This window comes from Dyadobacter sp. SRI_021 (assembly GCF_057586235.1).
The window spans coordinates 1-44,141 of record NZ_JBYCZM010000020.1 but is presented as its reverse complement, the minus strand read 5'-3'; the positions used below and the strand labels follow the sequence as shown (position 1 = coordinate 44,141).

The following is a 44,141-nucleotide window of genomic DNA, read 5'->3' as shown; positions in this document are numbered from 1 at the left end:
CAATTGCAGTGCTACGAAATGTCGTTTCAGCGGCTTGTTGCAGCATAAACATCGATAGAGCCAGCTCATTTACTTGTTGGTAATACTGTGCTCCGTCAAAAAACTTTCTAGCTTTGCTCATTCCGGCTTCAAACGCGTATCTTGATTTCTCGATCAATTGACTAAGTGTTTCGGGGAGCATTTTTGGTAGTGGTGTAACACTCCTTTGGTATACCAGATTTTCGCTGGTACAGGCCAAAGAGAAATATACTTGCCCGCTGGTAAGCGCCTGATGAATATCCGACAATTTGTGAACCGAGCAGCAGAGCTTTTCATCACCGGCACTAAACAACTCAACGATGGGCTGATGCTTCTTGGATGTCTTTTGATTATCATCGGCAAACACAATTAGCAGATCCCTGTATGGCTTCTGCTCCGTTGATTGTGGCGCAGGATGCTTGACCTCAAATATGAGTAGCGGGTCGAGTGCTGCAATTAGTAATTCTATAATGGCTTTGCTCCCCGCCAGCTTCCCAAGCCGACGTTTCTGAAATGGAATCCCTTGATCGCTTCTTGAAATGAGGTAAACGGCTTCGAGAAGTGATTCCAACAGTTCGTACTGAATGATTTCAACGCATTCGCCGGTAGCTTCACAGATACTCACCTTGCTCAGTCCATACTCTACCCAGTCTTCCAGAATCCCTTGCCACTGCTCATAACTATAAGTATCAAACACGCGCTTGATCGCTAGAAGAGGCTGCTCGGTTTCGGCGAGCGACAACCTACGGATCATTCCACCATGCCGGTCGTTGAGCTCCCGGACATCCCGCATATACTGCCTATCTGCTTCAATTTGCGCATGACTGAAAGGCTGAAAATCACTGGTATTCAAGCCGATTCCATCTTCTTCAGCAACGTCTAACAGCAACCGACAAGCCTTGATGATCTTTTGTAAATGTCTTTCTAGACAAAGAACAGTCGACGGATCTCCTAGAAATGAAAAGGGTTTCTCTGTAGTTACCGCTTTCAGGAATTGCCACAGTTCGACACGTACGAATTCAAGATCAGTCGCGTGAAAGAATTCAGCGACCAGATCGCGGGCATTGGCAAGCTTCTGTTCCCTCGAACCCCGATTTTCGCTTGTTGCTAAATTTACAGTCTCCATAGGCTTCTCTTTTTTTGACAAAAAAGAAGCTGCGACTTCGCGTACCGAACCACAACAAGTTGTATGCTACCAGACACCATTGGTAAAACACTTCGTGCTATCAGTTGACCTTAGCGCAGATATTTCCTTTATTTGTAACCATGAGCACAGCAACAAAACCCAATCATATTGGTCACAAGATCGGTCGCATTCGTGAACTGCGCGGCCTTAAGCAGGAAGGCCTTGCCTACGAGCTGAAGGTCAGCCAGCAAACGGTATCAAAAATCGAGCAAAGCGAGACGGTCGATGAGGAGCTGCTAGATCAGATCGCCAAAATTCTTGGAGTTACACCGGAAGGAATAAAAAATTTTAGTGAAGACGCTGTGTTTAATTACTTCAATAATTTTAACGACAATAGTGTCAATCACGGGCCTTTCAATAATAACCAGTGCACTTTCAATCCGCTCGACAAACTTGTAGAGCTTTTCGAAGAGCACAAAAAGTTATACGAGCGTCTATTACAAAGCGAACGCGAAAAGGTTGAATTGCTAAAAGGAAAACAAGATCGGCCGTAAGACATTCTGAATTGCTTTTGGATAAGCTCACAACCTTGGCCGCTTTCCCCGTTTCAGCGATTGTTGCGGCTGCTCACCCTCAAATGTAAGCCACTGATTGTGCACAGCCTGACTTAGGCGCATACCTGTCTTCTGCCAATCAAATTCTGTATCAAGTAATCTGATCGGTACGGAAAAATCGATGTCCTGATGATACAGCAGGCTTGTTTTGGCAATCTGTGAAGAGGCCTGAGGATATTTATCAGTATAAGCCTTTACGAGCAGCCCCAGTGGTAACTTTTCCAAAAGAGAATAGACATCGATAAAATCTTTGACTCGGCTTCCGTTTTCCACGATTGCCGAAAGCTTCATCGCACCGATATCTTCTAGGGAAAGCATTCTGATCCCACTTGTTAGCTCTACAGGTTTGATAAGCGGGTACTGATGACTGATGAAGTCTACCTTGACATCATCAATAAATCCGAAAACGCCATTCTCGACCGTTTTTTCGTCAGTCAATCTATACATGGCTTTAAGGTGTTCACATACGGCAGCGGAGTCAAAATCTTTGCCGGTGAAAAGATCGCCGTCGATGGAAATCCTGTGACCTAACTTTAAGGAAAGTGCCGTTCCACCAACAAGGTAAAACTCCGCAAGACTTTCATCGGCTATTAACCGGCGGATCAAAGCCAGTGTGCTGGCCTCGACTGTTTCTTCGTGTAGCATAGCATTTCCTCTTTTTTCATCGGAAAGTATGTGCAGGCTTCTTCAATCGCATAATCCGGCAAAAAGACAATTTCGTTTTTAAGGGTGTCAAGCACTTTTTGAAGCCCGTAGAAGCGGACCAATTCTTGCCACTGCTCTTCTTTACCCCGCTCGACGATCCGGGCAATAACGGTTCTGTAAGAGGCGTGCCAGTCTATCTTTTCATAGTCCAAATCCCAAAACCATTTGGGGCCAAAATCAGGTTTTTCAAGTGTTGTTGGCTGTTGCATGAGCGTCAAGGTAAGAGATGCCGAAGGCTTTTAGGCTCAAAAGTTAACGAATCTATCGTGAAATCAGCCGCCTGTAAGCAAATAGCTGCTCACAGGCAACTGCATTTATTTCGAGTCAGTCACAGTTTTGGCTTTTCTGCCACGAGGCCTACCCGTGTATTCCGGCTTTGGTTCTTCTGTCTCAATGGCTAGCTCATATCCTTTGATAGCCTGATCGAAATCAAAAGTCGAAATTTTGAAAATCAGCTTTTGACTTTTAAAATCAACTCCGCCTTTTTTCAATATAACAGCCATCGGAATTACGTGTCCCCTGCCGCTTTTTTCGAAGGAAAAAGTCTGATCCGAAATGGCCGCCGGAACAAGGTATACGGATTTGATTTTACGCTTTCCTTCCTGTGTACCGATTTTAAAATTGGCCGACTCCGGATCGATTCCTAAGTCGCGAAGCGCTGTGGCCGGGAAAACAAGCTTACCTGAATTAGAAATGTAGCCCGCCGGGAGCGATGCTGATTTTGCGGCGGCCTTGACCTCGGGTACGTTTTCCTCTGGGGAAAAGAATTTGATAGCTTTCAGTTTCACGGTGTTATGGGTTATTTTGGGCTGAAATAAGTCATTCTCCTTAGAAACTGGCATTTAAATACCCAAGCCCTGCTTCTTCTGCCTTTTTTGCACCTGCTTTGGCTGCTCTTTAACCTCGATTCCGATATTTTGAGCCAGCCGCTTTTCAATAGAGGCTAGCGAATAGCTCCGTCCTAAGTCAGAGCCCTTAATCTTAATATTTTTCCGCATATGATAGAATGCGATCCCTCTTCCGACATAAGTCTTGTACCCTTGGGTCAACAATTTCGCTTTGATCTCGTCGATCGATGCCGACGTATTTAAAAGCTGATCGACGGATGATTTGAGCTTTAGATGCTGGTTATCGGACAGGATATTTTCAAGCCCCTGCCGCTTATTGATTCTCATTTCCGGTGCCTGAATTAATTCAAGGCGTTGTTCCATTCTGCGGCAGAATTCGCCCGTTCTTGCGTAGTTATGAAAATGCTTTGAGGTGTTTTTGCCATTGTAATTAATGCGGTTGGCCACGATATGAAAGTGAGAATTGGCGCTGTCCTCATGTTTAAAAACCAGCATCTGGTTCTGTTCAAACCCAAACTCCTTTGCAAATTCCGTGGAGATCTCGGCGATCGTTTCGTTGCCGGGCCTCTCGCCCGGCGCGAAGCTAAATGACTGGTGCCATATGAATTTTTTAAGGTTCGTATTTTGCATGTGATTACAATTAAACTGGTTGATCAAATAATTTAGGTCCAATTTTCCGTCTGCATGCATTTTTATACCTAGGTTTTGGATGTACACCAATTCCCCTCGGACATCTTGTTCGTCCAGCCTTTGCCGCATCTTTGCGGAGACATGCTTATCGTAATAGCAGTATTCAATTAGCCCTTAGGCAAAGCTGCCAAGGCTTGCCTTTCCAATCATAACCTCATCTTTTTCAGAGTTGCATTTACAGCTTTTTCAATCTCAGCGTGAACAGAGGCTGCATCGGTTTGGCTCCATATCCAGAAAGGTGTTAGTTCTGCAAGAGTCTGTGAATAGTAGGCCTCATATTTTTGCTGCAAATCACCGATCAGTCGACTGGTCGCACTGCATCTTAGCAGTAGCTGATGTTTGCCTTCGGTTTCAGGTAGCATTTGAGAAAGATAAGAGCTGAGCTCATTTGACCAATTAAGCAGTTCTTCGAATGCTTTCTTCATGCTACGGATCTCAAAGCTTTCAAACACCCAAAGCGTGATAAGATCGGCGAGCAGCCTAACGCGCTGGCTACTGCGCTGCCACTGGTCTGAAAGCATCTGGTGGCCCTTGGTCTTTAGAGCCGCAAGTGACAACACGCCCGAAAGTTGTTGGAGCATCCTGACCATCTCGGCAGTTGCCTTGGGCAGCGCCCTTTTTTGTGGTCTCTTAAAAGGCACATCAAGGGCCAATGTCAAAAAGAACTGACTGGCTGAAAGCCCGCTTTTCTCTATGAGCTCGTTAATCTGTCTTTTCTGATCAGCGCTCACCCAGACCGAGAAGTGTTCCCTTTTGGCAGTACCTTTTTCCTTAGGTGGTCTGCCTTTTTGTTTCTGATTTTCCATTTGTCTTTTTGATTAGCTATGAGCCGGAAGGCGAATAGCAGGGGTCCAGGGGTTTTCCCATGGCCAGCTCCCGCCGGGGAGTCGCATTTCGCGACGTACCGGCGATAGCTGGCTAGGAAGGAAAACCACCGCAATGCATACGAAAGTTTACAAATGGCTGCGTTTGGCAACAAAAGTTCATAAAAGTCCACTTGGCCGTTTTTGGCCTTATTTTCGGCCTAAAGGCACAAGCACGCGTTTATTTTTGTGGTCATAGATATAGTTCTCTCCAACCATCATATTTCCTTTGGAGGGGGCAGGACGGAGCACCAAATAGTTAACTCCGCCCCTTTCAATAACCTGACCACCCTGCATGAGTAGCACATAGTCCGAAACATTTTCATAGGTATCGATAATGCTTCTTAGCTTCTGAAAACGCTCTTCTGTATACGCATACCAAAAAATCAATATTGAGATTATGGTTGCGGCTATGGCTACCGGGGCTGTGATCCCCAGAGCATAAAACAAAGCTTCACGGGTCGAACCAAAGTTAACCGCTCTTTGACTTGTTTTAATCTTGGTCTGCGCTTGGCCGATGGCTTGCGTACAGATTTTAATCTCGGCAGCGAGCCCGGCAAAATTTTCATGGATTTCTTCCAGCAGCATCGAAGTCCAGTCGTCCATCAGGTGCCCATACTTTTGTCCGTACTTCCCATTTAGCCGGTTGAGAAGCGCCCTTAGCTGGTCATTCATATCCGAAATGGTCTCTAAGTTCCTTTGTCAAACGTATCCTTGCTCCTGGCCGGTACTGGTCTAGGCTATACCCGTTTCTGATGCCATCCAATATCTGAATACCCAAAAGGCTGTTGGCGTCGAAATCTCCAAACTGCCGGTGCTTGATGCCGGTTACCAAGCACTTTTCTGCGAGCTCATCAGACAAGGTTGGATATTGTTTGAAAGTGTAGATGTTTTCCCAGGCAATAATTTTAAATTGCCCATCCAGAACTTCGAACATCTTCCGAAGGTATTCCGCACAGGCAAGATATGCCCCGCCCGCTGCCATGACGACGTGGAAAGTGACTTCAAAGCCCAGCTCATCACACCAGGCCTTAAAGTCTAAATCGCGAGATATTAGTGCGGGAAACTGCTCGCTTTCCGGCGCGCCAAAGTCCATGTAGATGTGCTCAAAGGGACAATCTATCAGACTTTCCAGGTATCCCACAAATAGGTCTCTGACCAGCACATCCCTCTTGTCAATCAGCGAGACGCTTTCGAGCCTGTCCTGTCCCAAAAACAACAATTGTCTGCTCGATGTTTTGGTGGAGCTGTCGACATCGACAAATAAGGAAGAGTTGCCCGTCTCAGAGACCGCCCTCAGGTAAGTGTACAGACTTTTGCCCACGCCACCTTTGGCTTGGAGTATAAAATGAAATTTACGTTTCATGGTTTTTCTTTTTAGCGAATTTGGACTCAACTATTAGATTGTCTATTAAGCTGATTTTTTCTGGATCGGTCCAAGTCCCATCCAGCCCCGTTGCCGAAGCAGTTTCAGGTTTCTGATCCTTTGTCCGGATGGCCGGCGTGGAAACAGGAGAATGCGAAAGTTTTTTGAGCGGCCTTTTTTTGAAGTGGTAGCGGCAGAACTTAATGTCTGTGCTTTTTATCAGTCCTTCGCGCTTTAATTCCCAACTGATCTTATCCGCGATATAGGCAGCCGTCAGATCCGAATGGATCAACTCCTGGTAAAGCCGGTAAAGCAAGCGTCTTCTTTTTTTGTCCCGCCTCTCAAATAAATCGACCAATGTGTCTTTATCCATGAGATTACCTTGTCTGAGCCGTCGTCAAATTCGGATCACCACCCGTATCTGTTTGAATCTGGCGTTCACTGCCCACATTCTTTACATACTCGGGTATCAGCTCGGATTTCCATCTATGCGCATTAGCCCTGATGTACTTGATATCGCCGGTTGAGACCACTGCTTTGCCCAGATCTTGATTGATCAAGTCAACCAGAAAGCCCGTTGAATAGTACTGCGCGAAAAGCCGCCGATAATGCATGTAAAGAAACTTTTTTCTCTTGACGTCCTTCCGCTCATAGAGCATCAGAATCAGCTCTGTTGTTAGTGATACAGGCCCCATCGCTATGCGCTTTTGGTTATCATTAAGCAGTGATTTTCCCGTATTCGATGGCAGATATAAAGCCTACCGGTTTGAGCGCATCTGTTACATGGCGGGGTCAGACCAAGTTTGACCGAAGCATGCTTTGGGCAGAAAATCCAGTTTACGAACCTTTGGTTAGGATTTCCTTTGGTCAATTGTGGGTGAATTGTTTTCAGGCCCGAGAGTATCAGACCCGAAAAGGGGGATTGCAGATTCTTCATTTGCGAACTGTTTTGATTGAACATATCGCAAATCTCACCGCAGATTTTGACAATAACGTTCCTGCAATTCCTGCAGGAATAAAAAGAATTTTTACGGAAATTTTAGAGACGATCCGGCTTCAAAGGTCTCGCAATAAGAGCCGGCATTCAGTCACATATTTGTGGCGGGGCCGGTTGGATGAGCAGTTGAATGTGTCGAGTTGTTCGGTTTGAAAGGCCTTAATAAAGGATTTTTGTGAGATGTCATGTGAGAGCCAGCTATTAAACAGGCCTGCCACCTGTGGAGCAGGCAGTTGCCTGTCAATGTGCCCCTGCTTGCCAAGGGTATAATAGATCGCAGCTAGTTGAAGCCGGCCGCCTGTGCTGCTATTGCGGAATTGATAGAATCCTGGTTTCTCTGAGCTTGTAATCCATTGCTCCCTGAGAAGAATATCAACGAGCCTCCGGAATTTGTCCTGTTTCTCAGCTTTATCTTTCCCCTTCAATATCTGATAAAAGTGTTCAAAAGCAGGCTTTTGGGGTGCCATCTTTTCTTTGACCTGCTTTGTTTCCTGAAAAAACTGGTCGAATTCGGCTTGCAAATCGTTCTTCCAATCAATAACGTCAATTGCTGAACCTGCTTCACCGCTGAAAGTAACTAGCCACTGGTATATGTCTTTGATCGTTTGGCGTTTGGCTTCAAAGGAACTGTAATCTGGTCTGGACAGAAGGTTTCGAAATATTTGAGGGTTGTTTTTCAGCACAAACCTGATCCTGGTCCGAAGCACATTGATGTGCTGGCGCTTATAGGCCGGAATCCACCAGTAGGCGATAGGCTTTTCCAAATGCTGAGCGAACTCTTCTAGAAAGCTTGATGAATCGTCGTCTATCGAAAATGACAGCCGGTTATGATACAGGATCAGCATCCTGTTCAGACATGTTAATTCGCTCTGATAGAAGCTTCCATTGAATTCTTCTGATAGATATTTGAATAATGGATATTGTAGATTGGAATGCAGGTTCATCTCTATCTCTCCGTTTTCGTTACACATTTTACCTACTAAACGTAAGATAACAAAGTGCAATGAAATTAGGGACAAACTCTGCGACAATTCGGAATAAATCTACTCCGGAGACTTAGTTGAGTATGATTAGTTACGACTTTTACGAAGATAAAAATGGGAAAATCAATATACTTAATATGGGGCAGTTGCTCTGGATTAGGCAATAACATCAAACATTTTGTATGCAGTTGCTCTTAACATGGCAGCAGAGTCAATGTCGGGAAGCCCATCAATCTACCATGCCTAATTGAAACGTTTCTCTTCCTACCTATCTCTCGATGGAATGTTTGATTCATTATAGATGGACTGGTACACTTTGATGCGTACTTGCACACCGATTCAAGCGTCCACATATAAATGTATGTATGTTCTAGAACAAACTACGGTGAAGGATCTTTGTCGCAGATTAAGTGCGTTTTATGAGAACAGATGACATATTAACCTACTATGTATTTAGTTATACAAAACTGTCTTAAATCATTATCTCAAATTTCTATGTCTTATTTTTTATCTTTGGTTGAATAAGTGAGACAACTGATATGATTTTTGGATATGCCCGGGTTTCGACTCAAGACCAGAACCTGAACCTGCAAATTGACGACTTGAAAAAGTCAGGGTGTGAACGCATCTTTCGTGAGAAGGTCTCTTCGGTCAAAGAGCGCCCAGAGCTTAACAAGCTGCTCGACTCTGCAAGGGAAGGGGACACGATCATCGTTTGGAAGCTGGACCGCCTGGGCCGGTCACTGAAAGACCTGATCCATCTGATCAATGAATTTCAAGAGCGGCAGATCGGATTCAGGAGCCTGAACGATGCGATCGATACGACGACTGAGCAAGGCCGGTTGATCTTTAACATATTCGCCTCGCTTGCCGAATTCGAGCGTGACCTTATCCGGGAGCGGACCAAGGCCGGGCTCTCGGCCGCGCGCGCCAGGGGTAGGATGGGAGGGAAGCCCAAAGGGCTAAGCAAGGCGGCCATGTCAAAGGCACATGCAGCGAAGGCACTTTACGACAAGAAAGACAAGACCGGCGAAGAAATTGGTAAAGTCTTAGGCATTAGCAGGGCCACCATCTACCGGTACATCAAAGAGATCGAGCAGCAGCACCGCTCAGAAAATGAAAAACAATCATCAACGCAAAACTAAGAACGATGCAGCAGACTGTTGCCTTAAGCAACCAGATTTAATAAAAAACATCGTCTTAGATATCTCTCCCTCCCGCAAAAGCACGGTTCTAGCAGCTACCTCTCTCAATACAAAAGAAGAGCTAAGTGCCTCCCATTCCTTTGATTCGTCGATCGTCTGCTTATTCACTCCAATATATTTTCAGAAATTATTTTGTCTTTAACCTCCGATTGGCCCGGGATCTGTTATGAAATGAAACGAGGCAGCAGTATCATTCAATGGGGACCGTTAATATTTTTTCCCAAAATAGTAAGAAGCTGTTAAAAGATCTTAACCGCAATGCCCACATGAAGCGGCGACAGGAATAATTTATGATATTCATCAAAATTAGGTTCCTATGTTGTGTTAAACTTCTATCTGTTGATGCAGCTTAAACCATTTGCCAGAACGCATTTTCACTTTTCGTTAACTATTGCACCCATCAGCGTCGAGTCACCAAGTGAGCACCGGGTCTAGTGCTCTTCAAGCGTATTCAAAATAAGCATTTGCATGGTAGACCGAACTATGTGGTATTTGACTGACACTGCCAGGTTAAAAGCAATCATCTGGCCGCGGGCCTCTCAATCCAGTAAATGCCCGACGGAGACCAGCCATCTTTAACGGTAGGAGAGAATACTGAGTGAAAAAATGATGCTACATGGCTTGGCTCGGCAAAGACTCGTCATCCACAAAAATCGTTGTATAATTAATGAATTAAATTAGAAAACCAATTGCTTTACACCTACAATGGTTAAACAGGCCACTTTTAGAACGTCTGCTGCAACATAACAAATATGGTGATACGAGCAATGAACAACCCTATGTTGTATAATTTGTTCTGCCCGCGTATCAAGCTCCGGCAGTAGCCACACGGTCTGTACGGTCAGGATCAAAAGCACACCCAAAAACACCAATTGATCCGTGGATACCTGTCTTACCTGCCGAAACAAAAAAGGAGATAGGATAGCAAGAGCAAAGATCCATTCGATACTGTTTAGTGCTGCAAACACGATGTGACCGATACCCAGCCCTAATGCAAGTGTAATGCCAGGCGCTCTGAACTTTAAAGGAGCCTCCATGAAACTGATCGCCAAAACGAAGCCGATCCATAGAAATACGCTGGCCGCTACTAGGGGGTACTTTTGTTGTGATTTCATCGGACTCTCAGGGTTAATGCCAACTGCCTGAAATGGAAATATTCATTTGCTCACTCTCTATTTCCATATCGATGGGGAAAATAATTTTGTATTTACCCATATCCACTGTGCAGGCGCCAACAATCGCCCCGGAATCTGCCAAGAGCTCGATAACGTAGGATTGTTTGTAGAGCTTCGAGCGGACCTCTGGTGATACTCCTAGTGTAATAGGCAAAGCTGATTCCGTGGTAAATTTATCGGTAACACCTAAAATTGAATTGTTGTCAATACCATCGACAATTCGAAACGATAACTTACGAATCGGCTCCCTAGGGATATGATAGGAGGTCAATTTAATAGCTTTCAGTTCAAAATATTTATTTTCTTTATCACAGCTGATGAATAACAAAACAGTTGTAAACAGCAGTATTCTTTTGAGCTTTTTCATAGAATAAAAGTAAGTATCAAGTCATATTTGGTCCTAAACTCCAGGTGATTCTGGTTCCCTGTTCTTCAATTGCAGCTTGTAGCAAAGCTTGGCCAACGCCCAGCATGCAATAGCGGAGAAAACGTGCGTCAACATGAATTAATTTATTTTTACAAACTTGTTCCGATATTGTGTCCGATATTCTAATCAGGCAGGTGAAAGCCTTCTGGATTTCAGATAAACTACTGTTCTGTTCAGGTAAGGAAACAGGGCGACCAAAATAATAACTCCGGTGAGCAACCAGGCCATCATTTCATAATAATCCATGGCAAACCGTATCTGGCTTTGCTCATTGACTGCATTGACGAGCAGTTTTTGCGAGGCCTTTAAAGTACGGGTATGCAACATTCCCTTCACGAGAAGCTTTTCGGCGTTTCTATGAATGGTATTGAGAACGACAGGACTTGCTTTGGTCAAATGATCCTGAAAAGCATTGTAATGCCTGCTTTTCTGGTATAGTTCAAAATAATTGATAATAGCAATGCTGACGCAAAAACCCAAAAACCGGACCGCCAGGCAGATAGCCGATGCAGAGATGCCAACCGAGCCTGGCACCGAGGAAATTGTAAAAACAATCGTCGGCACCATTACCATCCCTACTCCCAGCCCCTGTACAAAAAGTGGCAAATAGAATTGATCTTCATTCGCTTGCGTATTCAGAAGAAAGAACATTACGACGTGAAATGCGAAAAGCATGCAAAATCCGGGAAGCCACATGTAGCGAATATTCTTTTTCTGCAACACCATGCAGCAGGCCACGACAACGCCCGTGATCATTCCCGCCAGATTGAATACGTTGATGTAGGAGATGTGCATCGGGTCGAATTTCAGCACGACCCCGAAAAATGTGTTGGTGATTCCTGCGGCGAACCTACACAGGTACAGTACGAATAAGAGGAAAAGCCCGATCAAGAAGTTGCGGTTGTGGAAAACGGAGAGGTTGGTGTACGGTCGTCTTGCATGCCGTTGCCTGATTACGAATAAGGCAATAAGTGCAATAATGCCCACAACGCTATACCTTATGCGCAGATCCTCAATCCAGTAATACTGCTGACCGAAAACCGTAATATAGGCAATCAATACTAAGATGGCACTGTAAATAAAGAAGCTCTCCCAGTCAAGCTGATACAAGTGAAAGCGTACGTTCAGGCGCACATTGTTCATGGAAATCATCAGCATGAATAGCCCCGGCAGGTACGAAAATACAGCACATTTGTAAACGGTATTGAAATTGAACGAATCGATAATATCGGCCGTGACAAGATTATTGAAAGGAATTGCACAGATAAGCATTCCAAAGAATACTGAAAAACCTATCTCCCGCGCACGTTCGCTGTGAAGGCGGGAAAAAATCATCGCCAACGACAAGTTTACAGTACTAGCAAAAAACATTCCCTGGATAAAGCGTACGGGAAAAAGCACGTACAATGCCTGGGTGTGATAGCATACCAGGGCAAGTACGAGCTCGACGAATGTAAAGATGATAAAATACTCCTTGGTGGCCAGATAGTTGAAGAATCGAACTTCGAGCGCATAGAAACCCGCGTAGCCCGCGTAAAAGAGCGCCACGGCAAATTGCATGTCTGCGGGCTCGCTTCCATAATATCCGGCTGCGGCATTAAGATTCGTCAACGGCAAGAAAAACAGGACCATACTGGGGAGCAGCAGGATGAATAAAATGATCTTCACCAGCCACTCCGGTACCCAGGGTCTGAACAGTGGAAAAACAACCTTATCCATGGTGTTGCTTCTTAGGAAACGAGACATTTACATTCATACCGACCTTCAACCTGTCGATCTCTTTCCTGTCGCCGTCCACCCTTATACGTACAGGAATACGCTGGACAATTTTAACATAATTCCCTGTCGAGTTGTCCGGGGGCAGCAGGGAGAAGCTCGACCCTGTTGCCGGTGAAAGTGAAATAATGGTACCCTTGAATTCCTTTTCGGGAAAAGCGTCGGCAGTAAAGACAACCGAATCGCCCAGGCTCATATTAGCAATCTGCGTCTCCTTATAGTTGGCGACAACCCATTTGTCTGTTTCATTGTTGACTATATAGGCAAGCACTTCCCCTGCATCGATCATCTGACCAGCTTCGACGGTCCTGCGGCCCATTCGTCCATCATAAGCGGCTGTAATAACCGTATAACTGACGTCCAGTTTATGCCGGTCCAACAGCGCTTTGAGGCGCTCGATCTCTGCCTTCACCACTATTTTTTCCGTTTGGATGTCCTCAATTCTGGAAATAGCGGCATCGTAGCTGTCCAGCGCCGATTGATATTCGCTCTTGTTAACATCCAGCGTTGCCTGAATATCCTCCAACTGCTGTTTAGTCGCCGATTCGGCTTCATACAACTTTTTGTAGCGATCGAAGTCCAGCTGCTGCTTCCAGACCTTTGCATTGCTGGCGTCAATTTGCGATTTAGCAGATGCTGCTGTTTTACCCAAGGTATTGCTATTGCTTTCCAATACCAGCAACTGGGCATTTGCTTTCCGGATCAACGCTTCCGTCTGCGCCTGCTGAATGGTATACTCTCTGTTGTCGATCAGTAAAAGCGTATCTCCCTTTTTTACCGGCTGGTTTTCCTCGAACTTGACGGCTACAATAAACCCGCCTGCTCGCGAGATAACAGGGTTTACATATTCCTGGACCTGCGCGTCGTTGGTTTTTTCAAAAGTGTAGAAATCCCACAGTGTCTGGACTCCCCAAACTCCAAGCACAACAAGCGTTATACCGGCAATCCATCCGGTTATCTTTGTTATGATTCTGTCGGTAACAGTGTATTTCTTTTTCATCGTTATAGCACGCCGGTAACGTTTTGTAGTAAATAGTATTTATTTTGAGCCATGATCATCGCGGCCGCCAGATCGAACCTGGAACGCAATTGCTGTACGTTTGCATCGAGCAAGTCGGTAATTAGTGATGCCTGGTTGAAATAGGAATTTTTGATAATTCGCTCGTTTTCCAGGGCATGATCCAGATTAATGCGGGCTACCTTGATTTGCTCGATTGCTTCGCGGTATTTAAGAAAGGCTTCCCAGACCTGTTGCCGCACTTTGTCTTCGGTATCCTTGTGGATCTCCTCTTCTTTTTCGAGCTCGAGTTTTGCAGCTTTTAGTTTATGTATGTTGTGGTAAATAGAGGAGAGCGGAAAAGAAGCTTTTATCCCGGCTATGCCCAACGAGTACCAATAGGGATTGTAAGGAAACAGGAATATCTGTGGATTGGCATAATAAAACTCCGCATACATTCCCACTTTGGGGCGGGTGTTAGCACGTATTTGCTTGACATTCAATATGCTCAGCTCGGTATTCTTCTCCGAAATATGATACAAAAATGAATGTTCGAGCGCTTCATGAAGAAAGTCTTCGTAGTCCTGCTGGCTGGCATTCCGCAAAATTTCAAAATTTTCATCAGGCCGCACTATGCGATGATCAGGTTCGCCAATGAGAATGTTCAGCTTTTGATTGGTAATCAGGATATCGTTCTGGATTTCTATAAGGGTCATCCTCCGCTTTGAAAGCTCCATTTCTACCCTTAATACATCGCTTTTTAAAACGACGCCGTTTTTATGAAAGGCCTTTACTTCTGCGAGCTGCTTTTCCTGATCGGCAATATCCTCGGTAATCAGGTTTTTGAAAATGTGAGACCGTTGAAGTTCCAGATACAGGCTTGCAGCTTTGTAGCGGATGTCAGAGGTTGCCTGCTCGCGCCTTATCGCCGCGATATTGCGCAGTATCTTGTCTTCCCTGATTTTGAGATTGAGTTTATTTCCATTATAAATATTCAAATAAAAATCAGATTTGACCTTGTAAAGCGTGTGGATCACCTCATGCTGCGAAGGACGATTAAAAAGTCCGTTGTCGTAGATCGGAATATTCGTTGCTTTTTCAGCGGTTCCCATTAATCCCAGCTCAGGAAAGCGCTCCATTTGCGCGTCTTTTATTTCTTCCTGACTAATGCCGACGTCGAGTTCTTTGATCTTTACCAGTCTACTGAAAGCATCTGATCTTTCCCAAGTATCTGTTAGCGAGAGTTTTAGTGTGTCTCCTGCTGCTTGTCCCCATACTGTCGTGATGTTAGCTGTCAAAATACTAGCCAGCAATGCCTCTTTTACGAAATTCATTTTGAGTGATACTATTTGCACGCAAAAATATTACCATAAAAAGCTAGTTCATTTCTAATAACAGTCAATATTTTACTAATTCCGGCCAAATCTTTAAATTTGAATCAATTGTACTTTACTTAGTTTTGTTATACTATCCAAAATGCCGTGGGCCTGATTGCATCGCTACCTGAAATTGACACTCAACCGGATTCTGTGTTTGTTATGCATGAGAAATCAGAGAAGCTTATTCCGTTGCACGCCCATTCCAAGGGCCAGTTAAGTTATGTGGAGGGCGGCATCGCTTATGTGACCATCGACAACAAAACATATGTTATCCCAGCCCGGCATTATTTCTGGATACCGAAAGGCGTGTGGCATGTCGTGAAAGTCGGGCAGTTCGCAACGGTATTCCGGTCACTTTACTTTTACGGAGAAGACGATTCGAAAAATGATTTTTATGGAAAACTGGGAATATACCCTGCGAGTGAACTCCTTATCCAGATGATTAACTACACCGAACGATGGGATGGAGGGCACGTTGACAAGGCGAGTGAAAATTTTGAATTCCTGGTGGCCCTCAAAAACCTCCTTCCAACAATGAGCACCCATTCGTTACCAATTGTCCTACCGGTCACCGATGAACCCAGGGTACTGAAAATCATTAATTATATCGAAGAGAATTTGGGGGAGCCGCTAAGATTGAAAATTGTGAGCAGTCAGTTCAACATGAGTGAAAGATCTTTTACCCGTTTGTTTCAGTCTGCCCTAAAAATGTCGTTTCTACAATACCTTAAAACATTGCGGATGATCAAGGCCATCGAAATGATCCTGAAAACTAATATGAGCGTCAGCGAAATTGGCGAACGCGTAGGCTACCACAATATCGGATCATTTAGCAATGCATTTTTTGAATATACGAAATCCAGACCGTCCGATTTCAAAAGAGGGATGTAACTGACATGTTCCTTATGCATTGCATGTTTACCACCCTACATTTATACTGATAGTCAATACTAACATGCCACATCCTTCTTATTGGCGTCCTCCTTATTCAAATTCGCTTGCTTTCGAACTTACCGGGATCGCTATGGAAATCCTGCACTAGTATATTCAATGTGTGACAAGGAGCTCGAATCAGTACGCAATCCAAGAAAGCTATTTTAAGATCTTTCGTTTCTAAGACTGGCCATATTTTTAACTATTTCAGCCAATATTACAATTATGTAAACGGACAAAGTATGTGTTGACTATATTGGATTTAAATCGATCAAATAATTTGATTAATACGATTGATTAATTCAATGATAAATCCTGTTATCACACATTTTCGGGTTGTTAATTTGGCTTTCTCAAAATAAAGCGGATCGGTCAGAAGATTGGATATGATGAAAGAGCAAACAAGGTTAATTCGTAGTCAGGCTGCAAAATCAGCATATAGGGAGCACTCGGTGCCGCTTTATCTTACCTCTAGTTTCACGTTTGAAGATGCCCAACAGGGGGCTGCCATATTCACAGGCGAATTAGAAGCGAATGTCTATTCCCGGTTTTCAAATCCAAACACATCAGAGTTTGTCCGTAAGGTTTGTGAACTGGAAGGTGCGGACGAGGGGGTGGCTTTTGCTTCGGGGATGGCCGCAGTGTATGCATCTTTTGCTTCTTTTCTCCGGGCGGGAGACCACGTGATCGCGTGTCGTTCCGTTTTTGGATCGAGTATTCAATTGTTAGCTCGGTTTCTTCCCCGTTGGAGTGTTAATACGACCTTTGTAGATGCACTTGATCCCGGAGGTTGGGAAACAGAAATCCGGCCGCAAACGAAAATGATATTTCTGGAAACGCCCTCGAACCCGGGGCTTGAGCTGGTTGACCTTGACTGGTTGGGACGCCTTAAAGACAGATATCCCCATATCATTCTTAACGTAGACAATTGTTTTGCAACGCCATATCTGCAAAAGCCGCTTGATTACGGAATTGACATTGTAAGCCATTCTGCTACAAAGTATATGGATGGGCAGGGGCGTGTGTTAGGCGGAGTAGTGGTAGGAAAAAGGGAACTGATCAGCGAAGTGAAATTTTTTGCGCGGCATACGGGCGGCGCCATGTCACCATTTAATGCATGGATTTTATCTAAAAGCCTCGAAACGCTGCCTATTCGAATGGACAGGCATTGTAGCAACGCACACGCGGTGGCAACAATGATAGAAAATCACCGTGGTGTAGAATCGGTCCGATATCCGTTTTTGGCTTCACATCCGCAGCATGAGCTCGCAAAGAGACAAATGAGACTTGGTGGGGGTGTAGTCACCTTTGTTGTCAAAGGTGGACTTGCCGGCGCCCAGCGCTTCCTTAATTCTCTTAAAATGATTTCGCTGACTGCAAATTTGGGGGACTCACGTAGTATTGCTACACATCCGGCTTCAACAACCCACTGCCGCTTGTCGGCTGAAGAGCAACAAAAAATTGGAATAAACTCGGGGTCGATAAGGATATCGGTGGGACTTGAGGATATATATGATATCATCAACGATATAAGTCTGGCGCTCGATAATGTGTTAAATTATGATGGAGACAAATCTGCGCATAACATTAACGATTGAAAATGACGGCAACATGCTTTGGGGATCGGTTTGGATTGGACAGAAATTGATTGTTGAAACCGCCACCTCGAAGGCCGGGCTTGAACTATCGATACTTAAGATTCTGTACGATTTTCATGGAATCGAACCTGATGAAGTAGAGATTGATATGCTTTTTATCGGTCAGTAACTGCCTAAACTTTGTCGGATTAGTTTCAAAAATCATAACTGTCATGGAAATCAGGCACCTTAGATTAATTAAGGCGATCGTCGAGGAAGGCAGCTTAACCAGGGCCATGGACTCGCTTCATCTGACACAAAGTGCGCTAAGTTATCAATTGAAGGAAGCAGAGCTACAGCTGGGAACGTTAGTATTTTACCGCCGAAACAAAAAGCTTATCCTGACACCAGTTGGAAAAAAGCTTTATGCAGTTGCAAACCGGATCCTGAAGGAGCTGGACGTTACCGAAACTGAAATAAAAAAAATGATCAATGGCGATAGCGGATCGATCCGTATCAGCACAGAATGCTATACAACCTACCATTGGCTTCCGGCAGTATTGAAGAAGTTTAAATGCGCATTTCCAAACGTTGAAGTAGAGATCATTTTTGAAGCTACACACCGTCCGCTGGAAAAGCTTCTGGAAGGTGGACTTGACCTTGCAATCACTTCAAGCCAGGAGTATACCGACCAGATTGAATTTGTAAAACTTTTTACAGACGAAATGCTGGCAGTTGTATCAAAAGAACACCCATGGAGCAGCAGGGAATATGTAGAGGCGACTGATTTTCAAGATGTGACATTGATCATCCATTCATTGCCCCTTGAAACAGTTTCTATTTTTCGGAGTGAGCTGACCCCAAAAGGGATCAGTCCGAAAAAACTGATCATCCTCCCGCTTACCGAGGCATCTATAGAACTCGCGAAGGCAAATATGGGCGTGATCGTACTGGCAAACTGGGCATTGCGCCCTCATCTCGGCACTGGAATTAAAACGGTGAGAATTAATAAAGAAGGGTTTTTCCGGCAGCAGTTCATAGCTAGAATGCAGGACCGAGAATACCCCGTTTTCTTTGACTATTTTATCAAATTTCTCAGGGAGGAGATCAACCTGGGAGCGGACCAAAGTTAATCAGACGACGCAAGAACAAGCAATTTTACAGATGTTCAACTTAATTTTTTAGAGACATGAGCTTGAGAATTGGTGACACAGCCCCGGATTTTACCGCGGAAACAACAAAAGGGAAAATTAACTTCTATCAGTGGCTCGATGGAAGCTGGGGGATACTTTATTCCCATCCATCCGATTTTACACCGGTATGTACGACTGAACTTGGACGGACAGCGCACCTGGAAAAAGAGTTCGAAAAAAGGAATACAAAAATCCTTGCAGTAAGCGTAGATGATCTTGCATCCCATAATGAATGGATAAAAGACATCAATGAAACCCAACAATGTACGGTTGGTTTTCCGGTTATTGCAGACTCCGACCGGAATGTAGCCACGCTCTACGGAATGATCCATGAAAATGCATCAACATCGGTGACTGTAAGATCTGTCTATTTTATTGGCACAGACAAAAAGGTCAAAGCTGTTATTACCTATCCGGCTTCAACGGGACGGAATTTCGACGAAATCGTGCGCGTCCTAGATTCACTGCAGCTTACGGCGAAATATAGCGTAGCGACACCGGCCGACTGGAAGAACGGGGAGGATGTAATTATTTCAAATTCAATTGTCGATCAAGAAATTGAAAGCCGGTTTCCAAAGGGACACCAGATTATCAAGCCGTATTTCCGGACAACCCCACAACCCGACATCGCTTAGCATTGAATACGTGGGTACTAAAGAAAATTGTAGGCCCCCAAACGCAGTAAACATATGAAACAAATAAAAGAGTAAAAACTCTTTTATTTGAAGACCATTGAAGATACATTTGTAAATAAACCTAGGGCAAATGTTTTTTTCGAGGACCTGTGAATATGCGATTCGGGCAGTGATCTTTGTCGCTCAGAAGTCGGACGGAGGCAAGAAGGTGGCAATTAAAGAAATTGCTACCGGCATAGACGCCCCTGAACACTTCATTGCTAAAATTCTACAGGACTTGGGAAGGCGGGAGTTAATCCAGTCAAGCAAAGGCCCTAACGGCGGTTTTTATATCGATGGCGCCTCGCGCAGAAACACATTGGCGGACATCGTTAGTGCGGTAGACGGCGATAAAGTATTTAAAGGTTGTGGGTTAGGACTCAAAATCTGCTCGGAAATAAAACCTTGCCCACTGCATAACCAGTTCAAAGAGATCAGAAACAAGATGCATGTCACCCTGCAGTCAGCGACGATTGCCGAATTCAATGAAAGTCTTAATCTAGGATTGAGCTACATCAAAGAAAGGTAAATTTTGAACAATTAAAGATATTAAGGTCTTAATATATTCTAATATGTATTCTCCCAGTAAGTGTCTGATATCTAGCTCTGTGTTTTTGTGTCCATTGATGGCAACCCCGGTATATGCAGCGAATACGGAAGCTTTGCAGGCGGTAATGCTGATTTTGGCATTAACCGCCCTGATCATGGGGCTGGGAGTTCTGATCGTTGCAGTCTTGACCAGGGATGTGATCGCGAATTACCTGAGGAGCAAGACAGCGGATAGTTCGCGGGCTTATGGCCGATATCTGGAAAATCTTAGCAGCAGTCAAATAGAAATCTTTCTTAAAAGTAAAAAGATAACTGGCAGATGCTATATGATCATCGTTGTTTTGACCGCGCTCAACTTTGTTCCTATCCGCGTTTTTGGACAAACGAAATCTCCTACTTCCGGCGCCCTGTTAAGCGAGTATGGTATTCTGATCACCGTAGTGCTCGTATTAATCCCTATTCTGGCGGGTTTTATTTTTCTGATCATTAAAATAACCAGGAGCCTGAAAAAATACCGGAATGAGCAGAATTTGGCGGAAGCCGAACGTGTGGCCGGCTATTTGGGGAATTATGGGGGTGACGATGTTGCGGCTGTTCTGGAAAAACGAAAAAACGCGCTGGATTACACATTGACTCACAACGAACTTGCCGGTTCACTGGCGGCAGACGATCGTAAGGGATTGATCAATCACGTGGATCATCTGGCGTCGTTGCCTTTTGTTGCGCGCAAAAGAAAAGCACACGTACGGCCGAAGGTAGACCCTGGGCTTTCTCGGCTGGTTATCTGGTTTATTGGAAGCGCTGCATTCTGGCTTTTGTTTGGAACAACGGTAGGGGAGTATGTAGGGATAAAATTTGTAGCACCGGATGTTGACCAGGTCAGCTGGCTAAGTTTCGGCCGGCTGAGACCTGTCCATACTAATGCTGTTTTCTGGGGATGGGCATCGCTGGCCATGCTAGGGCTGGGTTACTATGTCGTGCCCAGGGTAAGCAACACTACGCTCTTCAGTTTTAAAATGGGCTGGTATACATTGATACTGATCAATGCAGCGGTTTTTGCCGGAACGATCTGCCTGATGGCCGGAATTAACAATGGTGGCGGGGAATACCGCGAATACATCTGGCCTGTGATGCTTCTTTTTGGTATCGGACTGGTGCTGACGCTCATTAATTTTTTTAAAACAATCGGCCGCCGGTCCACAAAGGAGATTTACATCTCGAATTGGTATATCGTTTCATCTATCATTTTTGGTATTGTTATTTCGCTTGTAGCCTATATACCGCTTTGGCAAAATGGCTTAGGGGAAACCATTGTGCAAGGCTATTACATGCATCAGGGCGTGGGTATGTGGTTTATGCTTTTTACGCTGGGGATCGTTTATTATTTTTTACCACAGCAGCTCAACAAGCCTATTTACTCTTATAGCTTGGGAATATTGGCATTCTGGACCCAGATCCTTTTTTACACGCTGATCGGTACACACCACTTTGTTTTCAGTTCCATTCCTTGGTGGTTGCAGACCATCGCCATCGTCGGCAGCGTAGGGATGGTCATTCCCGTAGTAGCTGGAACCACGAATTTTCTTTTGACCTTCAATGGCGCCTGGTACAAGATAAACGATAGCTACACGCTGCCATTTTTCCTGACCGGCATCCTTTTTTACTTTACCGGTTCCATGCAGGGGACTGCCGAAGCTTTCCGCTCAACCAATTTGCTCTGGCATTTTACAGACTTCACCGTTGCCCATTCACATTTAACTATGTACGGCATCATCTGCTTTTTCCTTTGGGCAGCTATTTACGCAGTGATGCCACGGATCACTGGCCAGGAGCCCCCCCAAGTAACAGTCGGCGCACATTTTTGGTTTGCGTTGATCGGGCTGCTATTTTATACCGTTCCACTGATGTATGGAAGTACCCTTCGCGGCCTGATGTGGATCGAAGGTAAGCCATTCATTGACAGCGTTGTTTTTATGGGACCATTCTGGTTATGGAGAGCAATCGGCGGGAGCCTGATGTGGCTGTCACACCTGTTTTTCGCTTATAATCTGTACAAAATGTTGATCCACAGTGATACTGTTGATATAAAGGAAGCGGCATTTGAAAAGCTCAAAAGAATGAATGAGCTTCCATCGGCAGCACACAACTAATCATCCAGAATTTACGAACATGGATTTTTTTGATAATCATAATAAACTATTCGGTGCTGCTTTGTTGCTTTTCCTGACCCTGACTGCATTTGTAGCGGTGATCCCGGCAATAAACAATGAGCGGAACAATGCACCTTTACCAACGGCTGAAGAGCTTAGTCCAGAAGGCGTCAAAGGCAAGGCATTATTTGTCGCCAACGGCTGTGTTGCCTGCCACACGCAGCAAGTCCGCAATATTGATATGGATAAAATATGGGGAGAACGGCCGGGAATAGCAGCGGATTATGCATCCAACACCCGAACTGATTTCTGGCGCAACACGGCTACATTAATGGGAACCGAACGCACCGGGCCGGACTTAACCTCGATCGGCAGCAGGCAGCCAAGTAAGGAGTGGAACCTTGTTCATTTATACAATCCTCGCATTGTAGTCAAAGAATCGATCATGCCGGCCTATCCCTGGCTGTTTGAAAACAAAGCCGAGCCGGACAAAGAAGATGTTGTTGTCAATATCCCCGACGCCTTCCGGAAGGCACAAGGGACACTGGTTGCCAAGCCCGAGGCTTTACAGCTGGTTGCCTATTTGCAGTCCCTGAAACAGGCCCAATTACCAGACGGCACCCCATCCTCAGCGTTTTTATATTCAAAACAGCAGGAAATTGCCGGGCCAGGGAATGGGGCACCTACCTCGGATCAAGGCGGTCCCGACGGAAAACTGCTCTATTCCACACATTGCCAGGCCTGCCATCAGACCAATGGAGAGGGACTGAAAGGCGCATTCCCCCCTTTAAAAGGCAGCCCGGTTGTGCTGGATACAGATGCCAGTTTGATGGTCAGTATCATCATGAAAGGATATGATGCGCGAGAAGAATACGGAGCCATGCCGGCAGTAGGTACCAACAGTAATTTAAAACCCGAGGAGGTGGCAGCCATCATGAACCATGAACGTAGCAGCTGGGGGAATAAGGCGCGGAAAGTTTCGGCGGAAGAAATAGAAAAGCTGATGAAAACGTTGGGACAGTCCAATAATCAGTAAAGATTTGGATACATGAAAAAGGGTTATGAGACTTTCAGCGAGGCAATCAACGACCTGTCTTTTAGACCGTGGTTATTCGACTAATTTCAGTTTGCATGATTCCCAAGTAGGCATGAGCGTCACAAACACTCGGTTAGACTACCACCCCACGGGTTGATTGTTGATGGAGTTCATCATTTTTGAAGGAAACCAGTCGGGAGATGAAGTAATTGTATTTGCTATTTCTTCACGCAAGTATGGCGTAAAGGGGATCGTGTATAACGCCTTCGCCAACTACAACGAGCGGGAACACTCACTTGACTTAATGCTAAGGCTCCAGAACATCTTAAAATTCATTTTGAGGCTTAAATAAGAAAGATAATGAAAAAGTATTGGTTGTGTCTCGTACTGTTTTTGTTCATGTTCACTACGAAAGCCTGCCCGGTCTGCGAGGCAAATCAACCGGCTGCGCTGCGAGGGATCACACACGGTCAAGGGCCGCAAAGCAACTGGGACTTTGTGATTATTTCGGTCGTCGCTGCCATTGTTGTAGTTACATTATTCTACTCCTTAAAGTGGTTGATCCGGCCCGGAGAAAAATCGGAGAAGCATATTAAAAGGGCTATCATAAACTTGCAGTAAAATGGAAGATAAAAGTACTGTTGTTATTTTTCTTGATGAGGATCAAGCACCTATAGCCGAATTCATCTCGCCTGTCAACTTTGAACTTGACACTCGTAAGATGGTCGACGGTAAACATACCCTCAAAATTATCAGTAAAGATCCGAGTGGAAAGGAGGGGCTCCGCATAATCCCTTTCGAAGTGAAAAACGGGCCTGCGATCGCAATAGAGGGAATGACTGAGAATTCGGTTGTTGATGGAGTTGTTCCATTGATGATCAATGCGTATGGTAAAGGTGATCAAAAAAGATTTTTGATCACAGGAAGTGAAACGCCCCAGAGTGTCCCGGCCTGGATATGGATATTGCTTATCGGCTTTTCGGGATGGGCAACATATTACCTAATCAGATACTTCGGATCAGGGCATGCGTGAGACAGTAAATACTGTTATTCAAATGAAAAAGCAAATTCTCTGCCTTGACGATGTCAAGCTTCTAGTGAATACTTTTTACGAAAGCGTGCGTGCAGACCCCGTGCTATCGCCGATTTTCGATGAGCGACTTGGTGACCGTTGGCCGCAACATATGGAGAAAATGTATAAGTTCTGGCAGACGGTCCTTCTGAATGAACATACCTATTATGGAAGTCCTTTTATCCCACATGCATTATTGGAAGTTGACCACTCGCATTTTCAGAAGTGGATTGCATTGTTTAGACAAACGGTAGACACGCTTTTCCATGGTGAGAGGGCCGAAGAAGCAAAATGGAGAGCCGAAAAGATGGCGGGAATGTTCGAACACAAAAATGCCTATTACCGCAAGAATCTTTCAAAAAGCTTGTCATGAAGTCCATTACCCAGTCACCCCTTGTAATCGCTTGCACGTTTCTTTGGATTGGATTTATATCAGCGATCAGTTTTATGGAAGCTCCACTGAAATTTCAAGCACCTGGTATCACCCTTCCATTGGGCCTCGGGATTGGCCGGCTAATTTTTGCTTCACTCAATAAAGTGGAGTGGGTCTTGGCCACCGGTATCGTCTCAGGATTTCTGCTCACAGGTGCTCGGAGACTACAACCGGGCCAGTTTGTATTTATAGTCCCGCTTCTGATTTTAATTGTGCAGACAGTATGGCTGCTGCCGAAGCTGGACGCACAAGCCGCATTATATATACGAGGTGAGCACCCGGCGACCTCTGATTTGCACATCTACTACCTGATTTGTGAAGTGGCAAAGGCGACGTCATTGACCATAGGGGGAGTAAAACAATTTTCTGTTTCATTAAAATAAAGCGAACCAATCAACATTTAAAACTACCATTATGACCAATATAGATGATCTGACAGTAGGTTCAATAGTTGCTCAGGACTGGAATGCAGCGGCGGTCTTCGAAAAATATAATATTGACTTTTGCTGTAATGGAGGCACGAAACTCTCACAAGCTTGTGCTGCTGCAAACATCGACCAATTTCTCATTTTGGATGAAATCGCTGCACTGCCTAAGCAAACAGACGACTCGGAACCGGAATACAACTTATGGGACTTGGATCGACTAGCTGAATACATTGAAAACAAGCATCATAGATACGCGACCAATGTTATGCCTCTCCTACTGGCATATCTAAATAAGATCTGCTTAATACATGGCCAGAGACACCCTGAACTATTGAAAATTCGGGACCTATTCAGAGAGATGGCTCACGAACTGGTAGTCCATATGAAAAAGGAGGAGTTCATGATCTTCCCTTTTATCAAAAAGATGACCGAGTCGCATCGGCAAAAGATAAATATTCCCCTGCCCACCTATGGTTCGGTCAAAAACCCAATCTCGATCATGATGAATGATCATGAAGCAGAAGGTGCCAAACTGCGAGAGATCGTATCTCTTAGCAACAATTATACGCCGCCGCAAGATGCATGCAACACGTACAGATTGTCATATTCGATGTTGCAAAAATTCGAACAAGACCTTCATAAACATATACATCTGGAAAATAATATTCTTTTTCCCAAAGCCCTGGAATTAGAAAAGAAGCTCGTTGATCTGATGAACAGGGGCTAACCCAGCTGAACTCGACAAAATGCCAGAAATTGAAATAAGACTAAAACGGATATATGAACCGGAAGGGAAAGATGATGGGTTCAGAATTCTTGTTGATCGTTTATGGCCTCGGGGTTTAAAACGCCGTGAAGCTGCAGTGGATCTCTGGTTAAAGGAGATCGCTCCTACAACCGAATTGCGAAAGTGGTTTAACCATGATCCGCATAAGTGGGACGAATTTCTAGAAGATTACAATTTTCAGTTGAATAGGAACGAGAAAGTGGCCTCCGAACTTATAGATTTGATAAAAATTCATAAGAAGGTTTCGCTTTTGTACGCAGCCAAGGATGAAAAGTTTAATCATGCAGTCGCATTGAAGTGCTATTTGGATAGATATTTGTAATATCAAATTCTAGATGTTATTGTAAATTCTAGAAAGTAAACCCTTGTCTTGTTTCGACTTGCGGTCGCTAAGTTGTCAAGGCTTTCCATGGCAATGATTAGATCCTTACGGATTTGAATTGTGTTGCCAGAATAATCAGATGTCAAGTCTAAAGTACCCATAGCTCCTTTTTGAAAATGGTTTCAACGAAATTAAATGGCGATTTTCAAAAAGTCAATGTGGAAAATTGTTTCATATAGATGCATTTCCGGGACCTATGGCGCAGTGCGAGCTTCCATTGTTTATGAGCATCGTATGCAAATGATAAGGTTCCTAGTGGATGTATTCGTGGGAAACGTATCGCACTGGCTATCCTAATATTGCCCCACACCTATACGACGGATACAAAAAAACAGCAGGGAAGCCCCGCTGCTTTGTGTAATACATCCTCTTTCAGTGAAAACACTGATTGTTACTTAAAGTTAGTAAAAACTATCGCTCAATCACATTCACCAAAATTTATTGGGTAGTAGGTGAAGACGTTGGTATAAAGTCTACAAAAGGTTGGCCTATCTGTTCAAATTTTCTTTTCACCCAAGGTGACACTTTCCTCACTTCGATACTTCAGCCTTCGCCTTGCCCACTTCCAGGTAAGCACCAGACCAGTGCAACTCACGCTCATTCCTCCGATCATCAACATCCCGACGAGTATATCCCACAGTGGGCGCTTGTAAAAAAGCCATTTGAAATCAAAACTATGCAGACCATGGTAAAGCCATCTTTCAAGTCGACTCAGTTTCTCATGTTTTAGCGCCACCTGCCCTGTTTTTAAATCGACATAATACCAGGTCTGCTGCGGCGTCTGCATTTTCACCCTTAGAACCGGCAGGTGCTTTTCATCGTGGCGAGAATAGTAGTAGTTGTCATACTCGTTCAACAAAGTGCTTTCTAACACAACTATACCCGGATTAAGCCGCTGCACCATCGATAGGAATGGTTGATAATTAAATTTTTCAAATGGCTTTGCGGGATCCCCGTTAGCGGACATCATGCGCGTATGATTGTCATCCTGATAAGCCAGATAGTATGGTTTTCCGTCTACTTGCGTAAAGTGAATTTCTTTAACTGAAATGTCCCGGTTCAGCAGCGTAACCGCCTGCGGTGGTGACAACTTGAACAGCTCTGGCTTCATCACGCCACCCGCCCATTGCGCAGTTTCCTCTATGCTGAGCCTGGTAAATGGGGCCTAGTCCCAGGGCGTCATCGAGAGCAGGCCACTGAAAACCCAGGTGAAGGCGAAAATTCCAAAAACGAAGCCGGTATAATGGTGCCAGCGAAACCAGCGCTTTTTGTACGGACTGAATGAGAGCGAAGACTTATCCCTGCGCCTGTACCGTACAAATCCCATGACAATACCGGCTATGCACATGATCGTGCCTAACGAAGAAGTCCAAATAATGATATCGTTCCACAGTGGACGGTTGCGCAACAGTACGGTGGGATAAATCCAATGTGGGATTGGGCCAAACCAGGCAAGGAAACGCTGTAGGGCATTGACCCGCTGTACGACCTCGCCCGTGTGCGTAGAAACGTACATATATGTGCCTGCGTCGCCCGTCATCTGAATGCGATATACTGGCGTCGTATATCCCTGCGACCTGGCGGCGGCCATCCATTGGTCAATCTCGGTGAGTACCTGGACTTCGCTTACATTTCCTGGTTTCCCAAAACTACTCGCGAGCCTGACTGCCAGCACTGAATCCGTACCGGCAAAAAGCTCGCCGTTGTCGGCAAATACGGCTTTGTATTCACCCCTGGTTGTCGTCAGGCGGTAAACCGGCCGGTTGAGCATCATACCCAACCGGACCGACCGCATCGTGTCGCCGACACCAGCCACTGTTAAAGCTTCATTTAAATTCAACTTGCAGGTTCGCAAATCCAACGGCGGCAGATTCTGCAATTTTTCGTGCTGACGCATCGTCGGGTAGCGGACATACATCATCGCAAAGCCGGACAGGAACCACATCACAAAAAGTAGGCTAAGCGCAAAACCAAGGTAACGATGGACCAGCAGAAACAGTTTAACAGTCAGTTTCATGGTTTAAAGGCTGTACCGTACCGTAACAAGGAAGTTTCTGGTCGCTCCCGGCGAAAACTGGTTCGCAAAAATCGCGTTGGCGAAGTACTTCTGGCTCAAAAGGTTATTCACGTTCAGCCGCACTCCGACACGCCCTACCCGGTAACCCAATGCCGCATCAAAAACGGTGTAAGCTGGCAGCACATAACTGTTGGAGCTGTTCGTAAAGGTTTCGTCCATATAATTAGTGCCAGCGCTAAGGCTAAGACCTTTCGCGGCACCATTTTGTACTTCGTAATTAATCCACGCATTCACCAAATTCTTCGGCGCAAATGCAACGGTTTTACCCGCTACTGCATTAGTTTCACCGGATGGAAAAGGAAGGATTTTTGCGTTGGAGAAAGTGTAGCCAGCCGTCACGTCCAGTCCTGGCAGCAGGTTGCCATTTACTTCCAGTTCGAAACCCTTGGACTCAGCTGAGCCAATGCGTTTGTAAATACCTCCGGGAAGAGCTTCGAGCTGGTTGTTTTTCCGCATGTAGTAGAATGATAGGTTCGTAGCCCATTTACCAGAGAGCTCAAACCTGCTGCCGACCTCACCCTGGAATCCGGTTTCCGGGTTGAAGGTTTCGCCGTTCGGAGCTACCCTGCGCGAAGGTTTGAAATACGTTGAATAAGAACCATATACCGATAACGGCTCAATGGGCTGGTAAACCAGACCCAGGCGGTAAGTCAATGCCGACTTGGATATCGTAGATTCAGTGCCGTGCTCAGTCACGTTGCGATTATCGTCCACCTTATCGGTATAATAGGTGCCGTTGAAAATATCGTAACGCAGTCCCGCAAGTCCTTTCAATTTATCAGAGAACCGGATAAAGTCCTGTATATAAATACCATGCACGTTCTCCATCGTTGCCCGGTAATTCAAATCGTTATGCGTCAGGTATCCCTGATTCAGGACCGGATTCTTGATGGCAATAGTCGCGTTAAGCGCCGGGCCGAATACGTCTCCATTGTACGTCTTGCGATCCAGAATGCTTACCGAATAACCTGCCAGCAACTTATGCTCAATGGAAGCGGTATTAAAATCCCAGATCAGTTCCAACTGGTTTTGCCAGGGCTTGGTGAGGTGGTTGAAATAGAAAGGAAACGACCGCTGCAACGAATCCATGCCTGGGTTGAAGCTGAGCTCTTCCGTTGAGAAATAATTGATATTATCGTCATAGTACGAAAGCTGGTTCGAAAGTTTGAGGTTACTCGCCAACTGCCGCGTGTATTTCAGCTGAAAATCATAGCGGGTATGTTTGAGAAAATCCTGTGGATCATTGTAGCGGGTATTTACATCCATCCCCGGGGCTACTTTGCTTCCTTCCAGCATCGGAATGCCCGCGTCGGTGTCGTAAATGTCTTTGTTCGCGCCGATGGTCAGATACAACTGATCTCTATCAGTTGGTGTGTATTCCAAGGCAAGGTATCCATTGTTAGTATTAGAGCCTGAATGACGGTATCCGTCGGTGTCTGACATCCCGAAATCTACACGATATCGCAGCTTATCAGTGATCGCACCGCCTGCGCCTGCGCGGATGCGCCGTGTGTTAAATGTGCCATAGCTGGCCGAAAAGTCTGCCTTAAAGCCCGCAGTCGGTCTTTTTCTCACAATATTGATGATCCCGCCTAACGCCGAATGGCCAAACAGCACCGAGGCTGGCCCCTTCAACACTTCAATCGATTCGACATTGGCAAGATTGGTGTTCGGCGCGCTGGTCGAGATGTTGTGGCGCTCGTCACGGACACCGTCCACGAGCAGGACGAAGTTGGAAAAACCGCGGATCGTAAAGTGCTGAAAACCGCCATAAGTGTTGTTGGCCCGCACGCCGGTCGTATTTTTCATGGCCTCGCCCAAATCGTCGATACCGCGCTGCTCGATCGTTTTGACCGATACCGTGGAAGTGGTGATGGGCATATCCCGGAGTGGAACATCGATTTTGTTGATGGCTGAATAGGCCTGCCGACGGACAGTACTGATCACGACTTCGGATAGCTCGTTGGTGGCGGTGTTAATTTTGTAATTCAATTCCAGCGCCTGACCATCTTTGAGAACGATATTGTCCTTTTTTGCGTCATGGCCCACGCCGGTGGCAACGAGCGTGTAGCTTCCTGCCTGGACGTTTTTAATGTCAAACCGGCCGTCCGCGTCGGTTACGGCCGCATAGCTGGTTCCTTCCAACCGCACGCTGATCCCGGCAATGGCATCGCCCTTTTCACTTTGGATCGAGCCTGTAACCCTGCCTGGCCCGGCACCCAGACTGGCAATTGAGCTAAGTAATAGCGCGAATGACAGCAATAAGGTAAATGTTTTTTTCGCCTCCCTGCTGTTGGTTCGCGAGCAGCAGAATGTAGTTGTTTGCATACTTTTAACTATGGTTAGATGAGTTAAAAGCTCTTTGCAATATTTCAAGAAGCTTTTTTTGGAACAAAGGGGAACGATCACGCAGGGGCGCATTGGTTTGTGATACCAAAACCATCAGACATAACAGATCCAGACCGACATGCTCTATTCCGCGAAAGCGTCGTCAACGTGAAAGGCAGGTCTCCTGACTTGTAACATTTATACCATCCTTCCCATCCGAATTGAACAGTGGATATACACCGATATAAACTTTAAGTGTTACTAACAGTTGCGCGACAGTTCGTGATTCACACACGATTCCCTATTAATCTGCTGATAAGCAAAACCTTTCCCGATGGAAAATGAAAGTAAAGAACTTTTTGAGGCCACAAAGATATAGGAAGATAGGAAGAACTCGCTAAAAAAGAGTCTGGTATGCCATGATTAGGGGAGTTTCGCTTTAGTTTCAGAGCTATCCCAAAGGTTAATGTTGAAAATACCCTGCAATTTTCGTCAAAAAAGCATGAAGGCAACCACCTCCATGCTTTATGTATTTTACTGTCTTCTTTACTTTGCCCTTTTCAACCGTGCTTCTTGGCGATGGAATTGATCCAAGCGGCGATTTTGAGCGCATCTTCCCTAGGAACCTGTTTCATCGGGGCCATAGGCGGATATCCCGGCCAGTTTGCAGGTTTGGGATTGTAGATCAGCTCGACAACCTGCGCGTTGGTATACTTCTTCTTTGAGACATCTAAGTAAGCGGGGCCAACAAGCCGCTGACCCGCTTTGTGGCAAGCCAGGCAAGTGTATTTGCTAAGCAGCTTTTCTACGTCTGCCGGGATTTTTATCTCGTGCTTTTGCTGTGCTTGAACTGATGATACTGCCATCAACAATACAAATGCTAAAAATACTTTACGCATATTCTTTGTGAGTTTGAGCCTCGTCCACAGCAGCAGCCATCACATTGATTTACGTTCTGCCAGATACGCTTCCGCGCTGGAGATACTCTTTTTAAGCTTCCGCTGAACGACCAAAATTCGGGTTGTCTGATCATCCACATATTCCTTGGCAGCATTGTCTTCTAGTTTCGCCAATGTATCCGCTTTGTAATGGTGCATCCAGTCCATCATAGCGTGGTCGGCACTATCCAACGCTGCGGCTAGCCCGGTCACTTTATTTTTTAAAGCCGAATTGCTGTCAAGTTTGGCGGCATCCGATTTCAGCCTCATTTGCAGCTCCATTACTTTTGGCATCAATGCCATCAAACTATCATGGGTCTCCATTAGCTCGTGTGAGAGCGTATCTTCCCGGCTGAGCCCGTGTGTCTGGTGAGAGGCATGCTCATCTTCTTTGGGCTTTTGCTGACAGCTACATGTCACAAATAGGGCGGCTGCAAGCGCTAGAACGTATTTCATAAATGTTGATTGCTACTGTCCTTCAAAGGCAGTGGTTGAATAATTTATTAAGGTTTCTGGTGATCTGGCGCGGTCGTAAAGCGGTAGTCCGTCAGTGTTTTCAGGAAAGCGATGATCTGCTGTTTTTGCAAAGTACTGAACTGAAAGCCATCCGCCGGGATCTGCTCCCCCAGTGTTGCGGAATGCGGGATACCACCAGAATAATGGTCGACTACATTTTCGAGCGTTGCGAGCCTGCCGTCATGCATGTAAGGCGCGGTCAGCTCTACGTTCCGGAGCGAGGGCGTTTTGAATTTGCCCAAGTCGCGCTCATCGTAGGTGATGCGGTACCGGCCCAAATAAATGCCCTCGTGACCCTGGTTCTCAAAGCCGCTGTCCAGACCATTGTTGTGAAAGCCCTGATCGGTAAACAGTTCCCCCGCGTGGCAACCCCGACAGTGCTGCTTGACCAGTTCAAGCCCGGCCAGTTCCTCCGCGGAAAGCTCAGCGCCGGTGCGATTGAGCCGGTAATCGTCATACCGCGAGGTAGCCGACACCAGTGACCGCTGAAACTGCGCCAGGGCTTTGGCCACATTTTGGGAGGTTATTCCGGACTGGAAAGCTTCCTGAAAACCTTTGGCATACGAAGCGTCGGCACTCAACTCATCTACCAGCTCATACAGGTCCTGGGCCATCTCGTCGTGCGCCGTAAGTGGACCAAAAGCCTGTGATTCCAGGTTCGTCGATCCTCCATCCCAGAAAAGACCATTGTTAGCCCAGGCCATGTTGAACAATGCGGGCGCATGCCGGAGCAGCTGCGTGCCGGCGACACCGGCAGAGCTCAGGGTTTTTCCATCGCTAAAAGCTTTGGCCGGGTCATGGCAGGTTGCACACGCGACCTTGTTGTTGGCCGACAGCCGGACATCATAGAATAGCTGTCTACCGAGCCGGATGCCATCAGCGGTCATGGGGCTATTTTCATCCAGCGCTGGCACAGGAAAATGGGACGGCACTTCAAACGAATAGGGTTCGTCCTCAGGTGCCACTACCTGCCTGTCACAACCTGACAAGATCATCACAACACTAAACCAGGCAACCTTCAACAACCGCATTGCCAGCTTTATTTATTTTCCTTCCCGAATGCGATCGCTTTTGTCGCGTAGTTGGTTGCCACTGTGGACATCAGGGCCGCGGTCATCGCGTTGATCTTCGGATTTTGCACCACGTCAATCCCATCGAAAATCTTGGTCACGTCCAGGTTTAATGTAACACCTTTGGTAGAAGCAGAGTTAATGGCAACCGGCAGGTCTATGCTGAGCGTTTTATAATTGGCATTTAACCCTGTTTCCGCTAAAAACTCCTTGCTGGTAGAACCTTGCTTTAAGGTGCCGCCCACCGAAGAAAAGATATAGCTCGAATGCCACATCCAGGCAATATTGCTCATGCCATTGGCAATGCTTAATTCCCCGCCAGTCAAGCTGAGATTGTCATTGTGCTGGGCATCGACGCCAATGGAAAATTTGATCGTCTTGTACTCCGCCGCTGGAATGTCACGAAATTTGATGGTTTCACGTTTCTTGGCAGGATACAGCGCGCTGTCATTGATCGTTCCGGACAGATTCAAGTCAGTGACCTCCTCCATCAAATAGTAAGAGTCGGGCACTTTGTATTCGCCACCTTTTGAATCGACCAGGATCACATTGCTGACCCAGTACCGCAGTTTTTTGAAGTTAAGCGTCTGTCCGCCAATCGAGAAATCCTTATTCACAGCGAAGTCCTCTGACCCCACGCGCGTATCAAGCGTAAGTTCAAATTCGCCAGCAGCAACAGGGGTGATCACTTCATTGGAATCATCGTCCGAGCATGATGCGAACAGAAAGGAAAGTAAAGCGATTGAAAGAATACGTTTCATTTTGATAATGTTTTTGGGTGAAATAAGTACAATGGTATGGCTGCCGGAACAAAGTGTACCGGAGCGGTTTCTATGAAATAAGATGGAAGGCATACGCCTTCAAAAAATTTGGATTATTGCCTGGGCGGCTGGTATAGGGCCGGAAGGGCAGCAGTATAATGCGCGAGCCGGTAAAAAAAGCGCGTCTCTGCCGGGAGTTCAAACACGGATGCTTCAAAGCTAAACACAGGTGCTTTGAAAATATAGAGCTGGACAACCGGCATGTTTTCGACCCTGTCGGAAGTTTCTTTGTCTTGCTTCTGCTGCTGTTGTTTTAGTTTCTTAGCCAGGTAGCATTTACCATTGCATTTGAGTTGTGGCCTGGCGCGGTTCTCGCAAAGCACCTTGGCGATATATTCCCTGTTCAGTTGAAAATAAGCAATCGTTCCCCACGGACTGAGCGTGGGAAGGATAATAGCGAACAGTAAAATATATGCGATTATGGCGCGCATGCTGAGCGTCTAAGAATTTTGTTTTCAGAATAAAAACCCGAGCTGGACTAGTACGCGTTCTTTCGCAATCACGTGCCCCGAGGCACTCTTTTGGGCCACAGGTTTCTGTCCGGTGATCCCCAGCGTCCATTTGTTGGTAAAAAAGGTAACCCCGGCCGTCGCATTCAAGAGCTTGCCTCCGGTGATATCCAGCACTTCGCCTTTCTGAACGCCATGAGCGGCATGTTCGCCGTAAACGCCGACGCTAGGCGTTATGGAGAGCTTACCGACCTCAAACGAACGGTACAAATCGACGGTGCCATACAGCTGGTTACCGAACCGGTAATCCTGCGAGTTTTTCGTGTTGAACTTGCGCGAAATATTGGTGGAAAGGCCCCATTGATCCTTGTTGATCGTATAAAAGGCGCTCAGAATAAAATCGGTGCTTCCGGTGCCGAGTTGAAAATTGGCATTGGCTACTTCAAGCGTGTTATTTTCGTCGAATTTGAAATCGCCTGTGGGAAGTTTCACGCCACCACCGACCAACAACGTGTGGTTGAAAGTCCGGGCATTTTCACCATCCATGAATGTGTTGAACAGGTTGTAATTGGCCAGTACCGTTATGTCACCCAGCCCATTCTGTTTTTTCACATCCGCCGAAGTGACCTGCTTATCGATCCGGTAAGGCACAAACGCCATCATCTGCACCCGTTTGATGGGAAAGAAGCGCGCATAAACCTCACCTACATTGAAGTGCTCCTCCGTGCGAAGTACCTTGCTTTCCCCATGTGTTACAAAGTGCAGCCGCTGATACCTGAGCCCGATCACTGATTTGTGCGATTGAGGTAAAAGTCCGAAGTAAGCACCGCTGTTCGCGCAGCCGCATATATCACACGCCTGTGATGGGCCTGTCGTCAGAAGGAAGAAGAAAAGTGATGCAATGTATCTGATTTTCATAATGAAGACTTGAATGCTTTAAAAGTTGGTTCCTACGCCTGGATCGGAAAATTTGGCGTTCCTGATAAACTGCTCATCGCTTAGCGTCCGTAAAAAGGCAATGATGGATGTCTTCTCCGCATCGGTGATGTCAATGCCCGGTTTCTGTCCATTTCGCTTAAATGCCGGGTCAAGTGTGGCAGACTCCTGCACAGCGGAAGTGTAATGATCCAGCACTTCTTCCAGCGTATGGTACCGGCCATCGTGCATGTAGGGAGCAGTAATCGCTACATTCCGCAGGCTGGGTACTTTGAATTTGTATTTGTCTGCGGCATTCCCCGAAGTTTCCGAGCGGCCTTTGTCATCCAGCCGCAATGGCACCAGGCCATTGTTACGGAAGCTAAAATCCGTGAACAGCTCTCCGGCGTGGCAGCTGCTACATTTTGACTTAAATACACTAAGTCCCTGCTGCTCCTCGACCGTGAGCGCCGAAGCATCACCCTGTTTGAAAAAGTCATAACGTGATTCGGCTGAAACCATCGTGAGCATAAATTGGGACAATGCCTTCATCATCCGCTCTGTCGTAATCTGGTTATCGCCAAAAGCTTTGCGGAACATTTCCGGATAGTCGACCGGCTTTTTGGCTGTGGCCAGCGGCGTCGCCTGCAACTTGCTGATCACGTTTTTGACGGTTTCATCCATTTCCACATGGTTTTGGATCGGATTAAAAGGCACCTTGTCCAGGTCATGAACGCCTCCATCCCAGAAGAATACCGGGTTCCAGGCCAGGTTTTGGATCGATGGCGAATTACGTGTTCCGAGCAGGTCGTCCACGCCGTGGCTCAACTCGTGACCGTGGTGCGTGAACGCAGCTTCCTGCTGGTGGCAGGTGCCGCATCCGATCTGGGTGGTACGCGATAAAATGCCGTCGTAGAACAGGAATTTACCCAGCTCGATGCCTTCCTTGGTCAAGGGGTTTTTGCTCATATCATAGACCGGATCAGGAAAATGCGCAGGCTTTTTCCAGCTGACCGCAGTTGGTCCGGTCCAAACCGGCTCCACATCCTGGCCGCTTTTCTTACACGCCGCCGATGTAAGCGTCACAACCGCCACGATGAAAAGCCCGACTCTTCCGCGCCGTTTGAATACATTCAACATAACGCTTAATGGATATGGTCAACCGAAAACATCCTGGCGTAATTGTTAGCGATCTGGCTGGATTTTTCCTGCTGCTGGGTCATCACGCTACTGAAACCGGCGATGGAGAGATTCGTGCCCGGCCCGTTGAATACCTTCTGAACATCTGCGAAAAGATGCACCTCCGGCGTCTGTGAAGTGGATACCTCTGCTTTAAGATCACCGAAAGACAGTTTGACGGTACGCGTGTTATTGACCGTGCGAAGCGTCATGCCGCCATATAGTCCGATATGGTAATAAAATTTACCATTGGCCGTGGATGCCTTTGAAGAAGTCCCTTCCATTTTCAGGAAAATAAAGCCCGATTCCCAGGCCCAGTACATACCGTCCTCCATCATCGAGCCGCCGGGATCAAGTACACCCGTCCATTTATCAAGCGACATCGTATTACGCAGGCTATCCACGCCAAGCATGAATTCCAGGCCTGTGTAAGTGCCAGGCGGCACATTTTTCAAGCGAACAAACTGGGATTCCTTTTTATCCTCCATGATCAAAAAGTAGCTCGAATCCTGCGGCACGGTGTAAGAAGTACCGTCCTGGCGGAGCAACTTGATATTGGAGACGTAGTAATTAAACTTGGTGAGCACAAAGTCCTCGCCGGCCGCATTGGTATTAGCGGCGCCGTTGAGTACCAAATTTTTATCACCAACGATATTGTCGAATTCAATGGTGAGCGCACCATTGTTGCCGGTGGCAGGCGCCGGATCATTCTCATTATCCGAGCAGGAAATGAGCATGACCACTCCCACCACGGCTACCAGCATGGCTGGTAAAACCTTGGGAAATTTCATCAGATAGGAAGTTGTAGGGAACAGCATGGCCTTCCCTGGGTTCTGTTAAAACAATGCAACCGAAAGCATTGTCAGCAGAGCGGCGGATGGAAGATATCCAGGACGAGACTGCGTCCGTTGAAGGGATTGGAAAAGTTGAAGGTCACGGCAGGCAAAAGCTCGACTGTGCGGGGTGTTGCGATGAAGCGCGTGAGATAATCGTTGGAAACCGGGGCCTGCGCCGAGAGCAATTTGCCCAGAAAATCGCTTTCTGCCTGTTTTTGTTCCTGTTTGGCTGCCTCGGCAATGCGTTTGGCCAGATAACACTTTCCGTTACAGTTCAGCTTCGGGCGGTTACGGTTTTCGCAAAGCGTGGAAATGATGTAGTCTTTGCGGAGCTGGTAATCTAGGTAGATCACAGGCACAACCATCGTCTTTACCAGCATCAGTGCCAGCAGCAGAAAGACCATGATTTGATTTGCCCAACCTTTCACTTGTTCCTTGTTTGTAAATGCAGCGTGATGCTGACTTCGGCAAAGATAGTAATGAAATCAACCCGGAAATTGATTTCCTACACTTTAATAGGCATTGAGCCCTTTGGTTTCAATTTTTTTCGTGGCTTTCTGGCTCCTCTCCACCAAAGCAAAAAGCCGGTAACAGATAGCAAGCCGGGTGTGAGGCCGATCAACACATACAGAACCTTGATGGGAATGCCGCCAAAGTTGCCGACATGTAGCGGGAAGAAAGTTGCTTCAATGCGTTCTCCCATTGGCTTGTCCGAAAATCTGCTGATCGATACCAATTTACCGGTCTGCTGATCGATTTTCACCGAGTTGGAGCTTCCCCAGATTTTTGATTGGCCGGCCGCGTACCCGCGCACTTCGAACTTGCGGGCCGGCTGCGTGGGCAGGTACACGTAGGTCGGCCGCAAATCCGGCATCTTTGAAAGCGCTTGCTTCAACATCCGGTTCGGTGAAGCGGCCATTAGCGTATTAGGCCGGGCGGCCACCTGCTCGGTCTCCCACGCTTTGGCTTTGAAGGCAAACAGGTTCATCCAGAAGCCGGTGAAGAAAATCACGGCATTCAAAAGCAGCGACCAAACGCCCACAATGCGGTGCAAATCAGAGCTGATCGTCCGCCAGTTTTTTCTGTTGATTTTTACTTTAAAACAAATCACTTTCCACAGCATCTTACGATATGCCACTGCACCGGTGATCAGGGAAAAGAGCATGGTAATGCCAAAAACGGCCGTCAGCGCAGCACCTGGAATGCCGAGTTGGAAACTGAAATGGAACTGGAAAAGCCATTCGATGAAGCTCGGCGTAAACTGGCTCGATGGCCCCTCCCGCAAAACGGCTCCCGAATGCGGGTCGAAGGAGATCAATGCGAGATCGTAGGTAAACAGGCGCGCGTCGTTGAAGTAAATCCTGAAATTATACGCCTCTCCCGGCCCAGCGTCGGGGTTGACCCACGCGATACCATCCAGGTTTGGATACTTTGCGGTAATGTGGTCGTAACATCGCTGCAAGACGCGTTCCGGCACGGGAGTTGCCGCATTTCCGACGTGAAGCAAATCCCTGTTAAAAAGCTGGTCGAGCTCCGTTCTGAAAACCAAAACGGAGCCGCTTAACCCAAGTAAGATCAAAAACACGCCCGTCAAAAGCCCCAGCCAGCTATGCAGCTTGAACAAGGGTCGGGTGAAAGTCGCTTTCTTCATATGTTACACTGATAAGTAACAATTACCAGAGCTGATAGCTCACCCCTACCCGCACATTGAACGGATCGCCCAGCCCCGCGAGCGTCACACCCGAACGGCTGCCGGTAAAGTAGTGCTTGTTAGCCAGGTTGTAGGCATTCAGCTGCACCTGAAAGCGGTTGCGTTGGTAGGATAGCGCGGCATCCAGGACCGTGTAGGAAGGAAATACAAAGTTCTGATTGCTCAATAACCCTACCTGGTCACTCACGTAGCGAACGCCCGCTGCCACACTGAGCCCTTTGAAGACATTGGCAGGGAGCGCGTACTTGCCCCAGAAATTGATCTGATGTTTCGGCGCATTGGCAAACCGGTCGCCTTTTTTACCATAGGTGGTGGTGCTTACCAGCTCGTGCTCGTTGAATGCATAACCCGCAACCAGGCTCAGCGCATTCAGGTTTCCTGTTAGGGAAAACTCACCGCCGCGGCTGCGCGTCCCGTCGATCGCGGCCTGCCGGTGCGAATTTTCCTCGGTAGGAGCGGCTGTCAGGATGTTTTTGTAGTTGATCTGGTAGAGCGATAATGTCGCCGACAACCGGCCGGCGAAAACATCTGCTTTGGAACCTACTTCATATAGGCTTGCCTGCCGGGTTGGGAACGGGCCGCCAGCCAGCGCATCGTTCGACGTCTGCGGGTTGAAGGATTTCAGGTATGTGGCATACACCGACACGTTTTTGGCAGGCAAATACACCAGGCCGACCCTGGGTATCCAGCCTGACGCTTGCAGCTCGTCTCCCTGCTTATTGTCCCGGTCAGATAGCGGCGTTTCCTTCGCATTATAGTTGTCGTAACGAAGCGAAAGCAGCACTTTGAGCTTGCTGCCGATACTGAGCTGGTCCTGAATATAGCCGCCTATCAGGTTGGTAACACGTTTGTTATCATCGGATTCGTCGGCCGGAATAGATGCGTCGGGTACACTGCCGGTGTAATCCGGATGCAGGATCGAAATGCGGGTGGAAGACTTGAATTGATAGTCATTTTGCGTCCAGCCGTAGCGGTTATAGTCCGTGCCGACAATGAGCTGGTGTCCGATCGGGCCTGTTTTTACGGTATATGTTGCGAATGCGGTCGTTTGCAAGCTGAACCGGTCAGTAAGCCAGTCCTGGTAGCCGCGACTGATCGAGTCATTCCGAATCCGTCCCACCGAAATGTGGTCGGTAAAATCGAGCTTGTTGCGTACCGCCCGCTCTACAATGGTCAGTTTGAGATTGTCACTGAACTGGTGGTCGAAGGTCAATGTAGCCGATGCATTGTGCGTCTTGCCGTAGTCGGTCGGACTTTGGATCGTCAGGTTATCGGCGTAATGGTTAAAATCAAAAGTGCCGTCGGGCCGGGTGTAGATGAAACTCCCGTTGTCGTATTGATGCACCGCTTTGGAATAGGCGTAATTCAATTCCACGTTCAACGAAGTGCGTTTGCTGAAAAGGTAAGTAAGCGAAGGCGCGATAAACAGGTTTTTCTTCTCCTGTTGATCCCTGAAACTTTCCGACCGGTCATACCCTACGATGGCGCGGTACAAAAGCTTTTTCTGCCGGTCGACCGGTCCGGTGAAGTCCGCCGATGCGCGTGCGAAGCCCCAGCTTCCGACGGAAAGATCTACGCTCGCATACTTTTCAGCCGAAGGCTTTTTAGTTACAAAATTAATCACCCCTCCCGGCGAACCCTCGCTGAACAATGCACCCGACGGGCCACGAAGTAGCTCCACGGACTCGATATTATAAAGCAACGGCTGCTGGCTCCACAAAAACAGGTTCCCGCGAATGCCGTTGTACAGCAAAAAGCTGGCGTCGTTTGGCGAATATGCCGAGAATCCGCGGATTTGGAAATTCCCGTTGCCATTGTTGACCTTCATACCTGTGAACGAGCCGGCGATCTCGTTCAATGTAAATGCCTGCCTGTCGCGCAGCACGGTCGACGACATTACCTGTACTGACTGCGGCGTAGCGAGCAGCGGCGTGTTGGAACGGGTGGATGCGCTGGATGAAAGGACCTGATAGCGGTTTTTGGCCGTGCTCACGGTGACCTCGTCCAATTCCCGGCTGCTAAGCGTGTCCCGCTCAGATTGTGCGAAGGCACACAGGCCGGAATTGATCAAGAAGAAAAACAATAATAGATATTTAGTATTCATGGAATGAACCTGTTGATAAGCATGCCCGATCTTATGAGCACACTGTTATAATGCATTAATGTAAATAGAGATTATGCCCTGAATACCTTTTAAAGTTTAACCAGAGCCAAAATGTAGTTAGAAACAAAAAACAGTTCTACACGCAGGGAGGCGGTACCAGGATCGACAGCGGGGCCTGGTAGGTGGCCAGGTGAAAGGAAAAAGCAAGCTCGTCCCGCTGAAAAATTCGGGCCGGAGAAAAATCGAAAGATGCAATGGGTGAAGCAAATAATTGAAGCATAGGAATGCTTTCAACCCGGTCGCTGGTCTGCTGATCCTGCTTTTGCTGCTGCTGTTTAAGTTTCTTGGCCAGATAGCATTTTCCGTCGCAATGCAGCTGCGGCTTGTCGCGGTTCTGGCAAAGCACGCGGGTAATGTATTCCTTGTTAACCTTGTAATAAGCGATCGTACCCCACTGACTAAACGTCGGAAGGATCGTGGTCAAAAGCCATATGTAAAGTATCGCGGTACGCATCGGATTTGCCCGCAAAGATAGCAAATCCTGCGATAAACCTTAATTTGCAGGCTGAACGAACCAAATATGAAAGCCCAAAAAGCATTAACCCTGACCGCCACACTCCTTTTTTGCTCGCTGGCATACGCGCACGAATTCTGGCTTGAACCCGTCAAATTCTGGCTCAAAAAGGATGAGACAGTACGCATTGACCTGATGGTAGGCGAAGACTACACCGGTGAGCATTCAAACGGCCATAAATACAAAATCCTGAAACTGGACCATTACCGAAAGAGCCACAAACAGGATATCCGCAGCAAAGTTTACGGCGATAGCCTGAGCAGTATCGACATCGCATTCGCCACGGAAGGCAGCCATCTGATCGCTTTCAACAACACAAGCAAATTCATAGAGCTCGAAGCGTTACAGTTCAACGAGTATCTGAGGACGGAAGGCCTGGACCAAATCACCAAACTTCGCAGGCAAAAGAACGATACCTTAAAAGCCGGCCGGGAGCTGTACCAGCGATGTGTTAAAACCCTTGTGCAGGTCGGCAAAGAAACCGACGCCACCTACTCGCTTAACACAGGCATGAAACTGGAAATTATTCCTGATAAAAATCCGTACGCACAGACTTCAAAAGGACCGATTACATTTACCGTCCTTTTCGAAAACAAACCACTGGCCAATGCTTTGGTGTTGGCCTGGCATTCGGTAAAGGGTAAAACGATGCATGAAACAGCCAGAAGCGGTAAAGATGGGAAAGTTACTTTTCCGATCGATCAGACTGGTAAATGGATGATCAGCACTGTACAAATGGTGCCGAATAGCGACGCGAAGCAGGCCGACTGGCAGAGCTACTGGGGAAGCTACACATTTGGATTTTATTGAGATGGTTTTTCAGAAAGTTAATCTCACAAAGTGAATAGATTCGAACTGCACAAGTACATTTTAAGGTGGTTGCATTCGACTTTTTCGTACGGAAATCACGATCCAGTTGCCGCAAGGCAGATATTTTGGATACCGGAAGAATTACGATTAAACGACCGTGGCTGTTGCAGAACTGATGATGTCCGAACCTTGTAAGGTAGTACAACCAAAATACTTGCTTCTTTGTCATTCAGAGAAACTAGATCGGAAAACTATGAGATCGATTGCAGCTATTGTATTGCTCTTACTTGTTCATGCATGTAAAACGAACGATGTAACGACTGTTCCTGATGAACTTGTTGGCAAATGGAGAATGACTTCCAGGCAAATCAATCAAAATGGAACAGTCGAATGGGAAGACGTTCCGGAGAAAGACTCTATATACATATTTTTTAGTCACTATGGTGAATACGTGGATTCCGAGGGGTATGTTTTGCCCTGTGGGCCAACCTCATTGAATATTAATTCAAAATTCTACAAAATCAATTTTCATAGCGAACTTTCAAATAGCATTTACCTTGGGCTTTGTGCTGAATGTCCTACTTGGGACCTCGAACTGAAACAAGCAAATCTTGTTGTTGATAGATGCTCATCAGATTCTAAAATGATATTTGTTAAAGCTGACTAGTTATGTGACAATTACGAATGGAAATGTTGCATAACTCATTAAAACAGCTGAAATCTTTTCCATAGCTGCTTGAATTTTTGTAACTTCAGGAATGCAAGGAAGAAAAAATTACTCCGAAAAGCTGTTCATGAGCTTCCAGTTATCCGAGCGAATTCCAAAGGATAACTTTTATAGGAGGCTTAGGGAGACTTTAGATTTACAATCCATTTACAGAGATACCCAAGATCTGTATGGTCGCACCGGAAACCCATCCATAGACCCGGTCGTATTCTTCAAGCTTATGCTTGTCAGTTACCTAGAAAATTTAACGTCTGACCGCAAATTGGTAGATCACTGCTCGATGCGCATGGACATTCTTTACTTTTTGGGCTATGATATTGATGAGCAGTTACCCTGGCATTCGACCATCAGTCGTACACGTCAGTTATACCCGGGTACTGTTTTTGAAGGATTGTTTAATAAGGTATTTTCTATGTGTGTAGATAAAGGTATGGTCAGTGGACATACCCAGGCCATGGATTCTGCTCCGGTTAAAGCCAACGCTTCAATGGAAAGTCTTGAACTCAAAAGACCTTTTCAGTCTATCGAAAGGCACTTCGAAGCCTTAGATAGCGAAAACCAAGACGCGGTAGTCACAGCCACACCTTCAACAGTGGGGTTGATCACAGCTCCGCAACATCACTTGAACCGTGTAAAACATTTCCATGATAAACTGCGTAAAAACCCGGTCGGTGCCAGCGGCGCTTCCCACGAAAAAGCCCAA

At 46.5% G+C, this 44,141-nt stretch carries 47 protein-coding genes, 1 pseudogene and 1 riboswitch; of the genes and pseudogenes, 17 read left to right on the top strand and 31 right to left on the bottom strand.

Annotated elements, in window-relative coordinates; genetic code table 11:
- Nucleotides 1–1,144, bottom strand: a pseudogene (locus AC2YIT_RS31355) (hypothetical protein); the annotation flags it as partial.
- A 140-nt stretch (nt 1,145–1,284) separates the two neighbouring features.
- On the opposite strand from AC2YIT_RS31355, the gene AC2YIT_RS31350 reads away from it, so the two are divergent.
- Nucleotides 1,285–1,698, top strand: a complete 414-nt coding sequence (locus AC2YIT_RS31350; protein ID WP_454523548.1) for a helix-turn-helix domain-containing protein — start codon at nt 1,285–1,287, stop codon at nt 1,696–1,698.
- A gap of 27 nt (nt 1,699–1,725) precedes the next feature.
- Here the strand turns inward: AC2YIT_RS31350 and AC2YIT_RS31345 are convergent, their stop codons facing one another.
- The 10 genes from AC2YIT_RS31345 to AC2YIT_RS31300 all read right to left on the bottom strand — a co-directional run bounded on the left by AC2YIT_RS31345 (nt 1,726) and on the right by AC2YIT_RS31300 (nt 8,072).
- Nucleotides 1,726–2,403: a nucleotidyl transferase AbiEii/AbiGii toxin family protein gene (locus AC2YIT_RS31345; protein ID WP_487281819.1), complete on the bottom strand. Its 678-nt coding sequence runs from the start codon at nt 2,401–2,403 to the stop codon at nt 1,726–1,728.
- On the bottom strand, nt 2,361–2,672 hold the full coding sequence (locus tag AC2YIT_RS31340) for a DUF6922 domain-containing protein (RefSeq protein WP_487281818.1): 312 nt from the start codon (nt 2,670–2,672) through the stop codon (nt 2,361–2,363). Before AC2YIT_RS31340 ends, AC2YIT_RS31345 begins: the two co-directional genes overlap by 43 nt.
- Nucleotides 2,673–2,777: 105 nt before the next feature.
- Complete coding sequence (locus AC2YIT_RS31335) at nt 2,778–3,251, bottom strand: hypothetical protein (RefSeq protein WP_487281817.1); 474 nt, start codon at nt 3,249–3,251, stop codon at nt 2,778–2,780.
- Nucleotides 3,252–3,305: 54 nt separating this feature from the next.
- Complete coding sequence (locus AC2YIT_RS31330) at nt 3,306–4,001, bottom strand: relaxase/mobilization nuclease domain-containing protein (protein WP_487281816.1); 696 nt, start codon at nt 3,999–4,001, stop codon at nt 3,306–3,308.
- A gap of 146 nt (nt 4,002–4,147) precedes the next feature.
- Nucleotides 4,148–4,807 (bottom strand): plasmid mobilization protein, encoded by a 660-nt coding sequence (locus tag AC2YIT_RS31325; protein ID WP_487281815.1) that lies wholly within the window; start codon nt 4,805–4,807, stop codon nt 4,148–4,150.
- 207 nt (nt 4,808–5,014) lie between these two features.
- Complete coding sequence (locus AC2YIT_RS31320; RefSeq protein ID WP_487281814.1) at nt 5,015–5,539, bottom strand: hypothetical protein; 525 nt, start codon at nt 5,537–5,539, stop codon at nt 5,015–5,017.
- Nucleotides 5,532–6,230 carry a P-loop NTPase family protein gene (locus tag AC2YIT_RS31315; protein WP_454523555.1) on the bottom strand — a complete coding sequence of 233 codons (699 nt, stop codon included), beginning with the start codon at nt 6,228–6,230 and terminating at the stop codon, nt 5,532–5,534. The genes AC2YIT_RS31320 and AC2YIT_RS31315 overlap by 8 nt, the downstream gene beginning before the upstream one ends.
- On the bottom strand, nt 6,220–6,603 hold the full coding sequence (locus tag AC2YIT_RS31310) for a hypothetical protein (protein ID WP_454523556.1): 384 nt from the start codon (nt 6,601–6,603) through the stop codon (nt 6,220–6,222). The genes AC2YIT_RS31315 and AC2YIT_RS31310 overlap by 11 nt, the downstream gene beginning before the upstream one ends.
- A 4-nt stretch (nt 6,604–6,607) precedes the next feature.
- A complete protein-coding gene (locus AC2YIT_RS31305) occupies nt 6,608–6,925 on the bottom strand; it encodes a hypothetical protein (RefSeq protein WP_487281813.1) in 318 nt (105 codons plus the stop codon).
- 361 nt (nt 6,926–7,286) lie between these two features.
- The gene (locus AC2YIT_RS31300) at nt 7,287–8,072 is read right to left on the bottom strand and encodes a hypothetical protein (protein WP_487281812.1); all 786 of its coding nucleotides are present in this window, start codon (nt 8,070–8,072) and stop codon (nt 7,287–7,289) included.
- Between the two features lie 677 nt (nt 8,073–8,749).
- Here AC2YIT_RS31300 and AC2YIT_RS31295 point away from each other — a divergent pair.
- Nucleotides 8,750–9,355 carry a recombinase family protein gene (locus tag AC2YIT_RS31295; RefSeq protein ID WP_487281811.1) on the top strand — a complete coding sequence of 202 codons (606 nt, stop codon included), beginning with the start codon at nt 8,750–8,752 and terminating at the stop codon, nt 9,353–9,355.
- A 737-nt stretch (nt 9,356–10,092) separates the two neighbouring features.
- On the opposite strand, the gene AC2YIT_RS31290 is transcribed toward AC2YIT_RS31295, so the two are convergent.
- From AC2YIT_RS31290 to AC2YIT_RS31270, 5 genes are all read right to left on the bottom strand, one after another.
- On the bottom strand, nt 10,093–10,530 hold the full coding sequence (locus AC2YIT_RS31290; RefSeq protein WP_487281810.1) for a hypothetical protein: 438 nt from the start codon (nt 10,528–10,530) through the stop codon (nt 10,093–10,095).
- Nucleotides 10,531–10,543: 13 nt separating this feature from the next.
- Nucleotides 10,544–10,957: a hypothetical protein gene (locus tag AC2YIT_RS31285; protein WP_487281809.1), complete on the bottom strand. Its 414-nt coding sequence runs from the start codon at nt 10,955–10,957 to the stop codon at nt 10,544–10,546.
- A 186-nt stretch (nt 10,958–11,143) separates the two neighbouring features.
- Entirely contained in the window at nt 11,144–12,736 is a 1,593-nt protein-coding gene (locus tag AC2YIT_RS31280) for a hypothetical protein (protein ID WP_487281808.1), read from the bottom strand.
- Nucleotides 12,729–13,793: an HlyD family secretion protein gene (locus AC2YIT_RS31275; protein WP_454523573.1), complete on the bottom strand. Its 1,065-nt coding sequence runs from the start codon at nt 13,791–13,793 to the stop codon at nt 12,729–12,731. Before AC2YIT_RS31275 ends, AC2YIT_RS31280 begins: the two co-directional genes overlap by 8 nt.
- Nucleotides 13,794–13,795: 2 nt before the next feature.
- Nucleotides 13,796–15,124, bottom strand: coding sequence for a TolC family protein (locus AC2YIT_RS31270; protein WP_487281807.1), 1,329 nt, complete (start codon nt 15,122–15,124; stop codon nt 13,796–13,798).
- Nucleotides 15,125–15,328: 204 nt separating this feature from the next.
- Between AC2YIT_RS31270 and AC2YIT_RS31265 the strand changes: the two genes are divergently transcribed.
- The 12 genes from AC2YIT_RS31265 to AC2YIT_RS31210 all read left to right on the top strand — a co-directional run bounded on the left by AC2YIT_RS31265 (nt 15,329) and on the right by AC2YIT_RS31210 (nt 26,323).
- Nucleotides 15,329–16,060 (top strand): helix-turn-helix domain-containing protein, encoded by a 732-nt coding sequence (locus AC2YIT_RS31265; RefSeq protein WP_454523575.1) that lies wholly within the window; start codon nt 15,329–15,331, stop codon nt 16,058–16,060.
- A gap of 428 nt (nt 16,061–16,488) precedes the next feature.
- Complete coding sequence (locus AC2YIT_RS31260) at nt 16,489–17,700, top strand: trans-sulfuration enzyme family protein (protein WP_487281806.1); 1,212 nt, start codon at nt 16,489–16,491, stop codon at nt 17,698–17,700.
- Between the two features lie 143 nt (nt 17,701–17,843).
- Complete coding sequence (locus tag AC2YIT_RS31255; RefSeq protein WP_487281805.1) at nt 17,844–18,812, top strand: LysR family transcriptional regulator; 969 nt, start codon at nt 17,844–17,846, stop codon at nt 18,810–18,812.
- Between the two features lie 56 nt (nt 18,813–18,868).
- Nucleotides 18,869–19,507, top strand: a complete 639-nt coding sequence (locus AC2YIT_RS31250) for a peroxiredoxin (RefSeq protein ID WP_487281804.1) — start codon at nt 18,869–18,871, stop codon at nt 19,505–19,507.
- Nucleotides 19,508–19,637: 130 nt separating this feature from the next.
- Nucleotides 19,638–20,075, top strand: a complete 438-nt coding sequence (locus AC2YIT_RS31245) for an RrF2 family transcriptional regulator (protein ID WP_487281803.1) — start codon at nt 19,638–19,640, stop codon at nt 20,073–20,075.
- A gap of 97 nt (nt 20,076–20,172) precedes the next feature.
- Nucleotides 20,173–22,245 (top strand): cbb3-type cytochrome c oxidase subunit I, encoded by a 2,073-nt coding sequence (locus AC2YIT_RS31240; RefSeq protein ID WP_487281802.1) that lies wholly within the window; start codon nt 20,173–20,175, stop codon nt 22,243–22,245.
- A gap of 19 nt (nt 22,246–22,264) precedes the next feature.
- Entirely contained in the window at nt 22,265–23,281 is a 1,017-nt protein-coding gene (locus AC2YIT_RS31235) for a cytochrome c (RefSeq protein ID WP_487281801.1), read from the top strand.
- A gap of 622 nt (nt 23,282–23,903) precedes the next feature.
- Complete coding sequence (locus AC2YIT_RS31230; protein ID WP_454523583.1) at nt 23,904–24,314, top strand: cytochrome C; 411 nt, start codon at nt 23,904–23,906, stop codon at nt 24,312–24,314.
- Between the two features lie 22 nt (nt 24,315–24,336).
- Nucleotides 24,337–24,726, top strand: a complete 390-nt coding sequence (locus AC2YIT_RS31225; protein ID WP_487281800.1) for a group III truncated hemoglobin — start codon at nt 24,337–24,339, stop codon at nt 24,724–24,726.
- A complete protein-coding gene (locus tag AC2YIT_RS31220) occupies nt 24,723–25,169 on the top strand; it encodes a hypothetical protein (RefSeq protein WP_487281799.1) in 447 nt (148 codons plus the stop codon). The genes AC2YIT_RS31225 and AC2YIT_RS31220 overlap by 4 nt, the downstream gene beginning before the upstream one ends.
- 31 nt (nt 25,170–25,200) lie before the next feature.
- Complete coding sequence (ric, locus tag AC2YIT_RS31215; protein WP_487281798.1) at nt 25,201–25,941, top strand: iron-sulfur cluster repair di-iron protein; 741 nt, start codon at nt 25,201–25,203, stop codon at nt 25,939–25,941.
- Nucleotides 25,942–25,960: 19 nt separating this feature from the next.
- Nucleotides 25,961–26,323 carry a DUF488 domain-containing protein gene (locus AC2YIT_RS31210; RefSeq protein ID WP_487281797.1) on the top strand — a complete coding sequence of 121 codons (363 nt, stop codon included), beginning with the start codon at nt 25,961–25,963 and terminating at the stop codon, nt 26,321–26,323.
- Between the two features lie 556 nt (nt 26,324–26,879).
- Here AC2YIT_RS31210 and AC2YIT_RS31205 read toward each other — a convergent pair.
- The 15 genes from AC2YIT_RS31205 to AC2YIT_RS31135 form a co-directional block, all read right to left on the bottom strand.
- Complete coding sequence (locus AC2YIT_RS31205) at nt 26,880–27,494, bottom strand: hypothetical protein (protein ID WP_487281796.1); 615 nt, start codon at nt 27,492–27,494, stop codon at nt 26,880–26,882.
- Between the two features lie 54 nt (nt 27,495–27,548).
- Entirely contained in the window at nt 27,549–28,400 is an 852-nt protein-coding gene (locus AC2YIT_RS31200) for a PepSY domain-containing protein (protein WP_487281795.1), read from the bottom strand.
- 3 nt (nt 28,401–28,403) lie between these two features.
- Nucleotides 28,404–30,788 (bottom strand): TonB-dependent siderophore receptor, encoded by a 2,385-nt coding sequence (locus tag AC2YIT_RS31195; protein WP_487281794.1) that lies wholly within the window; start codon nt 30,786–30,788, stop codon nt 28,404–28,406.
- Nucleotides 30,789–30,945: 157 nt separating this feature from the next.
- Nucleotides 30,946–31,133, bottom strand: a riboswitch (cobalamin riboswitch).
- 215 nt (nt 31,134–31,348) lie between these two features.
- Nucleotides 31,349–31,687: a c-type cytochrome gene (locus AC2YIT_RS31190; protein WP_487281793.1), complete on the bottom strand. Its 339-nt coding sequence runs from the start codon at nt 31,685–31,687 to the stop codon at nt 31,349–31,351.
- Between the two features lie 39 nt (nt 31,688–31,726).
- Nucleotides 31,727–32,182 carry a hypothetical protein gene (locus tag AC2YIT_RS31185; RefSeq protein WP_487281792.1) on the bottom strand — a complete coding sequence of 152 codons (456 nt, stop codon included), beginning with the start codon at nt 32,180–32,182 and terminating at the stop codon, nt 31,727–31,729.
- Between the two features lie 47 nt (nt 32,183–32,229).
- The gene (locus AC2YIT_RS31180; protein ID WP_487281791.1) at nt 32,230–33,273 is read right to left on the bottom strand and encodes a cytochrome-c peroxidase; all 1,044 of its coding nucleotides are present in this window, start codon (nt 33,271–33,273) and stop codon (nt 32,230–32,232) included.
- Nucleotides 33,274–33,281: 8 nt separating this feature from the next.
- Nucleotides 33,282–34,073 (bottom strand): MbnP family protein, encoded by a 792-nt coding sequence (locus tag AC2YIT_RS31175; protein ID WP_487281790.1) that lies wholly within the window; start codon nt 34,071–34,073, stop codon nt 33,282–33,284.
- Between the two features lie 113 nt (nt 34,074–34,186).
- Nucleotides 34,187–34,564, bottom strand: a complete 378-nt coding sequence (locus AC2YIT_RS31170; protein WP_487281789.1) for a hypothetical protein — start codon at nt 34,562–34,564, stop codon at nt 34,187–34,189.
- A gap of 24 nt (nt 34,565–34,588) precedes the next feature.
- Nucleotides 34,589–35,500: a transporter family protein gene (locus tag AC2YIT_RS31165; protein WP_487281788.1), complete on the bottom strand. Its 912-nt coding sequence runs from the start codon at nt 35,498–35,500 to the stop codon at nt 34,589–34,591.
- Nucleotides 35,501–35,518: 18 nt separating this feature from the next.
- Nucleotides 35,519–36,637: a cytochrome-c peroxidase gene (locus AC2YIT_RS31160; RefSeq protein ID WP_487281787.1), complete on the bottom strand. Its 1,119-nt coding sequence runs from the start codon at nt 36,635–36,637 to the stop codon at nt 35,519–35,521.
- A gap of 5 nt (nt 36,638–36,642) precedes the next feature.
- Entirely contained in the window at nt 36,643–37,494 is an 852-nt protein-coding gene (locus AC2YIT_RS31155) for an MbnP family protein (protein ID WP_487281786.1), read from the bottom strand.
- 44 nt (nt 37,495–37,538) lie between these two features.
- The gene (locus AC2YIT_RS31150) at nt 37,539–37,916 is read right to left on the bottom strand and encodes a hypothetical protein (protein ID WP_487281785.1); all 378 of its coding nucleotides are present in this window, start codon (nt 37,914–37,916) and stop codon (nt 37,539–37,541) included.
- Between the two features lie 101 nt (nt 37,917–38,017).
- Complete coding sequence (locus tag AC2YIT_RS31145; protein WP_487281784.1) at nt 38,018–39,163, bottom strand: PepSY-associated TM helix domain-containing protein; 1,146 nt, start codon at nt 39,161–39,163, stop codon at nt 38,018–38,020.
- A gap of 22 nt (nt 39,164–39,185) precedes the next feature.
- Complete coding sequence (locus AC2YIT_RS31140) at nt 39,186–41,327, bottom strand: TonB-dependent siderophore receptor (protein ID WP_487281783.1); 2,142 nt, start codon at nt 41,325–41,327, stop codon at nt 39,186–39,188.
- A gap of 136 nt (nt 41,328–41,463) precedes the next feature.
- Nucleotides 41,464–41,841 carry a hypothetical protein gene (locus AC2YIT_RS31135; protein WP_487281782.1) on the bottom strand — a complete coding sequence of 126 codons (378 nt, stop codon included), beginning with the start codon at nt 41,839–41,841 and terminating at the stop codon, nt 41,464–41,466.
- 66 nt (nt 41,842–41,907) lie between these two features.
- Here AC2YIT_RS31135 and AC2YIT_RS31130 point away from each other — a divergent pair, with 66 nt between their 5' ends.
- The 3 genes from AC2YIT_RS31130 to AC2YIT_RS31120 all read left to right on the top strand — a co-directional run.
- Entirely contained in the window at nt 41,908–42,711 is an 804-nt protein-coding gene (locus tag AC2YIT_RS31130) for a DUF4198 domain-containing protein (protein WP_487281781.1), read from the top strand.
- A gap of 253 nt (nt 42,712–42,964) precedes the next feature.
- Nucleotides 42,965–43,378, top strand: coding sequence for a hypothetical protein (locus tag AC2YIT_RS31125; RefSeq protein WP_487281780.1), 414 nt, complete (start codon nt 42,965–42,967; stop codon nt 43,376–43,378).
- 127 nt (nt 43,379–43,505) lie between these two features.
- On the top strand, nt 43,506–44,141 hold a 636-nt coding region (locus AC2YIT_RS31120), incomplete at its 3' end, for a transposase (protein ID WP_487281779.1).

Bases quoted from the DNA above. Each gene is read 5' to 3' on its own strand.
- AC2YIT_RS31350 (WP_454523548.1), top strand. From the start codon at position 1,285: ATGAGCACAGCAACAAAACCCAATCATATTGGTCACAAGATCGGTCGC.
- AC2YIT_RS31345 (WP_487281819.1), bottom strand. From the start codon at position 2,403: ATGCTACACGAAGAAACAGTCGAGGCCAGCACACTGGCTTTGATCCGC.
- AC2YIT_RS31340 (WP_487281818.1), bottom strand. From the start codon at position 2,672: ATGCAACAGCCAACAACACTTGAAAAACCTGATTTTGGCCCCAAATGG.
- AC2YIT_RS31330 (WP_487281816.1), bottom strand. From the start codon at position 4,001: ATGCATGCAGACGGAAAATTGGACCTAAATTATTTGATCAACCAGTTT.
- AC2YIT_RS31325 (WP_487281815.1), bottom strand. From the start codon at position 4,807: ATGGAAAATCAGAAACAAAAAGGCAGACCACCTAAGGAAAAAGGTACT.
- AC2YIT_RS31320 (WP_487281814.1), bottom strand. From the start codon at position 5,539: ATGAATGACCAGCTAAGGGCGCTTCTCAACCGGCTAAATGGGAAGTAC.
- AC2YIT_RS31315 (WP_454523555.1), bottom strand. From the start codon at position 6,230: ATGAAACGTAAATTTCATTTTATACTCCAAGCCAAAGGTGGCGTGGGC.
- AC2YIT_RS31310 (WP_454523556.1), bottom strand. From the start codon at position 6,603: ATGGATAAAGACACATTGGTCGATTTATTTGAGAGGCGGGACAAAAAA.
- AC2YIT_RS31305 (WP_487281813.1), bottom strand. From the start codon at position 6,925: ATGGGGCCTGTATCACTAACAACAGAGCTGATTCTGATGCTCTATGAG.
- AC2YIT_RS31300 (WP_487281812.1), bottom strand. From the start codon at position 8,072: ATGCTGATCCTGTATCATAACCGGCTGTCATTTTCGATAGACGACGAT.
- AC2YIT_RS31295 (WP_487281811.1), top strand. From the start codon at position 8,750: ATGATTTTTGGATATGCCCGGGTTTCGACTCAAGACCAGAACCTGAAC.
- AC2YIT_RS31290 (WP_487281810.1), bottom strand. From the start codon at position 10,530: ATGAAATCACAACAAAAGTACCCCCTAGTAGCGGCCAGCGTATTTCTA.
- AC2YIT_RS31285 (WP_487281809.1), bottom strand. From the start codon at position 10,957: ATGAAAAAGCTCAAAAGAATACTGCTGTTTACAACTGTTTTGTTATTC.
- AC2YIT_RS31280 (WP_487281808.1), bottom strand. From the start codon at position 12,736: ATGGATAAGGTTGTTTTTCCACTGTTCAGACCCTGGGTACCGGAGTGG.
- AC2YIT_RS31275 (WP_454523573.1), bottom strand. From the start codon at position 13,793: ATGAAAAAGAAATACACTGTTACCGACAGAATCATAACAAAGATAACC.
- AC2YIT_RS31270 (WP_487281807.1), bottom strand. From the start codon at position 15,124: ATGAATTTCGTAAAAGAGGCATTGCTGGCTAGTATTTTGACAGCTAAC.
- AC2YIT_RS31265 (WP_454523575.1), top strand. From the start codon at position 15,329: ATGCATGAGAAATCAGAGAAGCTTATTCCGTTGCACGCCCATTCCAAG.
- AC2YIT_RS31260 (WP_487281806.1), top strand. From the start codon at position 16,489: ATGATGAAAGAGCAAACAAGGTTAATTCGTAGTCAGGCTGCAAAATCA.
- AC2YIT_RS31250 (WP_487281804.1), top strand. From the start codon at position 18,869: ATGAGCTTGAGAATTGGTGACACAGCCCCGGATTTTACCGCGGAAACA.
- AC2YIT_RS31245 (WP_487281803.1), top strand. From the start codon at position 19,638: ATGTTTTTTTCGAGGACCTGTGAATATGCGATTCGGGCAGTGATCTTT.
- AC2YIT_RS31240 (WP_487281802.1), top strand. From the start codon at position 20,173: ATGGCAACCCCGGTATATGCAGCGAATACGGAAGCTTTGCAGGCGGTA.
- AC2YIT_RS31235 (WP_487281801.1), top strand. From the start codon at position 22,265: ATGGATTTTTTTGATAATCATAATAAACTATTCGGTGCTGCTTTGTTG.
- AC2YIT_RS31230 (WP_454523583.1), top strand. From the start codon at position 23,904: ATGGAAGATAAAAGTACTGTTGTTATTTTTCTTGATGAGGATCAAGCA.
- AC2YIT_RS31225 (WP_487281800.1), top strand. From the start codon at position 24,337: ATGAAAAAGCAAATTCTCTGCCTTGACGATGTCAAGCTTCTAGTGAAT.
- AC2YIT_RS31220 (WP_487281799.1), top strand. From the start codon at position 24,723: ATGAAGTCCATTACCCAGTCACCCCTTGTAATCGCTTGCACGTTTCTT.
- ric (WP_487281798.1), top strand. From the start codon at position 25,201: ATGACCAATATAGATGATCTGACAGTAGGTTCAATAGTTGCTCAGGAC.
- AC2YIT_RS31210 (WP_487281797.1), top strand. From the start codon at position 25,961: ATGCCAGAAATTGAAATAAGACTAAAACGGATATATGAACCGGAAGGG.
- AC2YIT_RS31205 (WP_487281796.1), bottom strand. From the start codon at position 27,494: ATGAAGCCAGAGCTGTTCAAGTTGTCACCACCGCAGGCGGTTACGCTG.
- AC2YIT_RS31200 (WP_487281795.1), bottom strand. From the start codon at position 28,400: ATGAAACTGACTGTTAAACTGTTTCTGCTGGTCCATCGTTACCTTGGT.
- AC2YIT_RS31195 (WP_487281794.1), bottom strand. From the start codon at position 30,788: ATGCAAACAACTACATTCTGCTGCTCGCGAACCAACAGCAGGGAGGCG.
- AC2YIT_RS31190 (WP_487281793.1), bottom strand. From the start codon at position 31,687: ATGCGTAAAGTATTTTTAGCATTTGTATTGTTGATGGCAGTATCATCA.
- AC2YIT_RS31185 (WP_487281792.1), bottom strand. From the start codon at position 32,182: ATGAAATACGTTCTAGCGCTTGCAGCCGCCCTATTTGTGACATGTAGC.
- AC2YIT_RS31180 (WP_487281791.1), bottom strand. From the start codon at position 33,273: ATGCGGTTGTTGAAGGTTGCCTGGTTTAGTGTTGTGATGATCTTGTCA.
- AC2YIT_RS31175 (WP_487281790.1), bottom strand. From the start codon at position 34,073: ATGAAACGTATTCTTTCAATCGCTTTACTTTCCTTTCTGTTCGCATCA.
- AC2YIT_RS31170 (WP_487281789.1), bottom strand. From the start codon at position 34,564: ATGCGCGCCATAATCGCATATATTTTACTGTTCGCTATTATCCTTCCC.
- AC2YIT_RS31165 (WP_487281788.1), bottom strand. From the start codon at position 35,500: ATGAAAATCAGATACATTGCATCACTTTTCTTCTTCCTTCTGACGACA.
- AC2YIT_RS31160 (WP_487281787.1), bottom strand. From the start codon at position 36,637: ATGTTGAATGTATTCAAACGGCGCGGAAGAGTCGGGCTTTTCATCGTG.
- AC2YIT_RS31155 (WP_487281786.1), bottom strand. From the start codon at position 37,494: ATGCTGTTCCCTACAACTTCCTATCTGATGAAATTTCCCAAGGTTTTA.
- AC2YIT_RS31150 (WP_487281785.1), bottom strand. From the start codon at position 37,916: ATGGTCTTTCTGCTGCTGGCACTGATGCTGGTAAAGACGATGGTTGTG.
- AC2YIT_RS31145 (WP_487281784.1), bottom strand. From the start codon at position 39,163: ATGAAGAAAGCGACTTTCACCCGACCCTTGTTCAAGCTGCATAGCTGG.
- AC2YIT_RS31140 (WP_487281783.1), bottom strand. From the start codon at position 41,327: ATGAATACTAAATATCTATTATTGTTTTTCTTCTTGATCAATTCCGGC.
- AC2YIT_RS31135 (WP_487281782.1), bottom strand. From the start codon at position 41,841: ATGCGTACCGCGATACTTTACATATGGCTTTTGACCACGATCCTTCCG.
- AC2YIT_RS31130 (WP_487281781.1), top strand. From the start codon at position 41,908: ATGAAAGCCCAAAAAGCATTAACCCTGACCGCCACACTCCTTTTTTGC.
- AC2YIT_RS31125 (WP_487281780.1), top strand. From the start codon at position 42,965: ATGAGATCGATTGCAGCTATTGTATTGCTCTTACTTGTTCATGCATGT.